We start from the raw sequence: 57,671 nt of genomic DNA on the forward strand, positions 1-57,671 counted from the left end.
CGACCCTATGGCCGCCGCTCCGGGGCAACTTTTCCAGCCTATCCCAACCAAGTCACCGGCGCAAACCGGAACCCCGTCGAAATCGAACTGGATTGTGTTCGCCAGGCACTGCGTACAACCTCGTGTCACTCACCCTCGCAGGTGGGAGTCGGTGTCCGTGTCGCTCTGACCTGGACAAAGTTACGCGAAGATCAACACAACACCAAATCGCCAGGTCAGAGCACTGACGCGGGTTAACAGCCGATACTTTTCTCGAATTTTTGCTTCTCGCGATGACTTTCTGCGCCCACTGCGGTCTGTATGAGCAGGAACCAACAGGAACCGAAGCGTTCAGTAATCAGTCAACCGACTTCAAGGAGCACCCATGTCTCGTCTTCTCTTCGTCAACATGCCGGTCAAGGACGTCGCCGCTACCCGGGCATTCTTCAGCGGGCTCGGCTTCGAGTTCAACGACATGTTCAGTGACGAGAACACCGTCTCGATGATCGTCAGTGATTCCGCCACCGTCATGTTCCTGAACGAACCGCGATTCGGGGACTTCATCGCCGACGACATCTGTGACACGTCGAAAGCTCGTGAAGCACTGATGTGTGTGTCGGCCGACAGCAGAGAGGAAGTCGACACTTTCGTCGATGCGGCGATTGCTGCCGGCGGTAGCAAGTGGATGGAGCCCCAGGATCACGGCTTCATGTACGGACGCGCATTCCGCGACCTCGACAATCACGTCTGGGAGGTCATGTGGATGGACCCGGCTGCGACTGTTCCTCAGCAGTAACGCAGAGCAACAGCCGTAACGAGTAGCTGCGCGGGTCCTCCGTACCGGAGGGCTCGCGCAACTCCCTGCCCCTACAGCTCTGCAGGCAATCCGAACCGCGCGAACAGACTCAGATCGAAGAAACACGTCACGTGCGAGATCCCGGACTCGGTGACATCTAGAACGTGCAACTGGAAAGCACGGTGAACCCCATCGGGCTCGCGCATGTAGAGGCCGAACGCCGGCTGGCCGTTGGCGGCGGTCGGAAGTAGACGCATCGCTCCTGGTCCGTCGGCCGGGCATTTGGTTCCGATGAGCTGCCCGATTGCCTCGGGTCCCTGGTACCAACCCTCGAACGGAGGCATCTCCCAGATGGCTTCACGCGTGAACAGCTCAACGATGGCCTCGACGTCGTAGCTCTCGAAGCTGTGCACGTAGTCGCGAAGCAACTTCCGGGCAGCCTCGGTAGTCGGTTCCACGAGATCGTCCTCAGTGGGCCCGATGTGATTGATCTGCGCGCGAGCCCGCTGCAGCAGGCTGTTCACCGCAGTGGTTGTGGTGTCGAGGGCCTCCGCAACTTCCGATGCCTTCCACTGCAGAACGTCGCGCAGGACGAGAACCGCACGTTGGCGCGCGGACAAGTGCTGCAAAGCGGCAACAAGCGCGAGCCTGACCGAATCGCGATTGACGACCATTACGGCGGGATCATTGACGTCGCCCAACGCAGAATCCGCGATCGGTTCCAACCAGGCAATCTCGTTGCGCTCGATCAAATCGTCGGCCGGGTCCGAACTAGGTGCGCCGAGGCCGGTCGGGAGTGGACGCCTCGATCTCCCCTCCAGCGCGGTCAGGCAGGTATTCGTCGCAATGCGGTAGAGCCAGGTCCTAAGCGACGACTGGCCCTTGTAGCCGTCGAACCCGCGCCAAGCCCGGATGAACGTCTCCTGGACCTGGTCTTCGGCGTCGTGAATCGACCCCATCATGCGATAGCAGTGCGCCAGCAACTCGCGGCGGTACGGATCGGCAAGAGTGAGGAAATCACTGTCCAACGCCTGATCGACTGTCATTTGTTCAGACTAGTGGCCGAGAGCCCGAAACACAGGCGTCGGCGAGAATTTGATCAGGCAGGCGCCTGCACCGCAGTCAACCTGGATCTCTTCCGGAGAACGAACCCCAGCGATTCGTAGAGTCTGATCGCATTCGTATTCGATTGCACTGCATGGAGAAACGGCAGCTCGCCGCGCTCGCGAATCCCGGCAGCGACGGCACGGATCAGCGTCGTACCCAGGCCTCGACCCCGGAAGTCGCTGTCAGTGCACACCGCACTGATTTCCGTCCATCCCGGAGGGTGCAGCCGCTCCCCCGCCATGGCAACAAGTCTTCCGTCGACGCGAATGCCGTAGTAGCTGCCCATCTCGACGGTACGAGGAAGAAACGGTCCGGGCTTGGTGCGCTCGATCAATGCCAGAATTTCGGGAACGTCACCCGTTCCGAGAAGTTCGACCGACGGATCAACGGAGACTTCGAGTGCGGACCCGTCCATCTGGACCGAGCCGAACTGATCCACAACGCGCCACCCTTCCGGCGGGTGATGATCAAATCCTCGTAAACCTACTGTGCCGCCTGGACCTACGAGTGTGAGTAGGTTCTCCCAGTCTTCGGCGTCCAACTCGGGCGGATGACCGACAAACGGAGCGACTGTCGGGTCGTATCGCGCAACTCTCCCTGCCCAGCGAGCGATTTGCGCATGATGTCCGCGAAGTCCTTGTCGCACAGGGTCGTCCAGTGGATGAGTATCGACATCCGTGTCAACCGTCTCGACAAACGACGCCAGGGTCGCCTCCGTGGTCATCGAACCTCTTCCTACCCATGTCTGCCAGTGATGGAAGCGAACGAAACTCCCCGTCCACCTCGATCACAACGCTAAGAACACTTGCTGTCGTAGTCTCCGGATAGAATCAAGATGATTCTGACCTCGGCCCGTATTTCCGGCGTCAATCAGGACTCGATTGCAGATCCGCACCAGGACATTCGTCGCGACGCCTCACCAACCGGAAGGCTATTTGGCATGAGCAACTCCGACCCGATCAGATCTGCATTCGAACAGTTACCCCTGAAGGAGATGGACGCTGCGACGCTGGTCTTCGCCATCGAGAGCGCCGTCGACGAGCTGGCGATCCCGGGGGAAACCCTGCGGCTCGCCATGGAGGTCGCGACCCTCGCGCATCTCGATCAGCTCAGAAAGAACGGGATCAAATCCAACGAGGATCCCTACATCGTTCATCCCCTTCGAAATGTGTTGCGGCTGCTTCGGTACGGATGCTCCGACGTCGAGATCCTGAGCGCAACCGCGCTTCACGACACGGTCGAGGACCGACCACACGCCGTCATCGCGCTCCTCGGCGGCCAGACTGCGGACGACATGTCCGCATCCGAGGCGCAAGAACGTGCGTCAACACTTATCGCCTCGCACTTCAGCCACAGAATCTCCGAACTTGTTGAGGCAGTGACCAATCCAATCGACTACCCGCACGACAACACCACCGGCTACCAGGATCACGTCATCCGCGCGATCGAGGATCCCGCGGTGTTCCTCGTGAAGTTCAGCGACTTCGTCGACAACGCGGGAAGCGTGAAGTACCTGAACGAGACCGACAGACTGAGACTGGTCACGAAATACGAACCCCTTGTGGAGCACTTCAAGCGGACTTCCCTTGCTCTCGGCAACGCATTGCAGCTCTCTTCCGGAGGACTCGACGCGATCGCACAGCACATCGCGACCATCGAAGGCGATTTCTCGAATACGGTCCGACAGGACGTAAAAAATACTCGCCAGTAGTACCGATCAGTAATAATCGAGCAATCGGGAGAATTCTCCGAATACGCGATTTTGTTACCAGTGGGTATTCACTTCCTTGCCAATTTCATTACCATCGTGATCCGTATCACAGAGCCCAATACTATTGCGCCACAGTGATTTAACGCCATAGGTGTAACCGTGGTTCACGTTGACTAATATTCTTCAATTCGCCCAGGTGACATGAGCGTCGACATACTGCATTCTTAGATAAACCAGGGATTCCCTGGAAGCAGACACAATATGTTGCTGATTCGTGATTGGAGCGGTTCTGAGTCCACGCCTGCAGGGTGGCACACAAGGCACGCCGTGCCTGAGCGCAGGGGACTCTACGAACCGGATGGGCAATCACTTGCCGACGCGCAACCGGGGGAAACACAGCGCATCGCGGCGTAGTTCACGAACCAGGTAATCCGGGTATGTGGGACACGGTCGGCTCATATCGCAACGTACGTGACGAAGAATCTCATCAAGGACGGTGGCAGTGACAATGTTCAAACGAATCGCAGTGGTCAATCGAGGTGAGGCCGCGGTCCGTCTGATCAGGGCTGTACGCGAACTGAACGCCGAACACGACTACGGCATTCGCGTCATTGCACTGCACACAGAGGCCGAGCGCCGCGCCATGTTCGTCCGCCAGGCCGACGAGGGCGTGACCCTGCGCAGCACCGGCACCGGTAGCCCGTACCTCGACTACGCCGAACTCGAGCGAGCACTCCTCGCAGCCAAGGCCGACGCAGTCTGGGTCGGCTGGGGCTTCGTGGCCGAGGATCCCGCCTTCGCGGAGATCGTCGCGAAACTGGGCATCACGTTCATCGGCCCGAGCGCCGACGCGATGCGCCTGCTCGGCGACAAGGTTGCCGCCAAGATCCTGGCCGAGAAGGTCGGCGTACCTGTCGCCCCGTGGAGCGGCGGACCTGTCGAAACGCGCGCCGACGCTCGTCGTCATGCTCAGTCCATCGGATATCCCCTGATCATCAAGGCCCGAAGCGGCGGCGGCGGACGCGGTATCCGCAAGGTCTGGGCCGAAGACGAACTCGAAGTTGCACTCGAGCGCACGCAGGGCGAAGCAGAGCGGTCCTTCGGCGACCCCGTCGTCTTCCTCGAACGCCTCGTCACCGATGCACGCCACGTCGAGGTACAGGTCATCGCCGACAACCACGGCAATGTCTGGGCTCCGGGCGTTCGCGACTGCTCGATTCAGCGTCGCAACCAGAAGGTCATCGAAGAATCCGCCTCTCCCGTGCTGACCGAAGAACAGTCGGACCACCTCAAGAAGGTGTCCGCCGAACTGGTCAAGGCAGCCGGGTACCAGGGCGCAGGCACGGTCGAATACCTCTACCAGCCCGAGAACAAGCTGTTCACGTTCCTCGAGGTCAACACCCGTCTGCAGGTCGAGCACCCGATCACCGAGGTCACCACCGGAATCGACCTCGTCAAGCTGCAGATCCTCGTCGCCAGCGGTGACGAATTGGTCGGCGACTGCCCGCCCGCGTTCGGCCATGCCGTCGAGGCTCGTCTCAACGCGGAGGACGCCGACAACGATTTCGCGCCGGCGCCCGGCACCGTTCAGCTCCTGAAGTTTCCGCTCGGCTCGGGCATCCGCGTCGACACCGGCATCGCGGCGGGCGACGTCATTCCGCCCGACTACGACTCGATGGTCGCGAAGGTCATCGCGTGGGGCCGCAACCGCTCCGAGGCACTCGCGCGTCTGCGTACCGCCCTCCGTGAAACCACTGTCGTACTCGACGGCGGCACCACCACCAAGTCGTTCCTCCTCGATCTACTCGATCGCGACGAGGTCATCTCGGCATCCGCGGACACCGGCTGGCTCGACCGCACGGGCGCTCTCACCGGCACCACTCGCCGCGCGGACGTCGCACTGATCGCCACCGCCATCGATGCTTACGACGCCGAGGAGTCCCTCGAGCGTGCGGCCTTCCTCGCCTCGGCACGTGGCGGCCGTCCCCGCGCCAATCACGCGATCGGCCGTACCGTCGAGCTCAACTATCAAGGTCAGGCATACAAGCTGACCGTCGGGCGTATCGGCCCGCACCGCTACCGCGTCGACGGAGACGCCGGCGACATCGAGGTCGACGTCGATCGTCTCGGTGACTTCGAGTCGCGTCTGGTGATCGGTGATCGGCGCTTCCACGTCGTTTCCGTCGTGAGCCCGGCGCGCTATCTCGTCGAGGTCGACGGCATCAGCCACCAGATCAGCCAGGACGACGCCGGCGTGGTCCGTGCGCCCGCTCCCGCCGTCGTCGTCGCAGTACCGGTCGCGGTCGGCGACGACGTCGAAGCCGGCTCCACCCTGGTCGTACTCGAATCCATGAAGATGGAGACCGCAGTTCGCGCTCCGTACGCGGGCAAAGTGCGTGAGGTCCTCGCTACCGTCAACTCCCAGGTCGATGCCGGCGCACCGCTCCTGCGCGTCGACCAGATCAGCGACGAAGCCGTCACCGAAAAGGCTCCGCGCGTCGAATTCGATCTTCCGGCAGCAACTTCCGGTTCCGACACCCGTGGCGACGCGCTGGCGCAGCTCGAAGCGTTGACCGCGATGATCAGCGGCTACGACGTCAGCGGCAAGCACGCGAACGCAGTCCTCGCCGAGTACGACGCACTTCGTAGCGCGCTCGAGTCCGAGGACCGCGAACTGGTACAGGCCGAACTTGCGGTGCTGACCACCTTCGCCGACATCTGCGAGCTCTCGCGCAACAAGCCCACCTCGGGTGAGTCGGCGAAGGACGAATCCGTCCACAGCCCTCGCGAGCACTTCCACACCTTCCTGCACTCACTCGACTCCGAGCGCGAAGGTTTGCCGGCGTCGTTCCGCACGAGACTCGAACGGGCACTTCGCCACTACGACGTCACCGATCTGGACGATCGCCAGGCCGTCGAGGAAGCGGTATACCGACTCTTCCTGGCACTGCAGCGCATGGAAGCCCAGATCCCGGTCATTGCAGCACTTCTCGAAGGCTGGCTGGTCGGCGACAAGGCCCCCGGTTGCTCGGCTCAGGAGCTCAACGAGGTCCTCGATCGACTCATCGTCGCGACGCAGGTCCGCTACCCCGTCATCGGAGACGTAGCCCGTAACCTTCGCTTCCGGTTCTTCGACGAGCCGCGCATCCGCAAGGTTCGCGAAGACGTCTACGACGGAGTACGCGGCAATCTCGCCTACCTCGAAGAACAGCCGGACGCTGCCGATTTCGACGAGCGGATCGCCAACCTCGTCGCCACTCCCGAACCGCTCCTGGACCTGTTGGGTCGAAAGATCGGCGTCGGCAACCGCGATGGCGGCCCTCTGCTCGAGGTCATCACGCGTCGCTACTACAAGATTCACTCCTTCGAAGACGTCCGCGTTTTCGAGCACGTCGACCGCCGTTTCGTGACCGGCAACTTCGACCTCAAGGGCGACGGGCTGCATCTGGTCTCGACGGTGGCCGAATTCGACGCTCTCGGAACGGCTCTCGACGATGTCGCCACGATCGCGCAGGATGCTCCGTCGGGCCGTGGCCTGGTAGTCGACATCTACCTCGACTGGCCGAATCAGCCCGCTGACGGCGACGCTCTCGTCGAGACGCTGCGCACCGAACTCTCCCGCAACGAGGCGATCACCCGATCACGACGCGCCACGGTGATCATCTGCAACCCCAACGGGGATCCGGTCAGGTGGGTCACCTTCCGCCCGGTCGACGGCGAACTGGTCGAGGATCACATCATCCGCGACATGCACCCGCTCACGGGTCAGCGACTGGACATGTGGCGCCTGAAGAACTTCAACGGAAAGCGTCTGCCGGCTCCGGAGAACACCTACCTGTTCCACCTCTCCGCCAAGGAGAACCCGAAGGACGAGCGCCTGATCGCCCTCGCGGAAATCCGTGACGTGACACCGCAACTGGACGACGAAGGTCAGATGGTTGCACTCCCGGCCATCGAGCGCACGCTCGCTGCCTGCCTCGACGGCATCCGCCGTGCGCAGAGCCAGCGCGGCGACAAGCGTCGACTGGCAGCCAACCGCGTCGTGCTCTACGTGTGGCCGGTCGCAGACGTTCCCAGCGAACGCTTCTCCGTGATCGCTCAGAACGCAGCCCGACTGACCGTCGGCGCCGGGCTCGAAGAGATCACGCTCATCACCCGCTTGAAGGACCGAAAGGGTGGCTCCCCCAAGGAAGTTGCGCTGCGCTTCTCCTATCGCGCAGGTGCCGGTGTGGTCATCAACAAGACAAGCCCGCCCACCGAACCGCTGCTCCCCCTCGACGCGTACGCGCAGAAGGTCCAGAGTTCGCGGGCACGCGGCACCGTGTACCCGTACGAACTGATTCCGCTCCTGACCGGTACCAAGGGCACCTTCGTCGAGCACGACTTCGACGAAGCGGGCGTCCTCTCGCCCGTCGAGCGTCCGTACGGACTCAACAAGGCCGGCATCGTCGTCGGCCTCGTGAACACTCCGACGCCACGTTACCCCGAGGGAATGACTCGTGTCGCGCTCTTCGGTGACCCCACCAAGGCGCTCGGTACCGTGGCCGAGGCCGAATGCTCACGAGTGGTCGCTGCCATCGACCTGGCCGAGAAGTTGAACGCTCCGGTCGAGTGGTTCGCACTGTCCTCGGGTGCCACCATCTCGATGGAGAGTGGCACCGAAAACATGGACTGGGTCTCCCGCGGCCTGCGCCGGATCATCACCTTCACCCAGAACGGCGGCGAGATCAACATCGTCGTCACGGGCATCAACGTCGGCGCTCAGCCCTACTGGAACGCCGAAGCCACCATGTTGATGCACACCAAGGGCATTCTGGTGATGACCCCGGACAGCGCGATGGTGCTGACCGGCAAGCAGTCTCTCGACTACTCCGGCGGTGTGTCGGCCGAGGACAACTTCGGTATCGGTGGTTACGACCGCGTCATGGGCCCCAACGGCCAGGCGCAGTACTGGGCCCCCGACCTCACTGCGGCGTGCGAGATCCTGTTCCGTCACTACGCACACTCGTATCTCGCTCCCGGCGAACGGTTCCCGCGTCGCGCAGCGACCACGGACCCCGTCGATCGTGACGTGCGCAGCTTCCCGCACACGCACCCGTCGAGCGACTTCGAGACGGTCGGCGACATCTTCTCCTCGGCGAAGAACCCGGATCGCAAGAAGCCCTTCGACATTCGCACCGTGATGCGGTCTGTGGTCGACCAGGACCACTCGGTTCTCGAGCGTTGGGCCGACATGGCCGGCGCCGACACCTCGGTCGTTCTGGACGCGCACCTCGCCGGACATCCGGTCACAGTGGTGGGCATCGAATCCCGCGCGATCCCGCGCAAGGGTCACTTCCCCGCGGACGGTCCCGACACCTGGACGTCGGGAACGCTGTTCCCGAACTCGTCGAAGAAGACTGCCCGCGCGATCAATGCTGCGAGCGGCAACCGTCCGATCGTGGTGCTGGCCAACCTCTCCGGCTTCGACGGTTCCCCGGAGTCGCTGCGTAACATCCAGCTCGAGTACGGCGCCGAAATCGGCCGCGCCATCGTCAACTTCGACGGACCGATCGTGTTCTGCGTCGTTTCCCGCTACCACGGCGGCGCGTTCGTCGTGTTCTCCGGTGCGCTCAACGACAACATGGAAGTTCTTGCTGTCGAAGGTTCGTTCGCCTCGGTACTCGGCGGCGCCCCCGCCGCCGCAGTGGTCTTCACCCGTGAGGTGAACACCCGCACCAACAACGATCCGAAGGTGCAGCAACTGGAGGCAGACTTGGCAGCAGCCAAGGACGACACGGAGAAAGCACATCTGCGCGTAGAACTGAACGCTCAGCGCATCGCCGTCCGCTCCGACAAGCTCGGCGAAGTGGCATCCGAATTCGAAGCGATCCACAACATCCAGCGGGCCCGAGAGGTCGGCTCGGTGGATGAGATCGTCCCTGCCGCAGAACTGCGTCCGCAGATCATCGCAGCAGTCGAACGCGGCATGAAGCGCGCACTCGCGCAGTAAGTTTCTCCGCACGTCGAGCGGCCCCGCGAATTGCGGGGTCGCTCGATTTGTATCCGGCAGCGCTGGCGTCAGACGCCCTCGAGCGCCTCTCCGATCTCTTCGAGGACATGATTGTGCTGCTCTGTTGCGAGCAGATGCCCCGCCGCGATGGTGACTGCCACGGGCCACTCGATGATCTCGAAGGCGACCATCAGTCCCATCACCGCAAAATAGGCAATCTGTTCAGGGGGCGGAACCGGAATGGAACCGACGATCGGTAGCTCCAACTCGAAGCTCCGAGCCGAACGGACGGATTCCACTACGGCGCGGTGATCGACGGGGTTCGTGCGGTCGACGGTGTTCTGGGACATGTCACGATTCCTCAGGATTCATCTCGGGTCGCCCGGGAGTTCGGCGACGTGTCACTTCCAACAGCGACGCTCACAAGCGTGTCCGATTCACCGGTTCCCGCTTCTTTGATTTCCGCTTCGCTGATTTCCACGCTGTCGCGAGCGCTGACTCCCCCGATTCGGGAGGTGTACGCCTTGCTGGTTCGCGTCGGGGTCTTGCGAATCGTCGACTGACCTTCCGCGTTTTCCTCAGGTGCGGCGATCCGCTCCAACACCCGCGGAGCCAGCGCCGCCAGCAGCGTCGCCGCCGACGCACAGCCCACTGCTTGGCCCCACGCGATCGGACCGAGCGGCGTACAACCGAGAAATTGGCTCACCACCGGTGTGCTGACGAGGGTGGCCAGCGCCGCAGCGGATCCGGCAACGGTGGCGACCACCAGCGGACTACGCGATTCGAGCAGCGTCTGCCCCAATTGAGCACCAACCAGGGCAACCAACGCCACCGTCGACGCTCGCCGCCTCCTGCCGCTCGTCCGGGCCAGAAGCCACGCAGCCAGCGCACCGATGGCCGTGGCACAGCCGCGGACAGCGATTGTCTGCCACAACGCATGAGTGTCCATCTGTTCGGACTTGTCGGATCCGTTCTCGGACGGGGTGCTCACCGCGAGCGCAGCAGCAGGCAAGGCATCGGTCATCAGATTGACCAGCAGCAACTGCCTTGCGTTGAGCGGTGATTCGCCGGACAACGCAGAACCGATCAAAGCAAACGCGACTTCACCAGCGTTGCCTCCTAGCAAAACCCCCACCGCTGATCTGACCCGCCGCCACAATTGACTGCCCTCGTCCAATGCGTCGGTCAATCCGCCGACGTGGCCGTCGAGGAGCACGATGTCTGCCGCGCCGCGCGCCGGATCGCTGTCGGTCGACGCCACCCCGATTCCCACACTGGACACTCGGATCGCCGCGGCATCGTTCGCGCCGTCACCGACCATGGCGCACACCCGCCCGTCGGTCTCCAACGCTTGCACGATCTCGACCTTCTGCTCGGGCGTCACGCGTGCGAAGACACTGCTGCCGCGGACCGCGTCCCGTCGTTCGGCGCGAGAGAAGTTTTCCCAGTCCGGACCGGTGACAACATCCTCGCGGGCGACGTCCAACCCCAGTTCGGCGGCGACCGCGGCCGCAGTGGTCGGATGATCGCCGGTCAGCACGCGTACTTGGTGCCCGCTGCCTTGAAGGTCTCGAACAAGTTGCGTCGATTCGGGTCTCAGCGTGTCCGAGAGTCCGAGAAGGCCGACCGCTTCCAAACCCTCGGAGCAACACCGTTCGAGAAACTCCGAGTCTTCGCCGGCGCGTCGCGCATCGTGTTCCGACAACTCTCGCTGGGCGACGGCAACCACCCGCAGCCCACGTCCGGCCATGCTCTGCACGTGCTTCGACGACACAGCCATCGGATCGAGTCCTGCTTCGGACACGAACTCCGGCGAACCTTTGAGTGCGATCCGCCTACCGAGCAAAGCTGCCGAGTACGGCCGCCCCGACCTGAACGGAACGAGACTGTCCGCCTCGACGTCACCGAACACCGAAGCATTGCCTAGAGCTTGCTCGGCTGCATCGACGACGGCGGCGTCCGTCGAATGAAATACCCGATCATCCCGGCGTCGCAGGGCACTGCGCGCCGCAACTTCCAAGATCTCACCTTCGTCCCAACCGTCCACGCGTTCGACCGCGGCCACGCGAAGCTTGTTCTCGCTGAGGGTTCCAGTCTTGTCGAAGCAGACCACGTCGACACGGCCGAGCGCTTCGATGGAACGTGGAGCACGAACCAGTACGCCTGCTGCAGTGAGCCTTCGAGCTGCTGCCTGCTGAGCCAGAGTGGCAACCAGAGGCAGCCCCTCCGGCACGGCAGCCACTGCCACGGCCACGCCGCCGGTGACTGCGCGGCGCAGACCGGTGCCACGAATCAGACCCGCCACTGTCACCAACGCTCCGCCGCCGATACTGGCCGGCAGGGTCGCCCTCGTGAGCTCGCGCAGTCTGTTGGACAGGCCAACGGCCGGCCCGGATCGGGACACGCCGGCATCAGCGCGCCTGGTTACCGTTCGGGCTTCGGTGGCCGTGACCACGCCACGGCCGGAGCCGGCAAGCACTGTTGTCCCTGCATAGACCATGCACCTTCGCTCGGCCAGTGGCATCCCCGGGGTCGGGTCGGTCTGTTTGTCGACGGGCAGAGACTCCCCCGTCAACGACGATTCGTCGACTTCCAGCGATTCGGCGCTCAACAGACGACAATCGGCGGACACGATGTCCCCGGACTCGAGGGCCACTACGTCACCGAGTTCCAACGCGTCGGCCGCTGTCTCGACCGTGCCGGCGTTCGTCACGCGCCGAGCTACCGGCTCCTGCATCTGCAACAGTCGCTGCACTGCGCGTTCCGAGTGCAGACGTTGAAAGGCGGACATCGCGGCATTACCGACCAAGACCGAACCGACCAGGATCGCATCTACTGGTGACCCGAGGACTGCACTGGCCGCAGAACCGGTGGCCAACACCGGCGTCAGTGGATCGGCCAATTCTGTTCGCAACGCCGACAATCCGTCACGGATCAACCTGAAGCGTGCGGGCGCCCGCACACGGGCGTCAGCGCGCCGCGGCGTACGTCGGACGGATTCGGAGAGTTCGTGAAGGACAGCATCACCGTCCATCTCATGCCAGGTATCGCTCGGAGTACCGACAGGGACGGGAGCATGAATCACAGATCTGGACAGGGTGTATCCCGTCCACAGTCCCGCTGCGGAACCAGCCGTGACGGGCCCCGGCCCAACCCCTCGAACTCCCGGAAGCATGATCAAGCCGCCCAATGCCGAAGAGCCCGAAGATAGTTCGACCCCGCGCCTCGTCGCTGTCCGGGCGGCGCGGAACGCATGGACCACCCGCCACGCCCCGGCCAAGTCGGTGTGGATGTCAGCGCTCACGTGCTCGCCGCTCGGTGGCGCAATCCCGATACGCAGCACCGCCTGCCCCGCTATCGCCTTACTCGACACGACCGCAACTGTCCGGCCCTCGGCGACCAATGCCGAGAGAGCCTCGCGCAGGCCGGCTTCGGGAGTCGACCGCGCCGGATAGAGCTCGTCGAATCCACTTCGGAGTGATCCGAGCCCGTCGTCGTCGATCGTGACGGCTGCGACCCCGGCCGTGCGTATCTCGCCTATCAGTGTTTCCGCCAACTCTTTTCGCACCGGTCTCACGACGACGTCCGCGCCGCCGATGCGATGGCGTCCCGCCCCGACAGTTCCGTCGTTCAGAGCCTTCCTGGCTCGTGTCCACACCGCGACGCGATCGGACTCGGCCACCCCTCGTATGTCGGACACCCGGAGCGCGTCGTCGAAGAGGACGCTCGGATCGACGAGAACGGTGTCGACACGATCGAGCATGCGTAGCGCGGCAGGATCCGAAACGGCGACGTGGTGTGTCCGCCACAGACCGAATGACAAACCAGCAGCGAACGATTCGCGCGAGATCCGAAGTGGCCGCGGTGCCGAAACCTTGATACTCGTCGCGACGGTGTCACCGCCGGCAGACACAGCCGCGAGTGCAGCCCCGGCGAGCAGTTGAACCCCAGCGATCCTGTCAGCGTAACGCTCGCCCGGACCACTCGGTTCATGCCTCACGGATGAATGGCGAACTCCGGGTTCGAGTGAGCACCCGCGCCGAGCGGTGCGCACTGCCAAAGTTTCGCGCAGCAGCATCGTCCGCAATCCGAAGTCCACGCCAAGCGATGCAGGCGCATAGGTCACAACATCCGCGAACGACGTCGCCGACTCCAACGCGAAGTCGGTGAGCGAACGGCCGAGGCTCTGTTCGATTCGCCGACGCACGCGGGGTTGATAATTGATCGCCGACGCCGCCGCCGAGACATAGGCGGAACCAGGCATTCGCTGGGCACGAAGGATCGATCCCGCTGCTGCCGGAATCATCCCGACGCCCGCCAGCGCAAGGGTGCCGGTCCGCAGCGCCACGTCACTGACAGCGGTACGCGGAATCGTCGAACCACCGACCAACGCGAGACCCGACAACGCCAGGCGCGGCGGCAAAGTTGCCACCGACACCGCTCGCCGGGCCATCGCTGTGAACATCAGTGAGTGGATCGCGTGTGCGAAGAACTGTGAGTTCGATCCTGTGACCGACTGGCCGGCTTGTGCGAGTTTCCGCTCGATTCCTTCTTCGCCGGTTCCGTCTTGCTCGCGCGGCCAACCGCCTTGACCTCACGATCGGGCCGACCGCTCTTACGATCCCATTCGTGAAGTAGCAGGGCCGTGCCGCCGACCGCCACGACCACCGGCCACTCCACCAATCCCGCCGCACCGACGGCGGCCATCGTGAGAACGGCGGTCGGCGTCGAGGAACTACCCGCACGAAGTCCGTCTCGGACGCCCTCCGCCGTTCCGCGTATCCCGCCTGTCACTCCACCGATCACTCCACCACCGACGGCACCGGCCACCGTCGTCGTTGCGTCTGCCACACCACGAACCACGCGGGTGGCTTCGTCCACAATCATCATCGGACGCTCCTATCAGCAGTCCATCGAAGAATTCAGTATTTGAGGCCATACCCAACGCTGACGGCGGCAATCACGATCCGATACATTTTTCGCCGAACCTGGCGAGGGCGCGCCATCGCCAGCGCCGTGAGAGGGTACGGTGCGGGATGCAGCGACCACCTTCATCGACGGGAGTTCCACACAGTGGCGATCATCGGAAATTCGGACCTCGACGTCTTCCGACTTAGCTTGGGCGGCAACCCTTTCGGATGGACCGCAGACGAGAAGACGTCCTTCGAGATCCTCGACTCGTTCGCCGAAGCCGGTGCAAACTTCATCGACACCTCCGACTCGTACACGGCGTCGGCTCCCGGCAATTCCGGTGGGGAATCCGAAACGATCATCGGGAAATGGATCACCGACCGAGGTCTGCAGAACGACATCGTCGTCGCCACCAAGGTGGGTAGCCATCCCGATTTCAAGGGCCTGAAGGCAGACAACATCGCAGCCGCGGCAGAGGCTTCGTTGCGGCGCCTGCAGACGGACTGCATCGATCTGTACTACGCACATTTCGACGACCCGCAGACTCCGCTCGAGGAAACTCTCGAAGCATTCAATGCGTTGGTCGTCGCGGGCAAGGTTCGCTACCTCGGAATCTCCAACTACAGCCCCGACCGAGTCCGGGAGTGGCTGCGGATCACCGAAGAGAACGGTTACGCCGCGCCCATCGCGCTGCAACCGCACTACAACCTGGTACACCGCAAGTCGTACGAACCCGAACTCGCGCAGATCGCCACCGACAACAACATCAGCGTCTTCCCGTACTTCGCTCTCGCTTCCGGCTTCCTCACCGGAAAGTACAAGACCCGCGCGGACATCGAAGGCAGCTCCCGCGAACGACTGACCGCCGGATACTTCAGCGACGCCGGACTCGACGTCGTCGCGGAGCTGGCAACAATCGCGCAGGCCCACGAGAGCGAGATCTCGACGGTTGCGCTGGCCTGGCTGCTGACTCGACCGGGCATCACGGCACCGATCGCGAGCGTCAGCCGGCCCGAGCAGCTCCCGGCGCTACTGGACGCCCCGAATCTCGTGCTGTCGTCGAATGAACTGGACACTCTCGAACGAGTGTCGGCGGCGGTCGGAGCCTGAGATCAGGCAGTTTTGAGATGAGCGCCGAGGGCCGTGTTGTTGATCGTCCAAAACGACCAGCCGTCATGGCTCTCGGTGTCGCCTGAGATGTGACCGGTGACGGCATTGGCGGCCGCCGTCGGATCGGGGAATCGGCGGCCTTCCATCGGTCCGCGCATGATCTCCACGACCTCGGTGGTTTCGTCGAAACGTCCGACCCAGCGGTAGCCATGGCAATCGGCCGTCATCTCGAGGCGATTGTCGACGACTTCGATCTCCTCGACACCGCTGGCGCGACGCTTCTTCGCGGCAACCGGCGACGTCTTGCGCTTGGTCGCAACCGGGGCCTCCACGTAAATGCTCGGATCCTTGACCGCGGCAAGACCCAACGCATCCCAGCGATCGTGACCGTGCACCACGCGCCCACGCGGAATCGCGTGATGGCCGGTGCGATTACGTCCGGGGCTGTCCATGATCCACAGATCGACCTCGGCGCGGATGTCGTCGGCGACCTCGTTGGAGGGCAGCATGAAGAACTCGTGCGGATCGGCCGCCAGGTCGACGAACACCCAGAACTCGGAGCGCGTGTCGTCACTCTCGAGCGACTCGTCCTGACGCCTGGCCTGCCAGTCTCCGTCGAGCTTCGATCGCACTCGAACGATGCGGCTGATGCCGTCTGCGCCCGTCACCTCGACGGGGTTACGACGCGAGTGAGTGAGACGGACAGCCTTGCCCCCACGCTGCGTAGCTTCGGAAATGAACGCATTGATGCCGCGGCTTGCGGTGTCTTCCATGATCGACCTGTCTCGAGCGGGTACGCCCGCATCACCGGATCGGCATCGGGGTCGAGCATTGAACGAAATCCCGGCCTGTTCTTCGATCGTGTGGCCGGTCAGTACCTTCGACCTTACAGCGCAGACGACGGCCTGACTACGGCGCCCGACGCTCGTTCCCAGAGGTCAGCAGTGCAATGTCCCCGTAAAGCGCCGCCCGGTGAGCGAACATCAGCTCTTCCACACCGTCGAATTGGTCCCCGACGTAGTGCGTGTTTGCAGCCGAGAGTTCACGTGAACCGGAGCGCGCAAGTAGGTCGTCGATCCGGCTGTCGAGGCTCGCCGCATGCGCAACCGCGCGCTGCGAACTCAGCTGATCCTCGGCCCGTGCGACCAGGTCACCGATCCGCGCGAGGGCCGCAACGCGCTCGACCAACTGGTCCCAGACCGCGCCGAGCGCTTCCCGGCGCGAAGCGATTCCGGCTCGGGTTCCCTCGTCGCGTGCCAGTGCAACCGCGTCGTCCAACTCCGCAAGAATCGAACGCAGCGCGACGGTGTCAACCGCGATCTGGGTGATCTCGTCGGCCAGATCGAGTTGGTTGCGTTGAATGACGAAGTGGTCGGAATGCCACGCGCTGGAACTCTCGATCCGGTCGAACAGATTCCCGGCAAGGTAGAGCAGGGCGTCGTACTCACCGGCGCGTCCTTCGGGTTCTGAATCGACGAGTCCGTCGAGGACCTCGGCGATGCGTCTTCCGGCATCGGCGATGACTCCGGTTCCCTGAACTTTCCCGAACTGGGCGGCAAGTTTGTCGAGCGCAGCATTTCCGCTACTGGCCACGACGCCGAGACCCACCGGCAGCTTGGCTGGGACCGGGGTGCGGGTGAGCCCGGCGAAAAGAGCCTCACGTTGCTCCACATCGAGATGCAGTCCGTCGCGGCGATCCTTGCGAATGGCACGGACGCTGCTCGCGAAGTGGCGATTGGAGTGCACGATCGCCGACCGCATCGACTGAACGCGCTTCTCGAGCGCCTGCACCCGCCGGTCGAGGACAACCTGAACCGGGCCGATACGGGTCGCGAGCAGCCGACGCCTGGTGCGGGCAAGTTCGTCGGTGAGATAACGCAACTCCGAGAAGCCGCCGATCTCCGGGAACGAACGTCCGATACTGCGACGGTTCGCCAGGATCGACCGAGTCGACTCGTCCGCATAACCACCGGCTATCAGCAGTGCGACGTCATCGGACAACTCCGGCCGGTTCGACTCGACGGTCCCCGCCGCACACCACTCCCTGACCCGAGTGGAGATAAGCGTTCGGCGTTCGGTCACCGACGCCACGACAAAGACGTCGTCAGTTCCGTCTGTCATCTCACGCCTCCTGGTGGTCGCCGGTTACCACTGTTCCAGAATCTGCCGACACGCGCCCGACCCCTGCGCCCGAGCACGACACACCCCTGCCATACCGTAGGCGGGTGACCTCCCTGCGATCAGACGCGCACGCAGGTCACTCGCGCGCATCAGCGACTGCTTCAGCGGTTCAACCGCTACTTCCCGACCTCGCCATCGAACAACTTCAGTCCTTGTTGCACGTTCGTTCCTGGACTCTCGCGGAATGGTTCGCACTGGCCGACCGACACAGTTTCCTCGCGCCCGCGGCCAGTGTTCCGCTCTTCATGGAAGCCGCGTTGAAGTATCCCGAGCACCGCGAGGCGCTCCTTCGCCTCGCCGGTCGACGGGGGCAGTACCTGGCGGAACAGAATCCGGACTGGGCCCAGCTCCGGCGGATCGGGTCCCGCCGGGACGAGCTGTGGCTCTCGCCCGATCCGGACGACCGGACCGCCTGGTTCGATTACATACGTACGGTCGACCCGGAGTTGGCGAGCGAAGAACTCGAGATCGCCTGGGACGACGAGCCCACGGCAAACCGCCTGCATTTCCTCGATCATCTCGACGTCGGACTGGGTGAACACGACTACACCATCCTCGAACGCGCACTCGACGATCCAGCCGTGCGGGTCCGTGAGCGCGCAATTCAACTACTACGTCAACTCCCCCGATCACCGTTCGCCTCTCGCATGGTCACTCGGGCTCGGTCCTGGGTGCGGCTCGAGACGAAACCGTTGCGACCGCGCCTGGCCGTCCGTTTGCCCGGTTCACTCGACGACCTCGCATTTCGTGACGGCATCGAAGACGTCCACTACAAGAACAAGGGAATCCGGCGCTGGTGGCTGCGCCAAGTCGTGACTGCAACTCCGCTGACGCTGTGGGAATCGATGGCCGGTTCACCGCGCGACGCCCTCACTATCCCCATCGAGAAACAATGGCGTGACGTGATGATCGAATCATGGACTGCTGCAACCGTTCTCCAGAAGAACACAGCGTGGGCTTCGGCCTTCCTGGAGAGGGACGGGCGCACGACCGACCGGAGAATCGTCGCCATCGCCGACCCACGCGAGCGCGTCGAGTACATAGTCGCCGGACACGCGGACGAGTACCTTCTGGGAGTCGACGGCAGCGCACTCCTCGACGGCATCGACCGTCCATGGCCGCTGGCCGTCGCCGAAAAATTGTTGAATGCCTTGGAAAACGAGGCGTTGGAGCACGCCGCGACAGGCGAGGACCTGGGCATCCACTCGCGGCACAGCCACTTCTCCACCCTGCGAAGTGTGCAGGCTCGGTTCCCTTTCGAGGCGATACCACTGCTCCGCAGCGCCGCGTCCAGAACGAGCGACCCCGGCTGGCAACAAGCGTTCACCGACAGTGCGGTCAACATCGAGCAGCGTCGACTCCGCTTGGACGTCTTACGCTCTCACCGCTGAACGACGAAGGGTCGCACTCCGCGAACGGAATGCGACCCTTCTGTCGATCGTGAAAGATCAGACGACGCTGACCATCTCGTGATCAGCCACGCCGGCGGCCAACACCCGGAGATGGTCTTCGGTGCTGCCGAGGGTGTGCTCGATGGCGACGAGGCGACTCACGTAATGACCCACCGGGTATTCGGCGGTCATTCCGATACCACCGTGCATCTGGATGGCCTCTTGACCGATGAGCCGAGCCGAACGCCCGATCTGCAACTTCACCCGCGAAGCGATCACCGGATCCACGACGCCGTCGGCAAGGGACATCGTTGCGTACAGACTCATGCTGCGCGCCAACTCGAGCGAGACGTACAGATCGGCGGCACGATGCGTCAATGTCTGGAACTTTGCGAGCGGAACACCGAATTGCTTACGCGTCTTGAGGTATTCGGTGGTCAGACGCAGCGCCTCTTCCATTGCTCCGACAGCCTCGGCGCACAGAGCAGCCTGATCACGGATCTGTGCGGCCTGGATCAGCGCGGAAGCGTCTCCGCCCTCACCGAGCGCTTCGGCCGGAGTATCGGTGAACTCGATCTGCGCCCCGCGCAAACCGTCGTGAGTGGCGAAGGACTTGCGTACCAAGCCCGAGGCATCACTCTTGACGAGGAACAGTCCGACGCCGCCATCCGGGAGCGCAGCGCTCACGACGAGGATGTCCGCCGTCGCGCCGTGCCCGACCGGATTCTTGATGCCGGTGACGGTCCAGCCGCCGTCGACCTGGGCCGCCGCGGTGGCCCGTTCGGTTGCCGGCCAACGGATTCCGGGTTCCTGATCGGCGAAGGCGAGGAACGTGGCGCCCTCGGACACTCCGGGAAGAATCGACGAGCGCTGCTCTGCACTGCCGCCTTCGGCTATGAGCCCGCCCGGCGTCACGACCGCGTCGAGTAACGGTTCGGGTGCCAAGCGTCGACCGATCTCGGTCATGACCGCGCCGATTTCCACCGGGCCCGCGTCCATGCCGCCGTCGTCCTCGGAGAACGTCAGGCCAAGCAGGCCGACCTCGGCCAACTGCTTCCAGACCTGCGGGCTCCACCCTGGATCGGAGTCGATGATCGCGTTGCGCTTCTCGGCGTCGTAGCTACGCGCGAGGAGGTCCTTGGTGGTGTCGCGGAGAAGCTTCTGCTCGTCGTTCAGTTCGAAGTCCATGCCACGCCTCACAATCCGAGGATCGAGGAGGCGATGATGCTTCGCTGCACTTCGCTCGATCCGCTGTAGATGGATACCTTGCGGTAGTTCAGGTACGTCGGGGCAGTGTGCTGCGCCCAGCTCGCGGAGGCGATGTCGCTGCCCGCGTCGTACGGCAGTGAATCAGGGCCGGCCACGTCCATCAGCAGTTCGACGCTCGCCTGCTGCAATTCGGAGCCACGAAGCTTCAGCAGCGACGACGCCGGGTTCGGCTGGCCGTCAGCGGAACTGGCGACCACCCGGAGCTGAGTGAGCTCGAGAGCAAGCAGTTCGTTTTCGAGTTCGGCGAGACGGGCGGCGAAGAGCGGATCTTCGAGCAGTGTTCCGTTACCGACCTTGACCTCGGCAGCGCGGGCCTTGGCCTGTGCCAGCCGAACCTTCGAGAAACCGACGCGCGTGACACCGGTGCGCTCGTTGCCGAGCAGGAACTTGGCGTAGCCCCAGCCCTGGTTCTCTTCACCGACCAGGTTCTCTCCCGGCACACGGACGTCCTCGAAGAACACTTCGTTGACCTCGTAGCCGCCGTCGATCAGCTTGATCGGGCGGACCGTGACGCCAGGCGTCTTCAGATCGACAAGGATGAACGAGATGCCGGCCTGACGCTTCGGCGCATCGGGATTGGTTCGCACGAGGCAGAAGATCCAGTCGGCGTACTGTCCCAGCGTCGTCCAGGTCTTCTGACCGTTGATGACCCAGTCGTCTCCGTCGCGGACCGCGCGGGTCTTGAGCGACGCGAGATCGGAGCCGGCCTCGGGCTCGGAGAATCCCTGGCACCACCAGATGTCGAGGTTCGCAGTGGCCGGAAGGAACTTCTCCTTCTGCTCCTGCGAGCCGAAGGCCGCGATAACCGGACCAACCATGTTGGCGTTGAATGCCAACGGTTCGGGGACCGACGCTAGCTGCAACTCGTCGAGCCAGATGTTGTGCTGGACCGGGGTCCAGTCCTTGCCGCCCCACTCGACCGGCCAGTGCGGTACCGCCAGACCGTGAGCGTTGAGGATCTGCTGCGCCTCGACCATACGGTCGCGCCCCAATTCCTCGCCGTGGGCGTACGCCTCCCTGATGTCCGCGGGGATTTGCGTACGGAAGAACGTCCGCATCTCGTCGCGGAACGCTAGTTCCTCGTCGGTCAATGCCAGGTTCATCGGGATTCCTTCGCACTCGAAACCGGATTCATGTTCGGTTCGACCGTACCCCGACGATCCTGGAGGCGGAACAGGTACCGCGAAAGACGGCACTCAGGGCCGAGTTGCTACACGGTTTTGAGGACCAACAGGTAACCCCCGCCCGCGGCGTCGATGCTCGTCTCGACGTTCAGCGACGGAGCCAGTCGCGACAACCGGTCGATCAACCAGTCCGACGCTTCCTGGGCATCGTCTTTGCCCGGGCAACGAGCGACGGCGACGCGACCACCCTTGCGCTCGAGCTGCTCGACGACCCCGATGATCGGAGCGGGATCCACGACGAACAACCGATCCGGCCATTCCACAACAGGTTTGACCGCACCCTTCTTGGTGTTACATGCGCGGTGCGCCAAGCGTTCGACACCACCTTTGGTCTTGCCACCCTTTTTCGCGGTGTTGATGCTGTCGATGCTCGGGCCGCGCGGATCGTTGACGGACATGTCGGGATCGACCGGTTCGTCACACAGCCAGCAGCGCCAGGATTCACGTTCGCCGACTTCTTGAAGGGTGCTCATGTGGCAACGGTACCGTGCGCACTTTCGGGTGTTTCCGCTGCCGAAAGTGCGCACGGGGGCCGAAGGCCCTACATATCTGCAATCGCCTCCAGCGGCTTCGTCTTGGCCGCTCGGTTGGCCGGCCACAGTGCGGCCAACACACCGACCACACCCGAGCCGATCAGCATCCCGACAACCTGACCCCACGGGATCGTGATCTTGTCGAGGCCCTGATCCGCGAGAGTGCTCACGAAAGCCCAACCGAACGCGATGCCGAGAACAACTCCGACCGCTGCGCCGTACACCGCAATGAGCACCGATTCGAGATAGATCGTTCGCCGCATCTGTCCGCGCTGCATGCCGACGGCTCGCAGCATTCCGATTTCTCGTCGCCGCTCGACCACCGACAGCGCCAAGGTGTTGATGATGCCCAGGATTGCGATCACGACCGCAAGTGCAAGCAGTCCGTAGAGGATCGCCAACAACGTGTTGATCTGTTGCCCCTGAGTTCCCTTGAACTCCTCACGATCCTGCACCTGGACGACGACGTACTTCTCCGTGGCCGTTTCGAGTTCGGATCGCAGCGTGGTCAGATCCGCGCCGGGCTGCGCCTTCACCAGCACCACGAAGTCCGGCAGGCTCTCCGCCGGCATCAGCTTCCGGTACGCCTCGTCCGAGACGATCCACGAACCGATCAGCTGGTTGTCCTCGAAGACTCCCGCGACAACCGTCTGGTACTCGACGCCGCCGGGACCGGTCAACGTCTGAGTCGAGCCCACAGTCCAACCCTTGTCGTCCGCAGTCGACTTCGAGACGAGCATGTTGTTGCCGGTCAGATCGACCGTGCCCTCGAGAATCTTGTACTCGAGCACGCCTTCGATCGGTCCGTCGAACGAAGCGCCCTGCTCGTCCTCGCCGTCGACCTTCGCACGCACTCCGTGCAACGACGTCGCGCTCTGCACGTCGGGCACCTGTCGGACTGCGTCGGCCGCACCCCGCGGCACGCCGATCGCGTTGGGGCCGGTCAGGATGTAGTCGGCCGAGACACCCACGTCCACAAGAGCATTGATGCTCGCCTTGGCCGAAGATCCGAACACTCCGATGACCGTCACCAGCATCAGACCGAGAGTCAACGCGAATGCCGTTGCAGCCGTACGGCGGGGATTGCGCACTGCATTGGTACGAGCCAGCCGCCCGATGGCGCCGAACGGCTTGGCGAACACGGCACCGAGCGCGCCGACGATCGGCCGCGACAGGGCCGGAGCACCGAGAAGAACCGCGATGATCAACGAGAACGCACCGAGCCCGACGATCAGAGCCGCGCCGCCACCGGTACCGCGAGAGCCGAATACGAGCAGTGCCACACCGATCACGCCGAGAATCGCACCGATCAGCGTCCGCACCCGCAATGAGTCGCCGGTCGAGGCGAACTCCTCACGCATGGCCGCTACCGGCGGGATCTTCGACGCACGACGAGCCGGGGCATAAGCGCTGAGCGTCGTGACGACGACGCCGACCACCAACGCGACGATGATCGTGCGGGCACCCACCTGGAGCGGGCCCTCGGGCAGACCGACGTCGAACGTGTTGAGCAGACTGCGCAGTCCGTAGGCGAGACCGATGCCGCCGAGCAGACCGATGATGCTGCCGATGAGTCCGACCACGAGCGCCTCGGTGACCACCGAGCGGCCGACCTGCGCCCGGCTCGCACCGATCGCACGCAGCAGCGCCAGCTCACGAAGGCGCTGGGCCACGATCATCGAGAAGGTGTTGTAGATGATGAACGTGCCGACGAGCAGAGCAATCGCACCGAACGCCAACAGGAAGTAGTTGATGAAGCTCAGCGCCGAGTCGACCTCCGCCTTGGTTTCCTCGCGAACCTCGTCACCGGTCTGCACCTTGAGATCGGGGAAAACCTGCTCGACGCGTTGCTGCAGTTCCGTCTGGGACACGCCGTTGCCCGCGACGTCGATGTACTCGACATGTTGGCCGTCGGTGAAGAGTCCACGGGCCTGCTCGTCGGTGAAGAGCGCGCCGATGAATCCACCGGTGTCACTACCGGCGCCCTCGTAGATGCCGGACAACGTCACGTCCACGATTCCGCGGGCCGGTGCCAGAACCTTGGCGGAGTCCCCCACCTTCAGCCCGGCTCGCTCGGCGGCGCTGGTGTTGAGCGCCACCTGGCCGGTCTGCGTCGGAGGCGCGCCTTCGACGAAGGTGTCGGGTTCGGCAATCGCCTGGCCGGGCGGCAGGTAGGACTGACCGATACTCGGCGCGCCGCCGGTCTGAACAGCGCCGCCGTCTGCATTGATCAGGACGATCTGCCCGCTGACGGCCGGAGCTACCGCTCGGACACCGTCGACTGCGGCAAGTTTGTCGACATCCTCGACCGGAACGCCGCTGGTGTTGCGCTCTTCCATCGATACCCGGACGTCGACGCCCTGGGCGGTGTTCTCGAAGATCGAATCGAAAGTCTTCTGGAGGGTGTCGGTGAAAACGAACGAACCCGCGACAAAAGCCGTGCCCAGCACCACGGACAGAACCGTCAGCGCAAGTCGCACCTTGTGTGCCGCCAAGTTGCGCAGGGAAACCTTGCGCATCGGCGAGTTACTTACCGAAGCCATGTGCTCAAGCCCCGGCTTCCACGTTCACGACCGCCTGCGGAGCGTCCAGACGCTTCATCCGGTCGAGGACCGAATCCGCCGTCGGCTCGCGCAATTCGTCGACGATCTTGCCGTCCGCGAGGAATACCACCCGATCGGCATACGCCGCTGCCCGCGGATCGTGTGTCACGATCACCACTGTCTGGTTGAACTCGTCGACAGCCGCCCGCAGGATCGAGAGCACCTCCCCGGAGGACTTCGAATCGAGGTTTCCGGTCGGCTCGTCGCCGAAGATGATCTCCGGCTGACCCGCCAGCGCACGCGCGCACGCCACACGCTGCTGCTGACCACCCGAGAGCTCTCCTGGCCGGTGATCGAGCCGATCTCCGAGACCCAGCTTGGTCAGGACGCTGTTCAGCCAGGTCGGATCCGCTTTGCGTCCCGCGATGTCGAGCGGCAGCGTGATGTTCTCGAGCGCAGTCAGCGTCGGCACCAGGTTGAAAGCCTGGAAAACGAAACCGATGCGATCGCGTCGCAGTTGGGTCATCTGTTTGTCGGAAAGCGTCGTGAGTTCCGTGTCACCGATGAGAACAGAACCCGAACTGGCGGAATCCAGACCGGCGAGGCAATGCATCAGCGTCGACTTGCCGGAGCCGGACGGGCCCATGATCGCCGTGAACTCACCGCGGGCAAAATCTGCGGAGACCGAACTGAGGGCGTGCACCTGGGTATCTCCGGTGCCGTAGGTCTTGGACAGGCCGACTGCGCGGGCCGCGACATCCTGGGCGTGCGAACTCATGATCGCCTTTCCTGTTCACTTCGTACTACTTTGCGGGCGTGACGGGCGCCCGTGAAAACACGGACGCCCGCAATGGTTGGTTCCATCCTGTCGGGTGGCGGGCGCCCCCGCCATCGGGGACCACCCTGATATCCGCGGCAGAGCCGATCAGGGTCTGGGAGATCACGGCTCTCCGACTGGTATGCACTGGTGTGCATTGGAGAGAAACAGCGATACGAACGGCGGACGCACACTAACCTTGTGACACCAATCACACGAGAGAGGCGGCCGAATGTCCGACGCCACCGCTGGAATCATTTTCGATCGGCTAGAGCACTGGGCGACGGTCAAGCCTGATCAAGCAGCGATGACCTTCCAAGGAACCGAATACACGTGGGCCCAATGGCGGGAACGCATCTTGAAGATCGCCGCAGCACTCGCCGAATCCGGGATCCGCGCCGGCGATACTGTCGCCTTCGTCGACAAGAACCATCTGTCCTGCCTCGAAGTCACCTACGCCGCCTCACTGCTCGGCGCCGCGAATGTCGTTCCCAACTGGCGACTTTCGAGCGAAGAGCTGGATTACGTACTCGCGGACTGTGGGGCTCGCATCCTGTTCGTCGGCAGCGAACTACTCCCCCAGATCGTCGCCATGCGAGACCGCCTGACGGCCGTCGAATCGATCTTCGCCGTCGGCGGTGAACACGACGAATTCGAACCCTGGATCGACGAGGTCACCCCGCTGAGCTCCCGACCCGAGGTGAGCCCCGATGCCACCGCACTGGTTCTCTACAGTTCCGGAACGACCGGTCGACCCAAAGGCGTCCAGCTCACGCATCGAAACCTGTTCGCGCACAGCAACAGTGTTCTCGAGATCCTGCCGGCCCACGAGGATCATCGATTCCTGATCGCGATGCCGATGTTCCACGTCGGCGGAACGTGCTACGCCATCATGGGAATTCACGCCGGCGGACGCTGCTACTTCACCAGAGAAGCGGACGGCCCGTCGATCTTCGCCGGTCTGGCCGCCGGAGCCAACATCGCCTTTCTCGTCCCACCGGTCATTGCCGGAGTCCTGGCCGCAGGCGAGCAGGCAGTCGCCGCCTTCAAGGCATTCAAACGCATCACGTACGGCGCCGCACCCATGCCGCTCCCGCTGTTGCGTGCGGCACTCGCAGCCTGGCCGGACACCGAATTCGTCCAGGTCTACGGCATGACCGAGATGGCGGGCGTCGTCACGGCGTTGATGCCGGACGTTCACCGCGACGAGTCGCAGATCGAGCGCATGGCGTCAGCAGGCACAGCGATCCCCGGCGTCGAGATGCGCGTGGTGGACCCCGTCACGCTCGAAGACGTGCCTACCGGTACGACCGGCGAACTCTGGTGGCGATCAGAGCAGTGCACTCCCGGATACCTGGGTAAGCCCGAGGCGACAGCCGAAACGATCACCGCAGATGGATGGCTGCGGAGCGGCGACATGGGCCGCGCCGACTCCGGCGGTTTCGTGTTCATCGAGGACCGCCTCAAGGACATGATCATCACCGGCGGCGAGAACGTCTACTCCCCCGAGATCGAGCGAGTTCTGGTCGAGCATCCGGCGATCGCCGAAGTCGCGGTCATCGGCGTGCCAGACGATCGTTGGGGTGAAACCGTCAAGGCCGTCGTGGTTCTCACCGGCGATGCGCAGATCGACGAAGCCGAACTGATCACCTACACCCAGGAACGTCTCGCAAAGTTCAAGTGCCCGACCAGTATCGACGTCGTCGAGATCCTTCCACGCAATCCCACCGGAAAGATCCTCAAGCGCGACCTCCGCAAACCGTACTGGGAGAACCGCGAACACAAGTTGGTCTGGGACCCCGTGCTGTAATGGGGCGGTGACCTCGAGCCGCCCCACCACACCTCGCCCGAACGATCCGTGCCCGTGCGGCAGTGGCAACACGTTGGCCGAGTGCTGTGGCAAGTACGTCAGCGGTGACGCGCACGCACCTACCGCCGAAACCCTGATGCGTTCGCGCTACACCGCATTCGCGTTGTTGGACGACGAATATCTCACGCGGACTTGGCATCCCGACCATCGCCCTACCGAACTCGATCTCGACCCCGACCAGAATTGGCTCCGCTTGGAGATCCTGGACACCGAACGAGGTGGGCTGTTCGATTCCGACGGCATCGTGGAATTTCGCGCTCACTACGCATTCGGACGCGATCGGGGAATGCTCCACGAACGCAGTCGATTTGCGCGAGCAGACGGCAAGTGGCTCTACGTCGACGGCGATATCGGTTAGGTAACTCCGGGCACCGCCGCCGCGGATCCCGATTACGCGAGCCCTACGATCGAGTCATGACAACGAACCGGACGAGATCATTTGCCGCTGTCGCTGCCATCGCAGTGGGCGTGAGCCTGACTGCCTGTTCGCAGGACGCGGAGACCACTCCCACGGCAGCCACCTCGGCCGTCACCTCGACATCGAGTGCCGCAGCGTCGACCACAGAACCAGTCCCGACGGACAGCTCGAACAAGACGTCGGCTGCGGGTACCGAGTCCAAGCTCACCGTCGTCGACGTCCGCGTGGGCGAGCACGACGGATTCGATCGTGTCGTCTACGAGATGGGCGGCACCGGCACACCCGGATGGCGCGTGAAGTACGTCGACGCGGCCACGCAGGAGGGCAGCGGAAAGCCCGTGGACATCAAGGGTGCCGCAGTGATCCAGGTCCTGATCGACGGTTCCGCCTACCCCTTCGACAGCGGAGTCGAACAGTACTCCGGCCCCAACCCGGTTCCCGGCGTCGGCGGAGTCGTGACCGAGGTCAACGGGTCCAACGTCTTCGAAGGTGTCACCCAGTCGTTCATCGGGGTGACCGAGAAGCAACCGTTCACGGTGACGACGCTCAGCGATCCTCCGCGAGTCGTGGTCGACGTGGCCCGCTGAGGCCGCACTTGACCTGAAGTTTGGTTTAGGTTCTACCTTCGTGTCGTACCGGCCACGTAATCTTCGTGGCCGGCGACCGGAGGGGCGAAGTCATGAGTATGGAAGTCACCGCGTGGAACGCGATGTACAACGCGATGCACGCGCAAGAAGATCGGCGCCCGTTCTCGAAGGCGACACTGAAGCGAATCGCGACGTTCGCGGTTCCACAGAAACGTAACCTCAGCTGGTACCTCGTACTGAGCGTCGTCACCGCTGCACTTGCCGTGGCAACCCCCGTCCTGGCCGGGCGCGTGGTCAACGCGATCGTCGGCGGCGACGCCGTGGACGTAGTCGTCAAACTTGCCGCACTGATCGCACTGGTTGCACTTCTCGAAGCCGCTCTGGGCCTGTTGACCCGGTGGCTTTCGGCCAGCATCGGTGAAGATCTGATCCTGCATCTGCGCACCACCGTCTTCGATCACGTCCAGAAGATGCCCATCGCGTTCTTCACCAGAACTCGAACCGGAGCGCTGGTCAGCCGGCTCAACAACGACGTCATCGGCGCTCAGCGCGCCTTCAGCGACACCTTGTCCGGAGTGGTCAGCAACCTGGTCACCCTGGTGATCACGCTGATCGTCATGCTCGGGATCTCCTGGCAGATCACCGTCCTCGCGTTGTTGCTTCTCCCCATCTTCGTCATCCCCGCTCGGCGGATGGGTGCAAAACTTGCAGCACTCAATCGTGAAGCAGCCAACCATAATTCGCTCATGAGCACCCAGATGACGGAACGGTTCTCCGCTCCCGGAGCGACACTGGTCAAGCTGTTCGGTCGTCCCTCGCAAGAGTCTGCGGAGTTCGCGGTTCGTGCCAGGCGTGTGCGCAACATCGGAGTCCGGACCGCAATGCTGCAGTCCGTCTTCGTCACAGCGCTGACACTGGTCTCGGCCCTTGCTCTTGCCCTCGTCTACGGGCTCGGCGGCTTCTACGCGCTGCGCGGACAGTTGGACGCAGGCGCCGTCGTTGCGATGGCGTTGTTGTTGACGCGCCTGTACTCGCCGCTGACCGCACTGGCCAGCGCGCGGGTGGACGTCATGAGCGCTCTGGTCAGCTTCGAGCGGGTATTCGAGATTCTCGATCTGGCACCGCTCATCACCGAGAAGCCCGATGCACGCACGGTGCCGCAGGGCCCGGTGTCGGTCGAGTTCAAGAACGTCACTTTCGCGTACCCGTCAGCGGACAAGGTGTCTCTCGCCTCTCTGGAGGAAGTCGCGATCCTCGACACTCGCGGCGGCGAGGACGTGTTGCACGACCTGTCGTTCCGCACCGAAGCAGGACAGATGGTCGCCCTGGTCGGCACGTCCGGTGCCGGAAAGTCGACCGTTGCCCAGATGATTCCGCGTCTCTACGACATCGATTCCGGATCGGTCGAGTTGGGCGGCGTCGACGTCCGCGACCTCAGTGCCGATTCCATCCGCGAGACCGTCGGCATGGTCACGCAGGACGGGCATCTGTTCCACGAGAGCCTTCGATCCAACCTGCTCCTTGCCCGACCGGATGCCACCGAAGAAGATCTGCGTGAGGTGCTGGAGCGAGCACGTCTCACCGACCTGGTTGCGTCGCTGCCCGACGGACTGGAGACCGTGGTGGGTGAGCGCGGATACCGCCTCTCGGGCGGCGAGCGTCAACGCCTGACCATCGCGCGACTGCTCCTGGCCCAGCCTCGCGTCGTGATCCTGGACGAGGCCACCGCGCATCTCGACTCGACGTCGGAAGCCGCGGTTCAGGAAGCACTCGGCGAAGCACTCGCCGGGCGGACTGCAGTGGTGATCGCTCACCGTTTGTCGACGATCCGTTCAGCCGACCTGATCCTTGTCGTCGAAGCAGGCCAGATCGTCGAGCGCGGAAATCATGAGGAACTGCTGGCCCGCGGTGGTCGGTACGCCGAGTTGTACCGCACGCAGTTCGACACCAACGCCAGGAAGAACGACGCTCTCGCACCGACGCCGATCTGACTACCGCCCGGCGCGCTGAACTGGCCGAAAAACAGGCGCTGTCCTCCTCACGGAGGGCAGCGCCTGTTTCAGCTCTGTACGTCAGTCGTTGTAGCGATCGCGTCCGCCACCGCGGCGGTCGTCACGTCCACCGCGATCGTCCCGGCCACCACGGTCGCCACGGCCACTCGGACGTCCCTGGGGCGGGCCGAAATCAGGCTGCAACTGGATCAGGACGCCGGAGATGCGTGTGCGACGCAGAGCTTCGAGAGTCTCGTTGGAGAGGTCGGCCGGCAGCTCGACGATGCTGTGATCCGGGCGAATGCTGATGTGCCCGAAGTCGCTTCGACGGAGTCCACCCTCGTTGGCGATGGCACCGACGATGGCACCCGGAACGACGCGGTGACGCTTGCCGACGGCGATGCGGTACGCCGCCAACTCCTGGCCCTCGGGTCCGCGCGAGCGAGGAGCCGGGCCGTCGTCGAAACGACGAGGGGGACGCGGTTCACGCGGCTCGCGCTCACGACGCGGCGGTGCCGGCGGCTCGGGAGAAAGCAAGAATGCTTCGCCGTCGCGCGACTGCAGTGCCAGAGCGGCAGCGATGTCGATGAGCGGAACGTCGTGTTCCTGGTCGTAGTCCTCGATCATCTTGCGGAACATCGCGAGATTCTCCGAGGCCAGGCTCTCGGTGATGGAGTCACCGAACTTGGCCACACGCTGGGCGTTGACGTCGTCGACACTGGGAAGCTGCATCTCCGCAAGCGGCTGACGCGTCGCCTTCTCGATGGACTTGAGCAGATGCCGCTCACGCGGTGCCACGAACAGCAACGCGTCACCCTGACGACCGGCGCGGCCGGTACGACCGATGCGGTGAACGTACGACTCCGTGTCATGCGGGATGTCGTAGTTGACGACGTGGGAGATTCGATCCACGTCGAGGCCGCGCGCAGCAACGTCGGTGGCGACGAGGATGTCGAGGGCCCCGCTCTTGAGCTGACCGATGGTCCGCTCACGCTGTGCCTGGACGATGTCGCCGTTGATCGCGGCGGCCGAGTGCCCGCGGGCTCGCAGCTTCTCCGCCAGGTCTTCGGTGGCCTGCTTGGTACGGACGAAGATGATCATCGCCTCGAATGCCTCGACCTCGAGGACTCGGGTCAGTGCGTCGAGCTTGCGCTGGTGAGCAACCTGAATGTAGCGCTGCGTGATGTTCGAAGCGGTCGACGTCTTGGACTTGACGGTGATCTCGACCGGATTGTTCAGGTACTGCTTCGAGATCCGGCGAATCGAGCCGGGCATAGTCGCGGAGAACAGGGCGACCTGCTTGTCGCCGGGGGTGTCGCGGAGGATGCGCTCGACGTCCTCCTGGAAACCCATCTTGAGCATCTCGTCGGCCTCGTCGAGAACGAGGTACTTGAGATTGGTCAGGTCGAGGGTGCCCTTTTCGAGATGGTCGATGACACGACCCGGGGTACCGACGACGACGTGTGCACCGCGGCGCAGGCCGGACAGCTGGACGCCGTAGCTCTGGCCACCGTAGATCGGCAGGACGTTGAGTCCGGGGATGTGCGCGGAGTACTTGCCGAATGCCTCGGCAACCTGAAGCGCCAGCTCACGCGTGGGAGCAAGCACCAGCGCCTGGGTCTGCTTGATCGACGTGTCGATCCGCGACAGGACTGGAACTGCGAAGGCTGCGGTCTTGCCGGTACCGGTCTGTGCGAGACCGACGACGTCCTTGCCTTCGAGCAGTGGCGGAATGGTGGCAGCCTGAATGGGCGAGGGCGACTCGTAGCCCACGTCTGACAGTGCCTTCAGTACCCGATCATCGATGTCGAGGTCGGCAAATGTTGGGGGTTCGGGGTCACGCTCAATATCACTCATTTGACCAGCAGTTTAGCGGATAGAGTATAGACACGACGACATACCGGGGGTGCATTTACGACAGATCCACCCTCCCAGCGGGTTTCGCCTAGCGTAGGAAGCATGACCGAAGCCACCGCAGCCACCCCCGCCCAGACCGTTGTCGCGATTGCCCAATTCGCCCCGGGGACGGACAAGAAAGCCAACCTCGAATCACTGCGATCACTGGCTTCCGATGCAGCAGCACGGGGCGCGAAAGTTGTCGTGGCGCCGGAATACTCGATGTTCACCGCACCGAAGACGGATGAACGGCTGATCGAGTCCGCAGAGGGCCTTGACGGCGAATTCGGTTCGGCACTGGCGGCGGTCGCCGCAGAGTTGGGAATCTTCCTCGTCGCGGGAATGAACGAGCGGATCGACGACGTGAGCAGAATCTCCAACACTCTCGTCGCGATGGACCCGAACGGCGAACTGGTGGCGACCTACCGGAAACTGCATCTTTACGACGCTTTCGGATACCAGGAGTCGGCCGTGATCCGTGCCGGCGACATCACGGAACCGCAGACTTTCGGGTGCGACGGCCTGACCTTCGGCCTCCAGACCTGCTACGACCTGCGCTTTCCGGAAGTCACCCGGCGCATTGTCGACGTCGGCGCGGACATCCTGCTCTTGCCCGCCCAGTGGGTGCCCGGGCCACTCAAGGAAGACCACTGGACCACTCTCGTACGCGCCCGGGCCATCGAGAACACGATGTACATCGCAGCGGCTGATCAGAGCGCGCGCGGCGGCGCTGGTGCCAGCATGATCGTCGACCCGATGGGCGTCGTGATGTGCTCACTGGGCGAGCAGGTCGGGGTCGCCACCGCAACCGTGTCGGCCGCTCGCATCGCCGAAGTCCGGGAGAAAAACCCCGCCCTCGCCCTGCGGAGGTTCACGGTCTCGTCGCGGTGACGCGCAGCGAGTAGCGTCGAACTGGTCGGGGTTCGAGCTTCTCGAGGACAACGCGGTGACCCAGTATCGGGATCGATCTTCCGCCGGCAAATTTCTGGCCGGGCGGCTCGAGTCTTTGCGTATCGACAAGCCTGTCGTTCTCGGACTCCCACGCGGCGGAGTACCGGTAGCAGCCGAGGTGGCTGCGGCGCTGAACGCTCCGCTGGACATCGTGGTGGTGCGCAAGCTCGGCAGCCCGTACAACCCGGAACTGGCGATGGGCGCCATCGGTGAGGGCGGCGTGCGAGTCCTCAATCACGATGTCATCGCAGCGGTACGCGTCTCGAAAAGTGAACTCGCCGCCGTCGAACGCGACGAGCGAACCGAATTGGACCGGCGGGCACGTCTCCTGCGCGAGGGACGGACCCCGGTTTCCCTCCACGGACGCACTGCGGTGATCGTCGACGACGGAATGGCTACGGGTGCGAGTGCAGCCGTTGCCTGTCGCTGCGCGCGCACCGCGGGTGCTGACTCCGTGATCGTCGCTGTCCCCGTCGCCTCCCCCGAAGCCATGAGAGTGATCGCATGCTCCGCCGATCGCGTCGTCTGCCCCTTCGTTCCTGCCCTGCTGGGCGGCGTCGGTGCTGCATTCGAGGACTTTCATCAGCTCAGCGACGACGAAGTGCTGACCTTCCTCGCCTGAGCGCAGACCTCTCCAGCCTGAGCACAGACCAAGAGGATTCTGAGAATTTGTGATGTGTGCAACATTTCGCTCCTCTGTGCCGATAGGCCAAATGGAACAAAAAGAATTCGGCTTTCTGGAGGAACCGTGACCATCTCGACCGATACCGTCGACGCCGTCGCAGCTGCGTGCCGTGACCGCCTGGGCGACCCTTCCGCCTGGGTTGCGTCAGACGCTTATCGACAGAGCCTCGCCCTGTGCATCATCGAATCCGTTCAGTCCACGTCGGGTCACAGCGAAGTGACCGTCGTCGATCGCTACCTCGCCTACCGGCGAGCCCGCGAAGACAAACCCGTCACGGACGGCGCACGCGAACTACTCCGCACCTTCGAAGAAGCCGGGAGTTCGGACCAGTGGGCAGGCAAGATCGGTTCGTACAAGCGCCGCTACACGGCAACGGGTGTCCCGATCGAGGCACGGCACATCCAACAGGTCGCCGAGAAACTCCATCACTTGCGGATCAACAGCGTCGAGGATCTGCTGTCGGCCGCTGATTCCGACCGCGCTCTCGACGCGGTTCACCTTGCCTGGGTGGACGCCTGCGGAGACGGTTCCGAAGTGACCTGGGCACACCTGTTGATGTTGGCCGGAATTCCACACACCGATCTGGGTACCGCTGCCGACACCTTCATCAGCGCAACACTCGGCACCACCGAGGTGCCGGGAGACACGTCGGAGATCCTCGCAGCTACTGCAGAGCAACTCGGAGTGGATCCAGACCGATTGGACTACGCAATTCGCCGGTGGTTGTCCGTGCACGGCCGCACGCTCCAACACGTCGCCTGATTACCTGTAAACAGGCGGTCACACTAAACTGCAGGTCAGCGCCCGACCAGTTCTACCGAATAGTAACGACAGTGCAAAATGACGACTAATGTGATGCAATGCACATCAGAAATGTCAGTAGTCACTGGAGGGGTCAATAGTGCGCGAGTTCTCAGTTCCACAGTCGTTCTCAATTCCGGAGAACGTTTCCATGGCCGACTCCGTGTTCCGTCACGCCGAAGAAGACCCCACATTCGTGCCGTTCAAGAGGCCGTCGAACGGCGGATGGGTCGACGTCACTGCAGCTGAATTCGCGAAGCAGGTCTCTGCAGTTGCCAAGGGCCTGATCGCTTCGGGTGTCGAGCTCGGCGACCGCGTCGCTATCCTGTCCGCGACTCGCTACGAGTGGGTCGTTCTCGACTACGCCATCTGGACTGCCGGCGGATGCACCGTCGCGATCTACGAGACCTCCTCCCCCGACCAGGCGCAGTGGATCCTCGAGGATTCCGCGACGACACTTCTGGTCGTCGAAACGGCCAAGCACGCGGAGACTCACAAGGAAGTCACCGACGGCGCAGAAGCCCTCCGCGAGGTTCTCGTCATCGAGTCGGGAGCGATCGACGAGCTGTCCAGTCGCGGTTCGGCAATTACCGACGAAGAACTGCACACCCGTCGTCACCAGGTCACCGCTGCCTCGCCCGCGACCCTGATCTACACCTCCGGAACCACGGGACGCCCCAAGGGCGTCCAGCTGACGCATTCCAACTTCTACGCCGAGTCCAACGCCTGCCGCCTGGCCATGCCGGAGTCGATGGTCCCCGGCAAGAAGACGCTGATGTTTCTGCCGCTCGCCCACGTATTCGCGCGTGCGATCTCCTTCGGTGCTTTCGACGCCAAGGTCACCGTCGCCCACACGTCGGACCTGACGACGCTCCTCGAGCAGTTCGCCGGTTTCAAGCCCAACTTCATCCTCTCGGTGCCGCGCGTGTTCGAGAAGGTGTACAACTCGGCTCGCCAGAAGGCAGTCGACGGCGGTAAGGGCAGCATCTTCGACAAGGCTGCCGCCACGGCCATCGAATACAGCGAATCCCTCGAAAAGGGTGGCCCCGGACTGGCACTAAAGCTCAAGCATGCGGTATTCGACAAGCTCGTCTACTCGAAGTTGCGCGCAGCACTGGGTGGCGAGTGCGAGCGTGCAGTCTCCGGTGGCGCAGCCCTCGGCGCGCGCCTCGGCCACTACTTCCGCGGCGTCGGCATCCCGATCTACGAGGGCTACGGACTCACCGAGACCAGCGCCGCAATCACCGTCAACACCTCGAGCGCGCAGCGCGTCGGCACCGTCGGCAAGCCGATCAACGGCCACGCCGCCCGGATCGCCGAGGACGGCGAACTCCTCCTGCAGGGCCCGGTCGTCTTCGCCGGCTACTGGCACAACGACAAGGCGACGGCCGAATCGATCGTCGACGGCTGGTTCCACACCGGCGATCTCGGATCGATCGACAACGAGGGCTACGTCTCCATCACCGGTCGCAAGAAGGAAATCATCGTCACGGCCGGCGGCAAGAACGTCGCACCGGCCGGCCTCGAGGATTCCCTGCGCGCGCATGCTCTGATCAGCCAGTGCCTCGTCGTCGGTGACGGCCAGCCGTTCATCGGTGCACTGATCACTCTCGATCCGGAAACCCTGCCCGGTTGGGTCGAGCGCAACGGACTGCCCGCCGGCACCCCGATCGCCGATCTGGTGAAGAACGCCGACCTGATCGCCGAGATCGATTCGGCCGTTGCCGACGCCAACAAGAAGGTCTCCAACCCGGAGCAGATCAAGAAGTACACGATCCTCGAGGTCGACTTCACCCAGGAGACCGGTGAATTGACGCCGACGCTCAAGCTCAAGCGCAACATCATTCACGAAGCTCACAAGACCAAGATCAGCGACCTGTACGCCTGATCGATCGTCTTTCACGAGTGTGGCCCGGTTCGAATACGAACCGGGCCACACTCGTTTCATTCTTCGGCGGCGAGTAGTTCTCTTTCGATCTCCGAGGGCAGTCCGTGCACCGCACGATCAGCCCGCTGGGTCGGCAGAGTTTCTCGCTGCATCCACTCCCAGGTATCTCGCACGGTGTCTTCGACGGGACGGCACTGCAACCCGGCCTGCGCTGCCTTGGTGGTGTCGGCTTCGAGGAAGCCGGCGAACTCGCCCTCTTGCGGAACCCAACACGGAAGTTGCGTCCACGGCTGCGCTCCCGCTGCTGCCAGTCGACCCTCGTCGATCCACACGAGTTCCGCGTCCGAACCGGTGGCGTCCACGCACGCCTCGAGGAGCCCGGAGGTAGTGGCGTGCCCGGACGCACTGATGACGTCGTACGCCCCGCTGATCTTTGCCGCCAGTCCGGACAGGACAAACGATGCGACGTCACGAACATCGACGTACTGCAGCGGTCGAGTCGGCGCTCCCGGGGCCACGACACGTCCGCCCGTAGCGATGCGCCGTAGCCACCACGGCAGCCGCCCGATGTCCTCGTGCGGGCCGAGGATCAACCCTGCCCTCGCGAGCAGCGCCTCCGGGAAGGATTCCAGGACAGCGAGTTCGGCCCCACGTTTGGCGGACGCGTAATCGGTGTTGTCATCGGACGTCGCAGATGCGGCAACCACCGGTGAGGTCTCGTCTACGTGCAAGCCCCACCGATAGGCCGATACGCTGGAAACGTACGCGTACCGGTCGACGCGGCCGCGCAAGATCCGGGCATTTTCAGCCACCACTCGGGGGCTACCCGACCACGTGTCGACCACAAGGTCCCATCGACGATCACCGAGCGCATCAACCATCGCTCGCTGATCGGTGCGATCCGCGAACAGGACCTCCGCTGTAGACGGCGGCGCTCCGGTGAGCCCCCGATGGAGCACTGTCACTTCCCAGCCCCGAGCCAGAGCGTCGTCGACGAGAGCACGGCCGAGGAACCGTGTTCCTCCGAGCATCAACAGCTTCATGACGGCTATCGTCACTCGAAAAGCGTCGTGCAGCAACACGTTCGTCTGGTAGCGCAATTCTCGACGAGTGAGGGTCGGACGAATCGCTCAGATACCTCGTCCGGGATTGAGAATGTTCTTCGGATCGAATGCGGCCTTCACTGCAAGCATCATTTCGCGTTCGGTCTGGCCGACCATATCTGCCATGTACGGCGCTTTGAGAACGCCGATACCGTGTTCACCACTGATCGTTCCGCCCAAATTCAAGGCGCCGGCAACGATGTCGTCGAACGCTTGGCGCGCACGATCCTGCGCTCCGGGTTCGGCGGCATCGAACACGATGGTGGGGTGGAGATTTCCGTCGGCGGCGTGACCGAAAGTTCCGATCGTGACACCGCGACGATCAGCTGCCTCGCGGATGCACCCCAGCATCGACGGCAACGCCGGAACTGGCACCGCGACGTCGTCGAGTAGCACCGTACCCAACGCCTCGAGAGCGGGCAACGCCATCCGCCGGGCGGCAGTGAACTCTTCACCTTCCACCGGATCGTCGGTGTGGAAAACCTCTCGCGCCCCGACGCTTTCGCACGCCGCGGCACAGTCCGCTGCCTCGGCGGCCGCTGACCTACCGTCGCACTGGATGAGCAGCATCGCCCCGGCCGATTCGTCCAACCCCATCTTCGTCAGGCGATTGACCGCGCCGATCGTGACGTCGTCCATCAACTCCAGCTGACACGGTTCGGCCACTGCCGACACGGCGAGGACGGCATCGATTGCGGACTCCGCGGAATCGAAGAAGGCGACGACGGTGGTCGCGGCTGTCGGCGCTGTACGCAGACGCATCGTGGCTTCGACGATGACCGCCAGAGTCCCCTCCGACCCCACGAGCAGATGTGTCAGGTCCAGTCCCGCAACATTTTTGCGCGTCCGTGCACCGGTACGGATCACACGCCCGTCGGCCAGCACCGCCGTCAGGGCAGCGACGTGATCACCGGTGACGCCGTACTTGGCGCAACAGATGCCGCCTGCATTTGTCGCCAGATTGCCGCCGATACTCGAGATGGCCCGGCTTCCCGGATCAGGAACGTACCAAAGGCCCTGCTGTGCAGCCGCTTCCGCCAGGTCACCGTTGATCACTCCGGGCTCCACCGTGGCGGTACGTGCAGCGGGATCGATCTCGAGAATGCGATCCATCCCCGCGACGCTCAGAACGATGCATCCGTCGAGTGCGTTGGCGGCGCCGGCCAACCCGGTACCCGCCCCTCGTGTCACCACGGGAACGGAGAGTTCATGGGCCACGGTCATGACCGCGACGACGTCGTCGACAGTCTTCGCCTTGACCAACGCAGCGGGACTTCCGGCCGCGGTGAGCAGCGATTGATCGCGGACGTACGCGCCCATGCGGTCGGGGTCGGTTGTTGCCCTGTCCCCCAGCGCTTTCTGCAAGCGTTCACCCAACAGGTCGATACTCGTGGTCATTCCGTTCGTCCTTCGTAGAATCCGCGCACATGGCGCTCGACCAGATCGGCAGCCTCGTCGGCTGCGCCGCGCTCGATCGCGTCGGCGATGCCCTCGTGTTCTGCCAGCAGTGCGCCCAGCGTGGCTGCCGTGTTCTCGCGCGAGTCGAGTTCGCTCAGCAGGTAGCCGGCAATGCTGTCGCGGAGAACCGTCATGACCAACCCGAATGCCTTGTTCCCGCCTGCTCCGGCGAGCGCGACGTGAAAGTCGACGTCTGCGTCGTGGAAGGCGACCGAGTCGTCGGCACGCGTCGCGACTCGCATCCGCTCGATCGCAACCCGGGCGTCGCCTGGCACGGCTACGAGTGTGCGCAACGCTGCGGCTTCGAGCAGCACCCGCAATTCGACAAGATCGCCGAGCGGAACTGCCCCCACCTGCAAAGCCGTACTGAGAGCGGTGGCCGCAGAATCGGCCGTATGCTCGTGCGTCACCCGAGGCCTGGCAGTCGAAGTAGTGTCCGCCCCGGTCAACAATCCCTGCGCTTGCAGCACGCGAAGTGCCTCGCGCACCGTCGATCGACCCACCGAGAACGTCTGCGCGAGTTCCTGTTCGGTCGGCAATGCCTCCCCGACGGGAAGCGAGCCGTCGAGAATGGCAGCGCGGATTCTTCCCGACACGGCAAGGCTGAGCGGCATGCGCGACAACGGAGTCGTATCCATGCCGCGACGCTACCACCCCTTGCCTGCTTGTCTGACAAACTGTTTAATTGAGAAGATTCGTGACCCGGACCACAACAGAGAAGGTGCCGACCATGACCGACAAGCTCGAACTGGATCCCGCAACCACCGCCGTCGTGCTCATCGAGTACCAGAACGACTTCACCACCGAAGGCGGTGTCCTCCACGAGGCCGTCGCACCGGTCATGGAATCGAACGGACTCCTCGCGAACACCGCCGCGCTGGTCGATGCGGCGCGCGCGGCGGGTGTCACCGTGATGCACGCACCGATCACCTTCGCCGAGGGGTACAACGAAATCACCTCGCATCCTTACGGAATCCTCAAGGGCGTCGTCGACGGCAAGGCTTTCGTGAAGGGTTCGTGGGGAGCCGCGATCGTCGACGACCTCACCCCGAAGGACGGCGACATCGTCATCGAGGGCAAGCGCGGACTCGACACATTTGCCAGCACCAACCTCGATTTCATTCTGCGCAGCAAAGGAATTCGCACGATCCTTCTCGGTGGCTTCCTGACCAACTGCTGCGTCGAATCAACCATGCGCACCGGCTACGAGAACGGCTACCGGGTCATCACACTCACCGATTGTGTGGCCGGAACGTCGGTCGCCGAACACGAGAACGCGATCACCTACGACTACCCGATGTTCTCGCATCCCGTCACGTCGAAAGAGGTGCTCGACGCGCTCTCCTGAGAGGACTACCTGGAATGCGCGAGAAGGAATTCACGGCTGACGTTGGTGACACTGGCGTGAACCTTCTCGTGCAGCAGGTCGTGACCGGCGTCCTCGAACTCGCGCATTTCGACGTTGCGCAGCGTCCGCGCCCAGTCTCGGACGGGATCGACCGGGGCGATCCGGTCGTCGGTGCCGTGAACGACCAGGACTGGGATACCAGCTTCGGAGAGTTCCGCCCACCCGTGTTGCTCCACCGCGCTGCGCGGAATGCCGCACAACACGGCGGACGCGAACTCGTGATCGCGGTGAGCCAGCACCGTCAGCGCCGTCACGGCACCTAACGAATGCCCCATCACCGCCTGCGGAGCTTCGGGCAGTTCGGCCAAAGCGATGTCAGCCAGCGTGGCTGCATCGGCAGCAAGATCGGAGAGCGGAGCCCCGACTCCCGGATCACCCTCCGACAAGCCGTGTCCAGTGTGATCGATCGCCCACACGTCGATCCCCGACACCGTCATGGCGCTCGCGAAGCGGTGATACTGCCCGCTGTGCTGACCGAGACCGTGCAGAAAGATCAATGACACCTTCGGCGCCGCACCCCCTGCCGCCGGCCAATGCCGAAAGTGCACTTGACCGGTTCGTCCGTCGAAGAAAGGCATGATCGTCATTCTGCACTCCGTTGCCGGTATCCGCGGCGCGTGGGCGATTACTGGTGGGTTGCCTTGTCGGTGAGCGATGGCACAATCTCCGTGTGTTCCTACTCGATGATCAGATCGTCTACAGCGCCAGTGACCTCTCGGCCGCGGCCTCGTGCGAGTTCGCGCTGTTGCGGCAACTCGACGCCCGTACCGGTCTGATCTCAGCCGAGAAGGCCGAGGCGGATCCGATGCTCGAGCGGACGTCGAGCCTCGGCGACTCCCACGAGCGCGAACAGCTTCAGAAGTTCATCGATCAACACGGAGACGGCGTGGTCGTCATGCCGCGACCGGAACACTCGCGCGCAGGCCTGACAGCCGCCACCCTGGCCACCGTCGAGGCGGCCCGATCCGGCGCTCCCGTGATCTATCAGGGAACCTTCTTCGACGGCCGATTCCTCGGCTTCTGCGACTTCCTCGTCCGCGAGGGCGACACGTACGCGGTCTACGACAGCAAACTCTCCCGGCATGCCAAGGTGTCGGCGCTCCTCCAACTCGCCGCGTACGCGGACGCATTGGAGCGCAATGCAATCGCAGCCTCCGATCAGGTTCATCTGCTTCTCGGCGACGGCAGCACGTCGTCACACGACATCGGCGACATCGCACCGGTTTTCGCGGCGCGCAGAGCCGAACTGGAACGAGTCCTCGACGAGCATCGCGCCGAGGGAAAACCCACCCAGTGGCTCGACGATCGATACCTGCGCTGCGGCCGCTGCGACACCTGCAGCGTCGAGGTCGAGAACCATCGCGATCTGCTGCTGGTTGCGGGCGTCCGCGGCAACCAGCGCGAACAACTGATCGTCTCGGGAATCACGACAATCGACGAACTCGCCGTGAGCACTGGACCAGTCGAAGGAATCCGCCGGGAAACACTCGACAAACTCCGTGCACAGGCTGCGGTTCAACTACGCCAGGAACAATCCGGCGACGCCGAATTCGAGGTCTACGAACCCTCGGCGCTCGGTGGTCTGCCCGTCCCCGACGACGGCGATATCTTCTTCGACTTCGAGGGGGACCCACTCTGGGCCGAGGACGGATCCACCGACTGGGGGCTGGAGTACCTGTTCGGCGTGGTCGAAGGCCCGGCAGACGACTACGTGTTCAAACCCTTCTGGGCACACGATCGCGAGGGTGAACGCCAGGCGCTCCTCGACTTTCTCGATTACGTCACCGCGCGCCGAGAAGCTCACCCCGGCATGCACATCTATCACTACGCCGCGTACGAGAAATCGGCGCTGTTGCGCTTGGCCGCACGTCACGGCGTCGGCGAGCAAACGGTGGACACGCTGCTCAGCGAGAACGTGCTCGTGGACCTCTATCCGATAGTCCGCGCCTGCCTGCGGATCGGACAACGCTCGTACAGCATCAAGAAACTCGAACCGCTCTACATGGGTGAGCACGGCCGCGACGGTGACGTCACCAATGCCGCCGCTTCGGTCGTCGCTTATGCCGACTACTGCGAACTGCGCGACGGCGGACAGGCCGACCAGGCCAGGGAACTTCTTCAGGGTATCTCCGACTACAACGAGTACGACTGCGAATCCACCCTGCGCCTGCGCGATTGGCTCGCCGAGCGCGCCGCAGAACACGGCGTGGAACTGCGTGAGCCCACCGGACAGATCAAGATTCCACTCGAGGAACTCACCGAATCGGAAATCGCGCTCCGCGACTTCGCAGGCCACAAGGCCGGTTCGACACGCACCCCCGATCAGCAGGCTGCGGCGCTACTGGCCGCTGCAGTGGGATACCACAATCGCGAACGGAAGCCGTACTGGTGGGCGCATTTCGACCGATTGGTCACTCCGATCGAAGACCTCGTCGACGTCCGTGACGTCATGGTGGTAGATCAGTCCGAGATCGAGGCGGACTGGCACAAGAGCACCCCGCGGCAGAAGAAGTTTCGTCGCCACATTCAGCTGACCGGAAGTTTCGGCACCGGAACGTCTTTGAGCCCGGGCAGTGATCTGTTCGCTCTCTACGCAACCCCCTCCCCCGATGCCGTTGCAAGCGAGAACCCCACCCAGCGCGGCACCAGCAGCGTCAAGGTCACCGCCGTGGTCAAGTCCGAAGGACTCGACGTGGTCACCGTCGAAGAACTGCTCAGCGGTGACGAATACCTCGACGCCCCCGTCGCATTGGCACCCGGTCGTCCGATTCCCACCGGACGCATGGAGAAGTCGATCGCCGCTGCCGCGTCCGGCGCCAGCGAGAGCCTGCCCGAGCTGCCACGCATCGCAGCGGTCGACATTCTCCGGCGCAGCACCCCGAGGACACTCTCGGGTTCACCGCTCCCGCCCGTCGGGACCGACAACAACTACGCGGACGCCATCACCGCCGCACTTCTCGACCTCGATGATTCCTACGTGGCAGTGCAGGGTCCCCCCGGTACGGGCAAGACCTACACGGGCGCCCGTGTCGTCAAGACACTGATCGAACAGCATCACTGGCGAATCGGAGTGGTGGCGCAATCACATTCGGTGGTCGAGAACATGCTCGGCGGCATTCTGAAGGCCGGCATGGACCCTGCACTGGTCGCGAAGAAGGGCAGCCGCAGCAAGACCGCAGAATGGCAGGACATCGCATCCGAAGAATATGCGGGATTCATCGCCGAAGCCGAAGGCGTCGGCTGTGTCATCGGCGGCACTGCGTGGGACTTCGCGAACACCGATCGCGTTCCGGCAGGCAGTTTGGACCTGCTCGTGGTGGACGAGGCCGGCCAGTTCGCGCTCGCCAACACCATTGCCGTCGCGATTTCCGCGCGCAACCTGTTGCTACTGGGCGATCCCCAGCAGCTACCCCAGGTCAGCCAAGGTACGCACCCCGAACCTGTCGACGAATCGGCACTCGGTTGGCTCGCCGAGGGACACGGCGCACTGCCACCCGAACTCGGCTACTTCCTCGAGAAAACGTGGCGGATGCACCCCGATCTGTGTGCGCCCGTGTCCGCACTGTCGTACGAGGGCAAGCTGCATTCCCAGGAAACCGTGAGTGCGGCAAGGAAACTCGACGGACTCGCTGCTGGAGTACACACGGTGTTCGTTGATCACCGCGGCAATTCCACGTACTCCCCGGAAGAGTCCCAGGAGATCGTTCGCCAGATCCAGAGCCTCCTCGGTACGCCATGGACCGACCCGAGCGAGTTCGAGGGCACCCGCCCCTTGGAGCAGTCGGACATCCTCGTGGTCGCGGCGTACAACGCCCAGGTCGGCACCGTCGAGCGCGATCTCACCGAGGCCGGTCTCACGGAGGTCGAGGTCGGGACCGTCGACAAGTTCCAGGGCCGCGAGGCCGCTGTGGCAATCGTGTCGATGGCCGCCTCCGCCGTGGAGGACGTTCCGCGAGGAATGTCGTTCCTGCTGTCGCGAAATCGCCTCAACGTCGCCGTCTCCCGCGGCAAGTGGTGCGCGATCATCGTTCGATCGCACGCATTGACGCAGTACATGCCGAGCACGCCCGCTGGATTGGTGGAACTGGGCGCGTTCATGAGGTTGACGAGCTAGGCGATGCCTGCCCTACCCGAAGCACTGCCCTACCCGAAGCACTGTCCTTCGCCACGGTAGGTGGGAACCGAGGTTCTGCTGCCGTCGGCTTCGACCACGTACACGCGGTCGAAGCGCTCGCACAACTCGCCGGCTTTGGCGTGCCGGAACCACACGCGGTCGCCGATCGCGATGTTTCCGGCTTCCTTTCCGGTGACCGGCGTCTGAACCTCGCCTGCGCCTTCGTTGCGGAGCAGTTTGAGACCGGAGGGCCAGACCGGCGACGGAACGCGGGTGGCTCCCGCAGGTCCCGACGCGATGTATCCGCCGCCGAACAGGGTCGTGACAGACGGGGTCGGCTTGCGCACTGCCGACAGCGCGAAGAACAGTGCCGGATCGGGACGGAAGGCGCGGTAGCGGTCGAACAGGGTCGGTACGTACAGTCCAGATCCTGCTGTTACCTCGGTCACCACAGGATCGGCCGAGCTGACCTCCAGTGACCCCGTACCGCCGCTGTTGACGATCTCGAGTGCACCCACGGCATCGGTGACTGCTGCAACCACTGCGCCCCTTCTGGACGCCAATTCTCGGGCGGACGCCTTCTTGACCCAACCGATCGGAGCACTGGTGTCCGGGAGGCCGGCAATCTGCGCTTCGTAGAACATCACTCCTGCGACGGAGAAACCGCGCTGGCGAGCACGCGCCGCGAGTGCGGCGACCGCGGCAGGTTCGCGCAGCGGTGAGCGTCGTACTCCCAGATGGATCGGGCCGATCCGCAGTGACGCGTCGACGTCGAGACACACCCGGACGGGCGCATCTCCTGTCGACGCCGAACGAATGAGATCCAACTGTGCGTCGTCGTCGATCATCAGTGTGATCGATGCGAGTGCGGTGTCATCGGCAGCGAGATCCGCGATGGCGCCGCGATCGGCGGTCGGGTATCCCATCAGGATGTCCCGTGCGCCGAGCCCGACGAGCCACAGAGCCTCACGCAATGAGTACGCCATGATTCCGCGGAATCCACCGGACGCGGTCAGTGTGTCGCCGAGAGTTTCGGCCAGAACCGTACGACAACGGACCGATTTGCTCGCCACTCGCACTGGAGTTCCACCGGCGCGGCGCACCAGGTCGGCTGCGTTACTGCGCAGTGTGGTCAGATCCAGAGCAGCCAGAGGCGGGTCGAGTTCTCGCGTGGCAGCAGTGAGTCGATCGAGGGTCCTGGTCACAGATGATCCAATCGTCGCGGCGTGCGACCAGTCAATCACCAATCCTGGACGTATGTCCAGGATGGCGGTTCTACTGAGGCGCGACCACTGCTTTGTTGGCGATTACCTGAACCATTTCTCCGAACTCCGCAATTGTCGCGTCGGAGTCGCGATCGACCAGCCATCGCAGGACGAGCCCGTCGATGAGCGCAAGACTCAGTCGCGCAATCGAACTCAACGGCTCGGTCCACACGGTGCCGGAGATCTTCGCGCATTCTTCGAGGAACGACACCGCGAGCTCGTCCATGATTCGGTACTGGTCGTGTGCGACGGCCCCGGCACGTTCAGCTCCGAGATTGCGACTACGGAGGGCCTGCGCGGTGATTTCGTAGGTCAACAACTGCCGGTCCGGCGTTGCTTCGATCGTGGGCCACATTCCCGTCAACCCGATATGCAGCAATTCCTTGAGCCCCTGCACACCACTGAGATCCGGAGCGTGTCGCACCTGCGCGAATGCGTACTGCATCGACGCACTGAGCTGCAGGATGAGCGTTTCACCCATCGCCGCGATCAGCGCTTCCTTGCTCTCGAAGCAGTAATGAACGACGCCGAGTGATACTCCGGCCTCTTCCGCCACCGCCCTTACCGTCACAGAACTGACACCGCGTTGTTCCGCAATAGACAACGCGGACTCGACCAATTGTGTGCGGCGTTCGTCCGCCGGGAGCCTGTTCAGCATCCAATGATCGTAGAACGCAAATGACAAAATCTTCGCGCAATACTTGCCTGGACGACCGTCCAAGTACATTATTGCGTAATGGCTTCGGACACTTGGCAGAACTGGGCGGGCACTCAAAGCGCCGCGCCGCGTCGCTTTGCGACGCCGACAAATACCCGTGAACTTTCGTCTTTGGTCGCCGAGGCCGCGGCGCGTGGCCAACGCGTGAAAGCGGTCGGCGCCGGCCATTCGTTCACCGGTGTCGCGGTCACCGACGGTGTCCTCGTCAGCCTGGACAATCTGAGCGGAATCGATTCGATCACGCCAACCGACGACGGCGCGCTGGTGACAGTTTTTGCAGGCACTCGCCTTCACGCCCTCAACGACGCCCTGTGGCAGCGCGGATATGCCATGGCCAATCTCGGTGACATCGACGTCCAGTCACTGGCCGGCGCGACGTCCACCGGCACACACGGAACCGGCGCCCGCTTCGGCGGTATCGCCACGCAGATCCGCGGAATCGAGATCGTTCTCGCCGACGGATCCGTCGTTACCGCAAGCGCCGACGAAAACGTCGAATTGTTCGAAGCGGGCCGCCTCGGATTGGGCGCAATCGGCATCATTTCGAAGATCACTCTCGCCTGCGTTCCGCGATTCACACTCCGTGCAATCGAGGAACCCGACACGCTGTCTCACATATTGGACACCCTGGAGAGCGACCGCCTGGGCCTGGATCACTTCGAGTTCTACTGGTTTCCGCACACCGACCGTGTCCTCACCAAGAGCAACACGCGACTGCCCGGAGACACCGAACCCGATCCTGTCGGCAAAGTCCGCGCATTCGTCGACGACGAACTTCTCTCCAACACACTCTTCGAAGGTGTCAATCGCGTCGCCACCCTGGCGCCGGCCGCGATCCCGAGAATCAACAACGTCTCATCTCGATTGCTCGGTGCCCGGGAGTTCACCGATCGCAGCTACCGAGTATTCGCGTCTTCGCGCCGGGTGAAGTTCAAGGAAATGGAATACGCGATTCCCCGCGAACACGTCACCGAGACACTCCACGAAATCGATCGCTGGATGAAGAAGTCCGGAACCAACGTCGCGTTCCCCGTCGAGGTACGTTTTGCCGCTGCCGACGACCTCTGGCTCTCGACCGCGCACGGACGCGATACCGCTTACATCGCGGTTCATCAGTACCACCGCCGACCCGAAACCGAATACTTCGCCGCGGTGGAAGCCATCGCGCGCGCCGTCGACGGCCGGCCGCACTGGGGAAAAATGCACAACCGGACCGTCGACGACCTGCGTCCCACGTACGACCGACTCGACGATTTTGTCGCCGTTCGAGACAAGTACGACGCGAATCGTGTCTTCGACAACGAGTACTTGCGTCAGGTACTGGGCGACTGACGGTCAGCGCCGCAGCAGTTCCGCTTTTCGCGCGTCGCTCGCAAACGAGGCTTTGATCGAATTCCGGGCGAGGGTGTCTCGCTCGGCCTCGGTCAGCCCCAGGGCTCGGCCGAGTTCGGTGAAATTGTCGTCGACGTATCCCCCGAAGTAGGCCGGGTCGTCGGAGTTGACCGTGACGATCAACCCCATCTCGAGCATCGATCGAAGCGGATGATCCGACAGCGAATCGAACACGCGCAGACGAACGTTCGACAGTGGGCAGACCGTCAGTGGAATCTCCTCGTCGACCAGACGCTCGATCAGGGCAGGATCCTCGAGTGCCCGGACGCCGTGGTCGATCCGCTCGGCGCCGAGGATGTCGAGTGCCTGCCAAATGTATTCGGGCGGTCCCTCCTCGCCGGCGTGAGCAACGACGTGCAAGCCCTCGGCGCGCGCACGTGCGAACACGTCCTCGAACAGTGAAGGCGGGTTGCCGACCTCGGCGGAGTCGAGTCCGAGCCCGACGATCGGCGCCTGCAAGCGAATGATTTCGGAGAAGATCTCTTCGGCGTCCTTGACGGGCTGATCACGGAGGATGGCGGCGATTGCCGCACTGCTGAGCCCGAACTCGCGCTCACTCGATGCCACCGCGTCCATGATCCCGTCCAGGACCTCGGTCAGCGGAACACCCCGGACCACGTGAGCCTGCGGATTGAAGAAGAACTCGGCATGCGCGACTCCGGCCGCTGCGGCCCGACGGAAATACGCCCGCGTCAGGTCGGCAAAATCCTCCGCGGTGCGCAGGACGGCCATGTTGGCGAAGTAGAGATCGAGGAACGATTGCAGGTCGGTGAACTCGTACCTCGACTTCAGATCGTCGATGTCCTTGTACGGCAAATCCATTCGATTGCGCTCGGCAAGCCGGTAGATCTGTTCGGGCTCGAGCGAACCCTCGATGTGCATGTGCAGTTCTGCGACGGGTGTGGCCATCTCGGTTTACCGCCCCTTCCAGACCGGGGCGCGCTTCTCGGCGAACGCCGTTGCGCCCTCGCGTGCGTCTTCGGATGCGAACACCGGCGCCATCACCTGCAACTGCTTCGCGAAAGCTTCGTCGTCGGACCAACCGCCGGCTTTGACGATGATCTCCTTGGTGACCGCAACCGCGAGCGGTCCGTTGCGCGTGATTCGATCAGCCAGCTCGAGTGCGCCCTCGAGCGCCTTGCCCGGTTCGGTCAACGTGTTCACGAACCCGTACCGGTAGGCCTCCTCGGCGGTGAAGCTGTCACCGGTGAGGGCCAGTTCCAACGCCTTCTGGTACGGAATCCGCTTGGGCAGGCGCAACAATCCGCCGCCGCCTGCAACCAGTCCTCGCTTGACCTCCGGGATACCGAACTTCGCTTCGGACGACGCCACCACCAGGTCGGTGGCAAGCACCAGTTCGGTGCCTCCGGCCAACGCGAAGCCCTCGACCGCCGAGATGATCGGCTTACGCGGCGGCCCCTCCGTGAATCCGAGACCGCGCCCCGGAACGAGTACGTTCTCGCCGGCCACGAATGCCTTCAGATCCATACCCGCGCAGAAGTTTCCGCCCGCACCGGTGAGCACCGCCAAGGACAGATCGTCGTCCGCATCCAGCTCTTCGACCGCAGCGGCCAACGCGTGACTGACCGCCGAGTTGATGGCGTTGCGCGCCTCGGGTCGGTTGATGGTGATGATCAGTGTCCGCCCGCGCCGCTCGGTGAGAACCTCGTCCGCCATGATGTCCCTCTCGTTTGTCGACCACGCCCGCGTGACTACGCGACGTTGCGCTCGACAATACGGACGAAGCCATCGGGGTCGATCTGCGCGGTGTCGTGAGTGCAGAACCACCCCTGGGTGAACCTCGTCGAGGTCGCTTCCGGCGAGTTCCAATACCGGCGCGTGACACTCGGTCCGCGGCACAGCAACTCACCGAAACCACCTGGAGCATCCGGGCCGTACAATGCCACTTCCATTCCGCCGAAAGCGATTCCGACGCTTCCGAGGTGAGTCGGTGCCGACTCGCTCGGCAGAATGAGACCGGCCCCACAAGTTTCGGTTTTGCCCCAGCCGATCACATGCCGAGCGGCCGGGAACAACGTCAGCAGCTTGGATTCCTGTTCCGCGGTGATCGGCGATCCGCTGCAGTCGATCCACTGCACCGACCTCGAACCGGCACGCGCCGCCGGCCCGAGCGTGAGCAACCGCGGTTCGAGCAAGTCCTCGGGCCGCCCGGTCACGATGTCGACGGTATGCACACTCTCGCGCCAGAAGTCGCCGGCGAGGACCACCGTTCCACCGACCACCAGCGTCGCAAGCACATGCACGAACTGACGCACGGACTTGAAATCGTTGTCCACCAGAAGATTCCGAACACCTTCGACGCCGTAGTCGCGCGAGTGCAGGATACCGACGATGGCCGAGAGCACGTTCTCGTTGCTCAACTCGACGCCCAGCATCTCGCCCGAAGAATCGGCGGTGTACGCGAGGATCGCCATCTCGTCCGGGGCCGCACCGTCGTCGATGAACGGAACACCGTGTGGGAGTTCCCCGTCGAGCACCAACACCGAACCGCTGTCCGCGATGACGAAGTCCGCCGCATCGTCACTCAGGTGAACACCCACGGAGACCGGTACACCTCCGGCGAGGATGACTCCGAGGCACGCCTCCATCCACCGCACCCCCGCGGCCACTCGAATTGCCACGCGGTCGCCGATCTCGACACCGCGTGACTTCAGCCCGCCTGCGACCCTCGACGCCTCGGCCCACAGTTCCGCGAAGGTGACCTGCTCGCCGTCGACCTCCTCGACCGCAATGCGGGAAGAAAATCGATGAACGGCGATATCGAGGAGTTCGGACAGCGAAGGGTCGAGTTGGCTGTACCGAAGCACCCCGTCACCCGCACGGGTGACGCGGGCGTCGGCGAGGAGCTGAGTCGAACACGGGTATTCCACGAGCGTCGACCGCATCGATACCTCCACGTCACTGACAAACCCACCGGCCCTTCGACTATATGACGTGGATCACAGTTCGTGGAGGTCTCTGGCGATAAAGGTCGCAAACTCACTTTCCCGAGTAGACGGCTTTACCTGGTCCCACCTCGAGGAAACTACGGACAGCGCCGCGCAGGTCGTCGGTGTCGAACAGCGCGCCGGACACCCCGGGAGTCACCGAATCCGCGTGGGCGATGCCGCCGGAACGCCACGCTGCCACGATCTGCTTGGTGGCGTCGTGGGCTCGCGTCGGTCCGTCTGCCAATCTGGTTGCGAGGGCCCGCGCCGCATTGTCGACGTCCTCGTGAACTGCATTGACCACGCCCCAGGAGTGGAGGGTAGCGGCGTCGTACAGATCGCCGGTCATGACCAACTCGCGGGCCCGTCCGGAACCGGCGCGCTCGGCCAGGCGTTGCGGTCCACCCATGGACGGCGTCAGACCGACCACTGTCTCGACCAGCCCGAACTTTGCCTTGGGCGCCGCGAGGATGATGTCGCAGGCCAAGGAGATCTCGAAGGCAGCAGTCAGCGTCAGCCCGTGCGCCGCGTAGATGACCGGGCACGGCAAGGCCTCGAGCGGATGGCAGATCTGGGCGAACAATTCTCGCCACAATTCCGCGCCCTGCTCCGGGTTCAGCCCGTCGAATACGTGGACGTCGACGCCGGCCGAGTTGACCTTGCCCTCGGCGCGCAGAAGCACTGCGCGCGGCGGGTTCTCGGTCAGCGCTGCAACATCGGCGATGACCGCGTCGAACATGGCCTGATCGAACAGATTGAGTGGTCCGTGCGCGAACGTCAGGACAGCCACCTCGGCACCACGATCGGTGGTGAAGCGCTCGAGACGGGTGGGGTGCGATTCGGGAGCAGTCATGCCGCCACACTGCCACATCGAACCGGCCTACGATCGTCGGGTGGACGGTCTGAGAAATGTGCTCGCGGACGTGGTGGGACACCGGTTCGTCGTCGACGACGCCGACGTGTTGGCGACCCGTTCCACCGACCAGACGGGGCGCTACCGCGGGCGTGCCGGCGCTCTGGTCCGACCGGGAAATACCGCCGAAGTCGCGGCGGTGCTGAACGCGTGCCGCTCTCGCGGAGTTCCGGTCACCGTCCAGGGCGGACGAACCGGCCTGGTCGCGGGTACGGTGCCCGAGCACGACGACGTCCTGCTCTCCACCGAACGCCTCACCACGATCGGCGACGTCGACGCGGCCACCGGGCTGATCACCGTCGGCGCGGGAGTGACACTCGCTCAGGTACATTCCGCGGCGGCCGCCGCCGGTCTGAAGTTCGGTGTCGACATAGCGTCGCGGGACACCGCGACGATCGGCGGCATGGTCTCCACCAACGCCGGTGGCCTGCACACGGTTCGATACGGGAACATGGCCGAACAGGTCCTCGGCCTCGAGGTTGTACTCCCCGACGGGACAACGGTGCGCCGGTCACCGAAAGTGTTGTCCGACAACTCCGGATACAACCTGCCCGCACTGTGGGTGGGCAGTGAAGGAACTCTCGGCGTGGTCACAGCAGTCGACCTGAAGCTGCGCCGGGTACCGGTTCATCGGGTCACGACGCTGACCGGTTTCGACAGACTGGAGGACGTCGTCGACGCGGGACGGATGTTGCGCACCCTCGACGGCGTCGACGCCCTGGAGTTGTTGGACGGCCGCGGACTCGAACTGGCCGCTCGACGGTTGAACGCGGCAGTGCCAACCGGGCGCGCGTGGTATCTCCTCGCCGAGGTATCCGCGGCTCACGATCCGATGGAAAGCCTGGCCGAAGCACTCGAACGCATCGACCCGCCGGAAACTCCGTCGGTGGGAGTCGACGGCCCGAGTTCGACGCGCTTGTGGGCGGCGAGGGAATGCTTCGCCGAAGTGGTCGGACTCTTCGGTCCCCCACTGAAATTCGATGCGGCACTGCCCCTGGACTCGCTCGCCGCCTTTGCCGAGGACGCCGCCGCAGTGATCGCGAGCCGAGCACCGGAGGCGATCCCCGTTCTCTTCGGACACATCGCCGAGGGAAACATCCACCTCAATGTCCTGAACTGCCCGAACGCCGACACCGTCTACCGCAGCGTCCTCGAACTGGTTCGCGATCACGGTGGAAACGTCAGCTCCGAGCACGGGGTGGGCTCGCTCAAACGCAACTATCTGGACCTGGCCCTCTCGGCGGAGGACATAGCCACGATGTGGGCGATCAAGCGAGCCCTGGACCCGAGCGACTATCTCAATCGCGCAGTGATGTTTCCCGACGCGCTTCGGCACTGACGGCCATCGCGTCGTCGTGGGCGTCGCCGCGTAGAGGCCGAGCGAAGCACACCGAGGCGACGAAACCGATGAGCAGCACACCTGCGGGCAGCCAGATCGACTCCGACATCGCCGTGCTGAACGGTTCACGGACGAACTCGGGGAGGTGACCCACCCCGGCTTCGGAGCTACCGCCGGTCAGACCCTGGGCAGCCAGTCGCGCGGTGATCAGAGCGCCGATCGCAGCGCTGCCGAGAACCGCACCCACCTGCCTGGTGGTGTTGTAGACGCCGGCGCCCGCGCCCGCCTGCATCGGAGGCAGGTTGTGTGTGGCGGTGGCCGCGAGCGGAGACCAGATGCATGCATTGGCGAAGCCGATCAGACCGATCGGCAGAAGCAGTTCCCAGATCGCGACGTCGGGAGACATCACCAGTGCCAGCCAGCCCAAGGCGACCGCGAACAGCAGGAAGCCGGTGCCGGCGATGTAGCGCGGATGCGTCTTGTCGACGAGTTTGCCGATGATCGGGGCGAAAATACCGGTCAGCACTGCCATCGGAACGAGCAGCAACGCCGACTGCGTCGGGGAGAGTCCGCGAACTGCCTGTGTGTAGAACATCAGCGGAAGGACCATCGACGTGATCGCAAAGCCCATAGCGGTGATGGCGACGTTGGCGAGTGAGAAGTTGCGATCCTTGAAGAGTTCCAAGGGAAGCAAGGGTTCGTTCTTGTTGCGCGACTGGTAGAACACGAACACCGCGAGCAACACCACGCCGGCGCCGATCAGACTCCAGACGAATCCGTTCCAGTCGTACGAGCTGCCTTCCTGGATTCCGAACACCAGCAGGAACATGCCTGCGGCGCTGAGAATCACGCCGGGAATGTCGAACTTGTGCTCGCTGGTCGGCAACGACGGAACGAGCTTCCACGCGAGGAGGAAGGCGATGACACCAACCGGGACGTTGACGATGAAGATCCATTCCCAGCCGAGATTGTCCACCAGGACGCCACCGGCGAGCGGACCGACCAGGGTGGCGACACCGGCGACGGCGCCCCACAGGCCCATTGCCGCGCCGCGCTTGTTCGGCGCGAACGTGCGAGTGATGACGGCCATCGTCTGAGGCGTCATCATGGCAGCACCCAGGCCTTGGAAAGCCCTTGCGACGATGAGCATCTCGACGCTGCCGGACAGACCGCACCACAGTGATGCGCCGGTGAACAGTACGAGGCCGATCATGTACAGGTTCTTCGGACCGAACCTGTCACCGAGTCGACCGGTGACGAGCAGCGGCACCGCGTACGCCAGCAGGTACGCGCTGGTGACCCAGACGACCTTGTTGATGTCGGTGCCGAGGTCCTCCATGATCGCGGGGTTGGCGACAGCGACGATGGTGCTGTCCACCAAAATCATGAAGAACCCGATACACAGCGCCCACAGCGCGTGCCAGGGATTGACCTGCTTTTCCATCTTCAGTCCTTAGGTAGTGCGGACGAGCCTGCGGAGCCGGCCAGCCGGTCGAGAAGTTCTTGTGAGAGCCAGGGCATTTCGCCGCTCTCGATGTCTGTCACCAACGCGCCGATCCACTCTCTTTCGGCGATCGTGAGTGCGTGGGCGTAGTCCGCGCCCACCGTGAAGATTCGTGGTTTTTCCGCTGCCTTCACCGCTTCGTAGTCGGCCTCGAATTTCGCAATCGTCTTGTCGAGGTGCGCGAGACGGATCCGAAGCATCTGACACGCGGTGGATGCGGAGAGGTTGTGCATTTCGGCGAGCGCGAGCGGCAACCGCGGATACTCCCGCACCGGAACCGCCAACATCTCACGTAGTTGATGCTCGAGCGCCTCACGGCCTCGGGCGGTGATCTCGTACGTCGTCCGCTCGGGCCGATTGCCCTCACGATCGGTCCCGATCGAAGCCAGAAGTTCCTGCTTCTCCAACCGGGAAACCGTGTGATAGAGCGATCCCGGCTTGATCTTCACCAACTGATCGCCCCGACGAACCGAGGCAAGTTGATACATCTCGTACGGATGCATCGAACGCTCGGACAGCAGGCCCAGAACGGTGATTCCCAGAGGCGTCAGTGACACGTCACCCATGAATCCCCCTCCCTGACAAGCCGCTATTGACTATTTCTTGACTATTCCACCTGAAATAGTCCACATGGAATATACGACCTTCGGCCGTCTCGATCAACCCGTTCGAATCGGACTAGCCTGTAGCGAGTGGACGATCATCACCTCGACATCATCCGACTTGCCTGGGCACGTGAGCTGGGCCTCGGCGACTCGGCATTGCGCCCGGCACACACGGCCCGAGTCGTCGGCGACGACATCCACGTTCTCGAACTTGCGGGCGCCGGTGCGATCGTCGGGCCACAGTGGTTCATCGAGCGCACGGCGGACATCTCCGTCGACACACTTCTGCAACCGGCACGCCTCCTCGAGATCGCGGGCGATCACGGCGGCCGAATCACCGGTCCCGTCGATCTCGCCTTCCTCGGCGACTACACCGACACGCCGCCCGACGAGCAACTGCTGATTTCCCACGAGATCGACGACGCCCTCGCCGTCGCTTCCCTGTGCCCACCCGACGACAGCACCACCGCCGACCTCGAGCGCCGAACGCGGTGGTTCACCGCCCTCACCGATTCCGACGAGGTGCTCGGATGCGCGGCGTACTCCGAATTCCAGGGATTCGTGGCAGATCTCACGACCCTGACGGCTCCAGCGCACCGCCGTCGCGGAATCGGCTGCGCAGTAACGCTTCTCGCTGCCGAGGACGCTCTGGATTCGGGTTTGATCCCGCAACTACGCACGAGTCGCGGCAGCGCTGTGGGCGCGACGCTTCCACGTAAAGCCAAATTCGACGTACTGGGGGCATACGCTCGAGTACACGTGCACCTGCCCAGTTGACACTCGAACGAGAGGGACCGCAGATGAGTACGAAAGACGACGCGAGCGAACCGACATTCGTCGAAGAGGGCCGCGAATTCACACGCGACACCAACTACATCCCGACCCGCATCACCGAGGACGGTCGCGACGGTTACCCGGTCGAGCCAGGGCGATACCGGCTGATCGTCGCGCGCGCCTGCCCGTGGGCAAACCGCGCCATCATCGTCCGCCGACTGCTCGGCCTCGAAGACGTACTCTCGATGGGCATCTGCGGGCCGGTTCACGACAAGCGAAGCTGGACTTTCGATCTCGACCCCGGCGGCGTCGATCCCGTACTGAAGATCCCACGACTACAGGACGCGTACTTCGCCCGAGATCCCGACTACCCCAGAGGAATCACGGTGCCCGCCATGGTGGAAATCGCCACGGGCAAGGTGGTCACGAACGACTACCCTCAAATCACCCTCGACTTCTCGACGCAATGGAAGAAGTACCACCGCGAAGGCGCACCGGACCTGTACCCGGAGCCACTGCGTGACGAAATCGACGAAGTTTCCGAGTACGTGTTCCGCGACGTGAACAACGGCGTCTACCGCTGCGGGTTCGCCGGATCACAGCAGGCATACGACGAGGCATACGACACGCTGTTCGCCCGCCTCGACTGGCTCACCGAACGTCTTGCCCGGCAACGCTTCCTGGTAGGAGACACCATCACCGAAGCCGATGTGCGCCTGTTCACCACGCTGGCGCGATTCGATCCCGTCTATCACGGCCACTTCAAGTGCAACAGAAGCAAACTCAGCGAAATGCCGGTGCTGTGGGACTACGCGCGCGATCTTTTCCAAACTCCCGGATTCGGTGACACCATCGACTTCACACAGATCAAAGCTCACTACTACATCGTGCATTCGGAGATCAATCCCTCCGGAATCGTGCCCAAGGGACCGGAATTGACACACTGGCTCGAACCGCACGGCCGCGAACAATTGGGTGGCCGACCGTTCGGGGACGGGACACCTCCTCATCCGCCCATCCCGTCGGAAGTGGTTCCAGCAGAGCACTGGGCCACCCGATAGGTCGCAGCGAGGCTTACTCCCCGGCGTACGTGCCGAAACTCCAATACACACCTTCCGGGTCACGGCAGGTGAACCCCCGCGAACCGTAGTCCTCGTCGCGCAATCCTTGCGTGATCGTGGCGCCCGCCGCGACAGCGCGTTCGTGGAGTGCATCCGCGGCGTCGGCGTCGTCGACGACGATGTACACCGAACCGATTCCCGGCGGCAGGCCGGCGATCGCCGAATCGGTGCGCGGCGAGCCCAGCATGATGCCGCCACCGCCCGGCCAGTCGAGTTGGGCGTGGTCCACCACGTCTCCCTCTCCGTAGACGGCCTTCTCCACGAACCCGAAGGTGCTCACCAGAAAGTGGATTGCCGCGCGGGCGTCGAGGTAGCGCAGTGTCGGCCAGATGGTCGTCGAACGAGATTCCGAAGTGGCGGTCATAACACTCGAACTCCTGCCTGGGAAAACTCACGGA

At 63.6% G+C, this 57,671-nt stretch carries 45 protein-coding genes; 19 read left to right on the plus strand and 26 right to left on the minus strand.

Translation table 11 applies throughout. From position 1 onward, the window contains the following. Window positions 1–364 precede the first annotated feature (364 nt). Window positions 365–775, plus strand: a complete 411-nt coding sequence (locus I7X09_RS28640; protein WP_003945103.1) for a VOC family protein — start codon at window positions 365–367, stop codon at window positions 773–775. A gap of 71 nt (window positions 776–846) precedes the next feature. On the opposite strand, the gene I7X09_RS28645 is transcribed toward I7X09_RS28640, so the two are convergent. Both I7X09_RS28645 and I7X09_RS28650 read right to left on the minus strand, forming a co-directional pair. After that, on the minus strand, window positions 847–1,821 hold the full coding sequence (locus tag I7X09_RS28645; protein ID WP_003945115.1) for a sigma-70 family RNA polymerase sigma factor: 975 nt from the start codon (window positions 1,819–1,821) through the stop codon (window positions 847–849). A gap of 53 nt (window positions 1,822–1,874) precedes the next feature. Further along, a complete protein-coding gene (locus I7X09_RS28650; protein ID WP_200314846.1) occupies window positions 1,875–2,606 on the minus strand; it encodes a GNAT family N-acetyltransferase in 732 nt (243 codons plus the stop codon). A 216-nt stretch (window positions 2,607–2,822) separates the two neighbouring features. Between I7X09_RS28650 and I7X09_RS28655 the strand changes: the two genes are divergently transcribed. Together I7X09_RS28655 and I7X09_RS28660 are read left to right on the plus strand one after the other, a co-directional pair. After that, on the plus strand, window positions 2,823–3,593 hold the full coding sequence (locus I7X09_RS28655) for a hypothetical protein (RefSeq protein ID WP_234036749.1): 771 nt from the start codon (window positions 2,823–2,825) through the stop codon (window positions 3,591–3,593). A 508-nt stretch (window positions 3,594–4,101) separates the two neighbouring features. After that, complete coding sequence (locus I7X09_RS28660) at window positions 4,102–9,585, plus strand: ATP-binding protein (protein ID WP_200318134.1); 5,484 nt, start codon at window positions 4,102–4,104, stop codon at window positions 9,583–9,585. A gap of 68 nt (window positions 9,586–9,653) precedes the next feature. Here I7X09_RS28660 and I7X09_RS28665 read toward each other — a convergent pair whose 3' ends face one another. The 3 genes from I7X09_RS28665 to I7X09_RS28675 are packed head-to-tail and all read right to left on the minus strand — an operon-like array spanning window position 9,654 to window position 14,475. Further along, a complete protein-coding gene (locus I7X09_RS28665; protein ID WP_095972850.1) occupies window positions 9,654–9,935 on the minus strand; it encodes a hypothetical protein in 282 nt (93 codons plus the stop codon). Window positions 9,936–9,946: 11 nt separating this feature from the next. Further along, a complete protein-coding gene (locus I7X09_RS28670; RefSeq protein ID WP_200314849.1) occupies window positions 9,947–14,050 on the minus strand; it encodes a cation-translocating P-type ATPase in 4,104 nt (1,367 codons plus the stop codon). Further along, entirely contained in the window at window positions 14,050–14,475 is a 426-nt protein-coding gene (locus I7X09_RS28675) for a hypothetical protein (protein ID WP_095972852.1), read from the minus strand. The genes I7X09_RS28670 and I7X09_RS28675 overlap by 1 nt, the downstream gene beginning before the upstream one ends. Window positions 14,476–14,658: 183 nt before the next feature. On the opposite strand from I7X09_RS28675, the gene I7X09_RS28680 reads away from it, so the two are divergent. Next, the gene (locus I7X09_RS28680) at window positions 14,659–15,606 is read left to right on the plus strand and encodes an aldo/keto reductase (RefSeq protein WP_200314851.1); all 948 of its coding nucleotides are present in this window, start codon (window positions 14,659–14,661) and stop codon (window positions 15,604–15,606) included. Window positions 15,607–15,608: 2 nt separating this feature from the next. On the opposite strand, the gene I7X09_RS28685 is transcribed toward I7X09_RS28680, so the two are convergent. Both I7X09_RS28685 and I7X09_RS28690 read right to left on the minus strand, forming a co-directional pair. Next, window positions 15,609–16,379, minus strand: a complete 771-nt coding sequence (locus I7X09_RS28685; RefSeq protein ID WP_095972854.1) for a hypothetical protein — start codon at window positions 16,377–16,379, stop codon at window positions 15,609–15,611. Window positions 16,380–16,515: 136 nt separating this feature from the next. After that, window positions 16,516–17,727: a hypothetical protein gene (locus tag I7X09_RS28690; protein ID WP_095972855.1), complete on the minus strand. Its 1,212-nt coding sequence runs from the start codon at window positions 17,725–17,727 to the stop codon at window positions 16,516–16,518. A 104-nt stretch (window positions 17,728–17,831) separates the two neighbouring features. On the opposite strand from I7X09_RS28690, the gene I7X09_RS28695 reads away from it, so the two are divergent. Next, a complete protein-coding gene (locus tag I7X09_RS28695) occupies window positions 17,832–19,178 on the plus strand; it encodes a DUF5691 domain-containing protein (RefSeq protein WP_200314853.1) in 1,347 nt (448 codons plus the stop codon). Window positions 19,179–19,235: 57 nt separating this feature from the next. Here the strand turns inward: I7X09_RS28695 and I7X09_RS28700 are convergent, their stop codons facing one another. The 5 genes from I7X09_RS28700 to I7X09_RS28720 form a co-directional block, all read right to left on the minus strand. Further along, a complete protein-coding gene (locus I7X09_RS28700) occupies window positions 19,236–20,366 on the minus strand; it encodes an acyl-CoA dehydrogenase family protein (RefSeq protein ID WP_200314855.1) in 1,131 nt (376 codons plus the stop codon). A gap of 8 nt (window positions 20,367–20,374) precedes the next feature. Then, window positions 20,375–21,550, minus strand: a complete 1,176-nt coding sequence (locus tag I7X09_RS28705; RefSeq protein WP_007736177.1) for an acyl-CoA dehydrogenase family protein — start codon at window positions 21,548–21,550, stop codon at window positions 20,375–20,377. A 107-nt stretch (window positions 21,551–21,657) separates the two neighbouring features. Next, window positions 21,658–22,104 (minus strand): hypothetical protein, encoded by a 447-nt coding sequence (locus tag I7X09_RS28710; RefSeq protein WP_020970172.1) that lies wholly within the window; start codon window positions 22,102–22,104, stop codon window positions 21,658–21,660. Window positions 22,105–22,172: 68 nt separating this feature from the next. Next, window positions 22,173–24,707, minus strand: coding sequence for an ABC transporter permease (locus tag I7X09_RS28715; RefSeq protein ID WP_095972859.1), 2,535 nt, complete (start codon window positions 24,705–24,707; stop codon window positions 22,173–22,175). A gap of 4 nt (window positions 24,708–24,711) precedes the next feature. Next, entirely contained in the window at window positions 24,712–25,485 is a 774-nt protein-coding gene (locus I7X09_RS28720; RefSeq protein ID WP_003945134.1) for an ABC transporter ATP-binding protein, read from the minus strand. A 271-nt stretch (window positions 25,486–25,756) separates the two neighbouring features. Here I7X09_RS28720 and I7X09_RS28725 point away from each other — a divergent pair, with 271 nt between their 5' ends. The 4 genes from I7X09_RS28725 to I7X09_RS28740 all read left to right on the plus strand — a co-directional run bounded on the left by I7X09_RS28725 (window position 25,757) and on the right by I7X09_RS28740 (window position 30,390). Beyond that, window positions 25,757–27,334, plus strand: coding sequence for a long-chain-fatty-acid--CoA ligase (locus I7X09_RS28725; RefSeq protein WP_200314857.1), 1,578 nt, complete (start codon window positions 25,757–25,759; stop codon window positions 27,332–27,334). A gap of 7 nt (window positions 27,335–27,341) precedes the next feature. Next, window positions 27,342–27,752, plus strand: coding sequence for a YchJ family protein (locus I7X09_RS28730; protein ID WP_095972861.1), 411 nt, complete (start codon window positions 27,342–27,344; stop codon window positions 27,750–27,752). A 56-nt stretch (window positions 27,753–27,808) separates the two neighbouring features. Next, window positions 27,809–28,399 (plus strand): AMIN-like domain-containing (lipo)protein, encoded by a 591-nt coding sequence (locus I7X09_RS28735; RefSeq protein WP_200314859.1) that lies wholly within the window; start codon window positions 27,809–27,811, stop codon window positions 28,397–28,399. A gap of 92 nt (window positions 28,400–28,491) precedes the next feature. After that, entirely contained in the window at window positions 28,492–30,390 is a 1,899-nt protein-coding gene (locus I7X09_RS28740; protein WP_095972863.1) for an ABC transporter ATP-binding protein, read from the plus strand. 81 nt (window positions 30,391–30,471) lie between these two features. On the opposite strand, the gene I7X09_RS28745 is transcribed toward I7X09_RS28740, so the two are convergent. After that, entirely contained in the window at window positions 30,472–32,247 is a 1,776-nt protein-coding gene (locus I7X09_RS28745; protein WP_095972864.1) for a DEAD/DEAH box helicase, read from the minus strand. A 102-nt stretch (window positions 32,248–32,349) separates the two neighbouring features. Here I7X09_RS28745 and I7X09_RS28750 point away from each other — a divergent pair, with 102 nt between their 5' ends. The 4 genes from I7X09_RS28750 (at window position 32,350) to I7X09_RS28765 (ending at window position 36,611) form a co-directional block, all read left to right on the plus strand. Beyond that, entirely contained in the window at window positions 32,350–33,177 is an 828-nt protein-coding gene (locus I7X09_RS28750) for a carbon-nitrogen hydrolase family protein (RefSeq protein ID WP_095972865.1), read from the plus strand. 55 nt (window positions 33,178–33,232) lie between these two features. Continuing rightward, complete coding sequence (locus I7X09_RS28755) at window positions 33,233–33,859, plus strand: phosphoribosyltransferase (protein WP_124569924.1); 627 nt, start codon at window positions 33,233–33,235, stop codon at window positions 33,857–33,859. Window positions 33,860–33,985: 126 nt separating this feature from the next. Next, complete coding sequence (locus I7X09_RS28760) at window positions 33,986–34,684, plus strand: heme peroxidase (RefSeq protein ID WP_166813201.1); 699 nt, start codon at window positions 33,986–33,988, stop codon at window positions 34,682–34,684. A gap of 139 nt (window positions 34,685–34,823) precedes the next feature. Then, window positions 34,824–36,611, plus strand: a complete 1,788-nt coding sequence (locus tag I7X09_RS28765; protein WP_095972867.1) for an AMP-dependent synthetase/ligase — start codon at window positions 34,824–34,826, stop codon at window positions 36,609–36,611. A 56-nt stretch (window positions 36,612–36,667) separates the two neighbouring features. Here the strand turns inward: I7X09_RS28765 and I7X09_RS28770 are convergent, their stop codons facing one another. The 3 genes from I7X09_RS28770 to I7X09_RS28780 all read right to left on the minus strand — a co-directional run bounded on the left by I7X09_RS28770 (window position 36,668) and on the right by I7X09_RS28780 (window position 39,810). After that, window positions 36,668–37,669 (minus strand): NAD-dependent epimerase/dehydratase family protein, encoded by a 1,002-nt coding sequence (locus tag I7X09_RS28770; RefSeq protein ID WP_234036750.1) that lies wholly within the window; start codon window positions 37,667–37,669, stop codon window positions 36,668–36,670. A 72-nt stretch (window positions 37,670–37,741) separates the two neighbouring features. Continuing rightward, window positions 37,742–39,112, minus strand: a complete 1,371-nt coding sequence (locus I7X09_RS28775; RefSeq protein WP_200314863.1) for an FAD-binding oxidoreductase — start codon at window positions 39,110–39,112, stop codon at window positions 37,742–37,744. Further along, entirely contained in the window at window positions 39,109–39,810 is a 702-nt protein-coding gene (locus I7X09_RS28780; RefSeq protein ID WP_200314865.1) for a FadR/GntR family transcriptional regulator, read from the minus strand. The genes I7X09_RS28775 and I7X09_RS28780 overlap by 4 nt, the downstream gene beginning before the upstream one ends. Window positions 39,811–39,902: 92 nt before the next feature. Between I7X09_RS28780 and I7X09_RS28785 the strand changes: the two genes are divergently transcribed. Next, window positions 39,903–40,520: a cysteine hydrolase family protein gene (locus tag I7X09_RS28785; protein WP_172436706.1), complete on the plus strand. Its 618-nt coding sequence runs from the start codon at window positions 39,903–39,905 to the stop codon at window positions 40,518–40,520. 5 nt (window positions 40,521–40,525) lie between these two features. On the opposite strand, the gene I7X09_RS28790 is transcribed toward I7X09_RS28785, so the two are convergent. Beyond that, a complete protein-coding gene (locus tag I7X09_RS28790; RefSeq protein ID WP_200314867.1) occupies window positions 40,526–41,167 on the minus strand; it encodes an alpha/beta hydrolase in 642 nt (213 codons plus the stop codon). An 83-nt stretch (window positions 41,168–41,250) separates the two neighbouring features. Between I7X09_RS28790 and I7X09_RS28795 the strand changes: the two genes are divergently transcribed. Continuing rightward, window positions 41,251–44,694 carry a TM0106 family RecB-like putative nuclease gene (locus I7X09_RS28795; protein WP_200314869.1) on the plus strand — a complete coding sequence of 1,148 codons (3,444 nt, stop codon included), beginning with the start codon at window positions 41,251–41,253 and terminating at the stop codon, window positions 44,692–44,694. A gap of 29 nt (window positions 44,695–44,723) precedes the next feature. On the opposite strand, the gene I7X09_RS28800 is transcribed toward I7X09_RS28795, so the two are convergent. Both I7X09_RS28800 and I7X09_RS28805 read right to left on the minus strand, forming a co-directional pair. Then, window positions 44,724–45,899, minus strand: a complete 1,176-nt coding sequence (locus I7X09_RS28800) for an amino acid deaminase/aldolase (protein WP_124569897.1) — start codon at window positions 45,897–45,899, stop codon at window positions 44,724–44,726. 70 nt (window positions 45,900–45,969) lie between these two features. Then, window positions 45,970–46,617 carry a TetR/AcrR family transcriptional regulator gene (locus I7X09_RS28805; RefSeq protein WP_166813211.1) on the minus strand — a complete coding sequence of 216 codons (648 nt, stop codon included), beginning with the start codon at window positions 46,615–46,617 and terminating at the stop codon, window positions 45,970–45,972. Window positions 46,618–46,695: 78 nt separating this feature from the next. On the opposite strand from I7X09_RS28805, the gene I7X09_RS28810 reads away from it, so the two are divergent. Next, window positions 46,696–48,009, plus strand: coding sequence for a D-arabinono-1,4-lactone oxidase (locus tag I7X09_RS28810; protein WP_019749315.1), 1,314 nt, complete (start codon window positions 46,696–46,698; stop codon window positions 48,007–48,009). A gap of 3 nt (window positions 48,010–48,012) precedes the next feature. Here the strand turns inward: I7X09_RS28810 and I7X09_RS28815 are convergent, their stop codons facing one another. From I7X09_RS28815 to I7X09_RS28830, 4 genes are all read right to left on the minus strand, one after another. Next, window positions 48,013–48,978 (minus strand): adenosine deaminase, encoded by a 966-nt coding sequence (locus I7X09_RS28815; protein ID WP_019749316.1) that lies wholly within the window; start codon window positions 48,976–48,978, stop codon window positions 48,013–48,015. A 6-nt stretch (window positions 48,979–48,984) separates the two neighbouring features. Next, window positions 48,985–49,746 carry a crotonase/enoyl-CoA hydratase family protein gene (locus I7X09_RS28820; RefSeq protein ID WP_003945127.1) on the minus strand — a complete coding sequence of 254 codons (762 nt, stop codon included), beginning with the start codon at window positions 49,744–49,746 and terminating at the stop codon, window positions 48,985–48,987. A 35-nt stretch (window positions 49,747–49,781) separates the two neighbouring features. Then, window positions 49,782–50,975, minus strand: coding sequence for a class I adenylate-forming enzyme family protein (locus tag I7X09_RS28825; protein ID WP_095972917.1), 1,194 nt, complete (start codon window positions 50,973–50,975; stop codon window positions 49,782–49,784). A 94-nt stretch (window positions 50,976–51,069) separates the two neighbouring features. Then, entirely contained in the window at window positions 51,070–51,870 is an 801-nt protein-coding gene (locus I7X09_RS28830) for an enoyl-CoA hydratase/isomerase family protein (protein WP_124569899.1), read from the minus strand. On the opposite strand from I7X09_RS28830, the gene I7X09_RS28835 reads away from it, so the two are divergent. Beyond that, on the plus strand, window positions 51,869–53,269 hold the full coding sequence (locus I7X09_RS28835) for an FAD-binding oxidoreductase (protein WP_200314871.1): 1,401 nt from the start codon (window positions 51,869–51,871) through the stop codon (window positions 53,267–53,269). The genes I7X09_RS28830 and I7X09_RS28835 overlap by 2 nt on opposite strands. Here I7X09_RS28835 and I7X09_RS28840 read toward each other — a convergent pair. After that, window positions 53,229–54,713, minus strand: a complete 1,485-nt coding sequence (locus tag I7X09_RS28840; RefSeq protein ID WP_019749321.1) for a DHA2 family efflux MFS transporter permease subunit — start codon at window positions 54,711–54,713, stop codon at window positions 53,229–53,231. The genes I7X09_RS28835 and I7X09_RS28840 overlap by 41 nt on opposite strands. A 2-nt stretch (window positions 54,714–54,715) precedes the next feature. Next, window positions 54,716–55,339 (minus strand): PadR family transcriptional regulator, encoded by a 624-nt coding sequence (locus I7X09_RS28845; protein WP_095972878.1) that lies wholly within the window; start codon window positions 55,337–55,339, stop codon window positions 54,716–54,718. Window positions 55,340–55,465: 126 nt separating this feature from the next. Here I7X09_RS28845 and I7X09_RS28850 point away from each other — a divergent pair, with 126 nt between their 5' ends. Both I7X09_RS28850 and I7X09_RS28855 read left to right on the plus strand, forming a co-directional pair. Further along, the gene (locus I7X09_RS28850) at window positions 55,466–56,155 is read left to right on the plus strand and encodes a GNAT family N-acetyltransferase (RefSeq protein ID WP_200314873.1); all 690 of its coding nucleotides are present in this window, start codon (window positions 55,466–55,468) and stop codon (window positions 56,153–56,155) included. Window positions 56,156–56,178: 23 nt separating this feature from the next. Beyond that, window positions 56,179–57,213 carry a glutathione S-transferase family protein gene (locus tag I7X09_RS28855; protein ID WP_200314875.1) on the plus strand — a complete coding sequence of 345 codons (1,035 nt, stop codon included), beginning with the start codon at window positions 56,179–56,181 and terminating at the stop codon, window positions 57,211–57,213. Window positions 57,214–57,226: 13 nt separating this feature from the next. Here the strand turns inward: I7X09_RS28855 and I7X09_RS28860 are convergent, their stop codons facing one another. Next, entirely contained in the window at window positions 57,227–57,637 is a 411-nt protein-coding gene (locus tag I7X09_RS28860) for a VOC family protein (protein ID WP_003945129.1), read from the minus strand. Window positions 57,638–57,671: the final 34 nt, after the last annotated feature.

The organism is Rhodococcus sp. P-2, from assembly GCF_016598535.1.
GTDB classification, from domain to species: domain Bacteria; phylum Actinomycetota; class Actinomycetes; order Mycobacteriales; family Mycobacteriaceae; genus Rhodococcus_F; species Rhodococcus_F baikonurensis.

What these genes read in the sequence shown, in the direction of transcription:
- I7X09_RS28640 (WP_003945103.1), top strand. Translation starts at nt 365, where the DNA reads ATGTCTCGTCTTCTCTTCGTCAACATGCCGGTCAAGGACGTCGCCGCT.
- I7X09_RS28645 (WP_003945115.1), bottom strand. Translation starts at nt 1,821, where the DNA reads ATGACAGTCGATCAGGCGTTGGACAGTGATTTCCTCACTCTTGCCGAT.
- I7X09_RS28650 (WP_200314846.1), bottom strand. Translation starts at nt 2,606, where the DNA reads ATGACCACGGAGGCGACCCTGGCGTCGTTTGTCGAGACGGTTGACACG.
- I7X09_RS28655 (WP_234036749.1), top strand. Translation starts at nt 2,823, where the DNA reads ATGAGCAACTCCGACCCGATCAGATCTGCATTCGAACAGTTACCCCTG.
- I7X09_RS28660 (WP_200318134.1), top strand. Translation starts at nt 4,102, where the DNA reads ATGTTCAAACGAATCGCAGTGGTCAATCGAGGTGAGGCCGCGGTCCGT.
- I7X09_RS28665 (WP_095972850.1), bottom strand. Translation starts at nt 9,935, where the DNA reads ATGTCCCAGAACACCGTCGACCGCACGAACCCCGTCGATCACCGCGCC.
- I7X09_RS28670 (WP_200314849.1), bottom strand. Translation starts at nt 14,050, where the DNA reads ATGTTCACAGCGATGGCCCGGCGAGCGGTGTCGGTGGCAACTTTGCCG.
- I7X09_RS28675 (WP_095972852.1), bottom strand. Translation starts at nt 14,475, where the DNA reads ATGATGATTGTGGACGAAGCCACCCGCGTGGTTCGTGGTGTGGCAGAC.
- I7X09_RS28685 (WP_095972854.1), bottom strand. Translation starts at nt 16,379, where the DNA reads ATGGAAGACACCGCAAGCCGCGGCATCAATGCGTTCATTTCCGAAGCT.
- I7X09_RS28690 (WP_095972855.1), bottom strand. Translation starts at nt 17,727, where the DNA reads ATGACAGACGGAACTGACGACGTCTTTGTCGTGGCGTCGGTGACCGAA.
- I7X09_RS28700 (WP_200314855.1), bottom strand. Translation starts at nt 20,366, where the DNA reads ATGGACTTCGAACTGAACGACGAGCAGAAGCTTCTCCGCGACACCACC.
- I7X09_RS28705 (WP_007736177.1), bottom strand. Translation starts at nt 21,550, where the DNA reads ATGAACCTGGCATTGACCGACGAGGAACTAGCGTTCCGCGACGAGATG.
- I7X09_RS28710 (WP_020970172.1), bottom strand. Translation starts at nt 22,104, where the DNA reads ATGAGCACCCTTCAAGAAGTCGGCGAACGTGAATCCTGGCGCTGCTGG.
- I7X09_RS28715 (WP_095972859.1), bottom strand. Translation starts at nt 24,707, where the DNA reads ATGGCTTCGGTAAGTAACTCGCCGATGCGCAAGGTTTCCCTGCGCAAC.
- I7X09_RS28720 (WP_003945134.1), bottom strand. Translation starts at nt 25,485, where the DNA reads ATGAGTTCGCACGCCCAGGATGTCGCGGCCCGCGCAGTCGGCCTGTCC.
- I7X09_RS28725 (WP_200314857.1), top strand. Translation starts at nt 25,757, where the DNA reads ATGTCCGACGCCACCGCTGGAATCATTTTCGATCGGCTAGAGCACTGG.
- I7X09_RS28735 (WP_200314859.1), top strand. Translation starts at nt 27,809, where the DNA reads ATGACAACGAACCGGACGAGATCATTTGCCGCTGTCGCTGCCATCGCA.
- I7X09_RS28740 (WP_095972863.1), top strand. Translation starts at nt 28,492, where the DNA reads ATGAGTATGGAAGTCACCGCGTGGAACGCGATGTACAACGCGATGCAC.
- I7X09_RS28745 (WP_095972864.1), bottom strand. Translation starts at nt 32,247, where the DNA reads ATGAGTGATATTGAGCGTGACCCCGAACCCCCAACATTTGCCGACCTC.
- I7X09_RS28750 (WP_095972865.1), top strand. Translation starts at nt 32,350, where the DNA reads ATGACCGAAGCCACCGCAGCCACCCCCGCCCAGACCGTTGTCGCGATT.
- I7X09_RS28775 (WP_200314863.1), bottom strand. Translation starts at nt 39,112, where the DNA reads ATGACCACGAGTATCGACCTGTTGGGTGAACGCTTGCAGAAAGCGCTG.
- I7X09_RS28780 (WP_200314865.1), bottom strand. Translation starts at nt 39,810, where the DNA reads ATGGATACGACTCCGTTGTCGCGCATGCCGCTCAGCCTTGCCGTGTCG.
- I7X09_RS28785 (WP_172436706.1), top strand. Translation starts at nt 39,903, where the DNA reads ATGACCGACAAGCTCGAACTGGATCCCGCAACCACCGCCGTCGTGCTC.
- I7X09_RS28790 (WP_200314867.1), bottom strand. Translation starts at nt 41,167, where the DNA reads ATGACGATCATGCCTTTCTTCGACGGACGAACCGGTCAAGTGCACTTT.
- I7X09_RS28805 (WP_166813211.1), bottom strand. Translation starts at nt 46,617, where the DNA reads ATGCTGAACAGGCTCCCGGCGGACGAACGCCGCACACAATTGGTCGAG.
- I7X09_RS28810 (WP_019749315.1), top strand. Translation starts at nt 46,696, where the DNA reads ATGGCTTCGGACACTTGGCAGAACTGGGCGGGCACTCAAAGCGCCGCG.
- I7X09_RS28815 (WP_019749316.1), bottom strand. Translation starts at nt 48,978, where the DNA reads ATGGCCACACCCGTCGCAGAACTGCACATGCACATCGAGGGTTCGCTC.
- I7X09_RS28820 (WP_003945127.1), bottom strand. Translation starts at nt 49,746, where the DNA reads ATGGCGGACGAGGTTCTCACCGAGCGGCGCGGGCGGACACTGATCATC.
- I7X09_RS28825 (WP_095972917.1), bottom strand. Translation starts at nt 50,975, where the DNA reads ATGCGGTCGACGCTCGTGGAATACCCGTGTTCGACTCAGCTCCTCGCC.
- I7X09_RS28835 (WP_200314871.1), top strand. Translation starts at nt 51,869, where the DNA reads ATGCCGCCACACTGCCACATCGAACCGGCCTACGATCGTCGGGTGGAC.
- I7X09_RS28830 (WP_124569899.1), bottom strand. Translation starts at nt 51,870, where the DNA reads ATGACTGCTCCCGAATCGCACCCCACCCGTCTCGAGCGCTTCACCACC.
- I7X09_RS28840 (WP_019749321.1), bottom strand. Translation starts at nt 54,713, where the DNA reads ATGGAAAAGCAGGTCAATCCCTGGCACGCGCTGTGGGCGCTGTGTATC.
- I7X09_RS28845 (WP_095972878.1), bottom strand. Translation starts at nt 55,339, where the DNA reads ATGGGTGACGTGTCACTGACGCCTCTGGGAATCACCGTTCTGGGCCTG.
- I7X09_RS28855 (WP_200314875.1), top strand. Translation starts at nt 56,179, where the DNA reads ATGAGTACGAAAGACGACGCGAGCGAACCGACATTCGTCGAAGAGGGC.
- I7X09_RS28860 (WP_003945129.1), bottom strand. Translation starts at nt 57,637, where the DNA reads ATGACCGCCACTTCGGAATCTCGTTCGACGACCATCTGGCCGACACTG.